This is a genomic window from Amycolatopsis silviterrae (assembly GCF_042684085.1).
Taxonomy (GTDB): Bacteria; Actinomycetota; Actinomycetes; order Mycobacteriales; family Pseudonocardiaceae; genus Amycolatopsis; species Amycolatopsis silviterrae.
The window spans coordinates 1-57,190 of record NZ_JBHUKS010000002.1 but is presented as its reverse complement, the minus strand read 5'-3'; the positions used below and the strand labels follow the sequence as shown (position 1 = coordinate 57,190).

The 57,190-nt window shown below is 69.0% G+C and carries 47 protein-coding genes and 1 pseudogene (1 of these 48 cut by a window edge); 22 read left to right on the top strand and 26 right to left on the bottom strand.

The genetic code is table 11. The features are described from left to right. The 3 genes from ACFSVL_RS01070 to ACFSVL_RS01060 all read left to right on the top strand — a co-directional run. On the top strand, positions 1-462 hold the 3' portion of the coding sequence (locus ACFSVL_RS01070) for a class F sortase (RefSeq protein WP_378299471.1). Its footprint begins 246 nt before the window's first position; 462 of the gene's 708 nt are visible here — the last part of the coding sequence; its start codon lies beyond the left edge, outside the window; its stop codon occupies positions 460-462. A gap of 217 nt (positions 463-679) precedes the next feature. Further along, positions 680-2,671 (top strand): SDR family oxidoreductase, encoded by a 1,992-nt coding sequence (locus ACFSVL_RS01065; RefSeq protein ID WP_378299469.1) that lies wholly within the window; start codon positions 680-682, stop codon positions 2,669-2,671. A 119-nt stretch (positions 2,672-2,790) separates the two neighbouring features. Next, the gene (locus tag ACFSVL_RS01060) at positions 2,791-4,056 is read left to right on the top strand and encodes a cell division protein DivIVA (protein WP_378299467.1); all 1,266 of its coding nucleotides are present in this window, start codon (positions 2,791-2,793) and stop codon (positions 4,054-4,056) included. A gap of 376 nt (positions 4,057-4,432) precedes the next feature. On the opposite strand, the gene ACFSVL_RS01055 is transcribed toward ACFSVL_RS01060, so the two are convergent. The 4 genes from ACFSVL_RS01055 to ACFSVL_RS01040 form a co-directional block, all read right to left on the bottom strand. Further along, complete coding sequence (locus tag ACFSVL_RS01055) at positions 4,433-5,755, bottom strand: amidase family protein (protein WP_378299465.1); 1,323 nt, start codon at positions 5,753-5,755, stop codon at positions 4,433-4,435. A gap of 10 nt (positions 5,756-5,765) precedes the next feature. After that, on the bottom strand, positions 5,766-6,401 hold the full coding sequence (locus ACFSVL_RS01050; protein WP_037816759.1) for a response regulator transcription factor: 636 nt from the start codon (positions 6,399-6,401) through the stop codon (positions 5,766-5,768). A gap of 102 nt (positions 6,402-6,503) precedes the next feature. After that, a complete protein-coding gene (locus ACFSVL_RS01045) occupies positions 6,504-6,767 on the bottom strand; it encodes a hypothetical protein (protein ID WP_378299463.1) in 264 nt (87 codons plus the stop codon). Further along, on the bottom strand, positions 6,764-7,057 hold the full coding sequence (locus ACFSVL_RS01040) for a WXG100 family type VII secretion target (RefSeq protein WP_378299462.1): 294 nt from the start codon (positions 7,055-7,057) through the stop codon (positions 6,764-6,766). The genes ACFSVL_RS01045 and ACFSVL_RS01040 overlap by 4 nt, the downstream gene beginning before the upstream one ends. A gap of 322 nt (positions 7,058-7,379) precedes the next feature. Here ACFSVL_RS01040 and ACFSVL_RS01035 point away from each other — a divergent pair, with 322 nt between their 5' ends. The 3 genes from ACFSVL_RS01035 to ACFSVL_RS01025 all read left to right on the top strand — a co-directional run bounded on the left by ACFSVL_RS01035 (position 7,380) and on the right by ACFSVL_RS01025 (position 15,449). After that, positions 7,380-10,619: a BTAD domain-containing putative transcriptional regulator gene (locus tag ACFSVL_RS01035; RefSeq protein WP_378299460.1), complete on the top strand. Its 3,240-nt coding sequence runs from the start codon at positions 7,380-7,382 to the stop codon at positions 10,617-10,619. Between the two features lie 63 nt (positions 10,620-10,682). Next, positions 10,683-14,303: a BTAD domain-containing putative transcriptional regulator gene (locus ACFSVL_RS01030; protein WP_378299458.1), complete on the top strand. Its 3,621-nt coding sequence runs from the start codon at positions 10,683-10,685 to the stop codon at positions 14,301-14,303. Positions 14,304-14,372: 69 nt separating this feature from the next. After that, positions 14,373-15,449 carry an alpha/beta hydrolase family protein gene (locus ACFSVL_RS01025; protein ID WP_378299456.1) on the top strand — a complete coding sequence of 359 codons (1,077 nt, stop codon included), beginning with the start codon at positions 14,373-14,375 and terminating at the stop codon, positions 15,447-15,449. Between the two features lie 251 nt (positions 15,450-15,700). Here ACFSVL_RS01025 and ACFSVL_RS01020 read toward each other — a convergent pair whose 3' ends face one another. The 4 genes from ACFSVL_RS01020 to ACFSVL_RS01005 are packed head-to-tail and all read right to left on the bottom strand — an operon-like array spanning position 15,701 to position 19,288. Continuing rightward, the gene (locus ACFSVL_RS01020) at positions 15,701-16,525 is read right to left on the bottom strand and encodes a carbohydrate ABC transporter permease (RefSeq protein ID WP_378299679.1); all 825 of its coding nucleotides are present in this window, start codon (positions 16,523-16,525) and stop codon (positions 15,701-15,703) included. Beyond that, the gene (locus ACFSVL_RS01015) at positions 16,525-17,409 is read right to left on the bottom strand and encodes a carbohydrate ABC transporter permease (RefSeq protein ID WP_378299454.1); all 885 of its coding nucleotides are present in this window, start codon (positions 17,407-17,409) and stop codon (positions 16,525-16,527) included. The genes ACFSVL_RS01020 and ACFSVL_RS01015 overlap by 1 nt, the downstream gene beginning before the upstream one ends. 5 nt (positions 17,410-17,414) lie before the next feature. After that, the gene (locus ACFSVL_RS01010; RefSeq protein WP_378299452.1) at positions 17,415-18,680 is read right to left on the bottom strand and encodes an ABC transporter substrate-binding protein; all 1,266 of its coding nucleotides are present in this window, start codon (positions 18,678-18,680) and stop codon (positions 17,415-17,417) included. A gap of 14 nt (positions 18,681-18,694) precedes the next feature. Next, complete coding sequence (locus ACFSVL_RS01005; protein WP_378299450.1) at positions 18,695-19,288, bottom strand: helix-turn-helix transcriptional regulator; 594 nt, start codon at positions 19,286-19,288, stop codon at positions 18,695-18,697. 403 nt (positions 19,289-19,691) lie between these two features. On the opposite strand from ACFSVL_RS01005, the gene ACFSVL_RS01000 reads away from it, so the two are divergent. Both ACFSVL_RS01000 and ACFSVL_RS00995 read left to right on the top strand, forming a co-directional pair. Then, positions 19,692-20,663: a glycoside hydrolase family 3 N-terminal domain-containing protein gene (locus tag ACFSVL_RS01000; protein WP_378299448.1), complete on the top strand. Its 972-nt coding sequence runs from the start codon at positions 19,692-19,694 to the stop codon at positions 20,661-20,663. A gap of 24 nt (positions 20,664-20,687) precedes the next feature. After that, a pseudogene (locus ACFSVL_RS00995) lies at positions 20,688-21,128 on the top strand (HAD domain-containing protein); the annotation flags it as partial. A gap of 70 nt (positions 21,129-21,198) precedes the next feature. Here ACFSVL_RS00995 and ACFSVL_RS00990 read toward each other — a convergent pair. Next, on the bottom strand, positions 21,199-22,620 hold the full coding sequence (locus ACFSVL_RS00990; RefSeq protein ID WP_378299446.1) for a tetratricopeptide repeat protein: 1,422 nt from the start codon (positions 22,618-22,620) through the stop codon (positions 21,199-21,201). Between the two features lie 99 nt (positions 22,621-22,719). Between ACFSVL_RS00990 and ACFSVL_RS00985 the strand changes: the two genes are divergently transcribed. Continuing rightward, positions 22,720-23,637: an alpha/beta hydrolase family esterase gene (locus ACFSVL_RS00985; RefSeq protein WP_378299444.1), complete on the top strand. Its 918-nt coding sequence runs from the start codon at positions 22,720-22,722 to the stop codon at positions 23,635-23,637. On the opposite strand, the gene ACFSVL_RS00980 is transcribed toward ACFSVL_RS00985, so the two are convergent. Then, positions 23,638-24,789: an FAD-dependent oxidoreductase gene (locus ACFSVL_RS00980; RefSeq protein WP_378299442.1), complete on the bottom strand. Its 1,152-nt coding sequence runs from the start codon at positions 24,787-24,789 to the stop codon at positions 23,638-23,640. It lies immediately after the preceding gene. A 219-nt stretch (positions 24,790-25,008) separates the two neighbouring features. Between ACFSVL_RS00980 and ACFSVL_RS00975 the strand changes: the two genes are divergently transcribed. Next, the gene (locus ACFSVL_RS00975; RefSeq protein ID WP_378299440.1) at positions 25,009-26,373 is read left to right on the top strand and encodes a purine-cytosine permease family protein; all 1,365 of its coding nucleotides are present in this window, start codon (positions 25,009-25,011) and stop codon (positions 26,371-26,373) included. On the opposite strand, the gene ACFSVL_RS00970 is transcribed toward ACFSVL_RS00975, so the two are convergent. The 5 genes from ACFSVL_RS00970 to ACFSVL_RS00950 all read right to left on the bottom strand — a co-directional run bounded on the left by ACFSVL_RS00970 (position 26,342) and on the right by ACFSVL_RS00950 (position 32,662). Next, a complete protein-coding gene (locus ACFSVL_RS00970) occupies positions 26,342-27,220 on the bottom strand; it encodes a hypothetical protein (RefSeq protein WP_378299438.1) in 879 nt (292 codons plus the stop codon). The genes ACFSVL_RS00975 and ACFSVL_RS00970 overlap by 32 nt on opposite strands. Next, a complete protein-coding gene (locus ACFSVL_RS00965) occupies positions 27,217-29,703 on the bottom strand; it encodes an Hsp70 family protein (RefSeq protein ID WP_378299436.1) in 2,487 nt (828 codons plus the stop codon). The genes ACFSVL_RS00970 and ACFSVL_RS00965 overlap by 4 nt, the downstream gene beginning before the upstream one ends. Further along, positions 29,696-30,178: a hypothetical protein gene (locus ACFSVL_RS00960; RefSeq protein ID WP_378299434.1), complete on the bottom strand. Its 483-nt coding sequence runs from the start codon at positions 30,176-30,178 to the stop codon at positions 29,696-29,698. The genes ACFSVL_RS00965 and ACFSVL_RS00960 overlap by 8 nt, the downstream gene beginning before the upstream one ends. Continuing rightward, entirely contained in the window at positions 30,178-31,518 is a 1,341-nt protein-coding gene (locus tag ACFSVL_RS00955) for a hypothetical protein (RefSeq protein ID WP_378299432.1), read from the bottom strand. Before ACFSVL_RS00955 ends, ACFSVL_RS00960 begins: the two co-directional genes overlap by 1 nt. Before the next feature lie 115 nt (positions 31,519-31,633). Next, positions 31,634-32,662, bottom strand: a complete 1,029-nt coding sequence (locus ACFSVL_RS00950; RefSeq protein ID WP_378299677.1) for a LacI family DNA-binding transcriptional regulator — start codon at positions 32,660-32,662, stop codon at positions 31,634-31,636. A 158-nt stretch (positions 32,663-32,820) separates the two neighbouring features. Between ACFSVL_RS00950 and ACFSVL_RS00945 the strand changes: the two genes are divergently transcribed. From ACFSVL_RS00945 to ACFSVL_RS00925, 5 genes are all read left to right on the top strand, one after another. After that, positions 32,821-34,119, top strand: coding sequence for an ABC transporter substrate-binding protein (locus tag ACFSVL_RS00945; protein WP_378299430.1), 1,299 nt, complete (start codon positions 32,821-32,823; stop codon positions 34,117-34,119). A 2-nt stretch (positions 34,120-34,121) separates the two neighbouring features. Then, positions 34,122-35,102, top strand: a complete 981-nt coding sequence (locus ACFSVL_RS00940; RefSeq protein WP_378299428.1) for a carbohydrate ABC transporter permease — start codon at positions 34,122-34,124, stop codon at positions 35,100-35,102. After that, positions 35,099-35,953 carry a carbohydrate ABC transporter permease gene (locus ACFSVL_RS00935; protein WP_378299426.1) on the top strand — a complete coding sequence of 285 codons (855 nt, stop codon included), beginning with the start codon at positions 35,099-35,101 and terminating at the stop codon, positions 35,951-35,953. Before ACFSVL_RS00940 ends, ACFSVL_RS00935 begins: the two co-directional genes overlap by 4 nt. Before the next feature lie 2 nt (positions 35,954-35,955). Further along, positions 35,956-37,338, top strand: coding sequence for a GH1 family beta-glucosidase (locus ACFSVL_RS00930; RefSeq protein ID WP_378299424.1), 1,383 nt, complete (start codon positions 35,956-35,958; stop codon positions 37,336-37,338). A 145-nt stretch (positions 37,339-37,483) separates the two neighbouring features. Next, positions 37,484-37,717 (top strand): hypothetical protein, encoded by a 234-nt coding sequence (locus tag ACFSVL_RS00925; protein ID WP_378299422.1) that lies wholly within the window; start codon positions 37,484-37,486, stop codon positions 37,715-37,717. Between the two features lie 118 nt (positions 37,718-37,835). Here ACFSVL_RS00925 and ACFSVL_RS00920 read toward each other — a convergent pair whose 3' ends face one another. Both ACFSVL_RS00920 and ACFSVL_RS00915 read right to left on the bottom strand, forming a co-directional pair. Continuing rightward, positions 37,836-38,063: a hypothetical protein gene (locus tag ACFSVL_RS00920; protein ID WP_116202123.1), complete on the bottom strand. Its 228-nt coding sequence runs from the start codon at positions 38,061-38,063 to the stop codon at positions 37,836-37,838. A 269-nt stretch (positions 38,064-38,332) separates the two neighbouring features. Next, on the bottom strand, positions 38,333-39,193 hold the full coding sequence (locus tag ACFSVL_RS00915; RefSeq protein ID WP_378299420.1) for an ion transporter: 861 nt from the start codon (positions 39,191-39,193) through the stop codon (positions 38,333-38,335). A gap of 641 nt (positions 39,194-39,834) precedes the next feature. Here ACFSVL_RS00915 and ACFSVL_RS00910 point away from each other — a divergent pair. Continuing rightward, positions 39,835-41,040, top strand: coding sequence for a glycosyl hydrolase family 8 (locus ACFSVL_RS00910; RefSeq protein ID WP_378299418.1), 1,206 nt, complete (start codon positions 39,835-39,837; stop codon positions 41,038-41,040). A 25-nt stretch (positions 41,041-41,065) separates the two neighbouring features. Here ACFSVL_RS00910 and ACFSVL_RS00905 read toward each other — a convergent pair whose 3' ends face one another. From ACFSVL_RS00905 to ACFSVL_RS00890, 4 genes are all read right to left on the bottom strand, one after another. Next, a complete protein-coding gene (locus ACFSVL_RS00905; RefSeq protein ID WP_378299417.1) occupies positions 41,066-41,602 on the bottom strand; it encodes a M15 family metallopeptidase in 537 nt (178 codons plus the stop codon). An 82-nt stretch (positions 41,603-41,684) separates the two neighbouring features. Beyond that, entirely contained in the window at positions 41,685-42,482 is a 798-nt protein-coding gene (locus ACFSVL_RS00900; RefSeq protein ID WP_378299415.1) for a family 1 encapsulin nanocompartment shell protein, read from the bottom strand. After that, complete coding sequence (locus ACFSVL_RS00895; protein ID WP_378299413.1) at positions 42,479-43,507, bottom strand: Dyp-type peroxidase; 1,029 nt, start codon at positions 43,505-43,507, stop codon at positions 42,479-42,481. The genes ACFSVL_RS00900 and ACFSVL_RS00895 overlap by 4 nt, the downstream gene beginning before the upstream one ends. A gap of 95 nt (positions 43,508-43,602) precedes the next feature. Continuing rightward, entirely contained in the window at positions 43,603-44,217 is a 615-nt protein-coding gene (locus ACFSVL_RS00890; protein ID WP_378299411.1) for a TetR/AcrR family transcriptional regulator, read from the bottom strand. Positions 44,218-44,354: 137 nt separating this feature from the next. On the opposite strand from ACFSVL_RS00890, the gene ACFSVL_RS00885 reads away from it, so the two are divergent. From ACFSVL_RS00885 to ACFSVL_RS00875, 3 genes are read left to right on the top strand one after another with little or no spacing between them, the layout of a single operon-like run. Then, positions 44,355-45,158, top strand: coding sequence for an SDR family NAD(P)-dependent oxidoreductase (locus tag ACFSVL_RS00885; RefSeq protein ID WP_378299409.1), 804 nt, complete (start codon positions 44,355-44,357; stop codon positions 45,156-45,158). Positions 45,159-45,183: 25 nt separating this feature from the next. Further along, entirely contained in the window at positions 45,184-46,305 is a 1,122-nt protein-coding gene (locus tag ACFSVL_RS00880; RefSeq protein ID WP_378299407.1) for a DUF5938 domain-containing protein, read from the top strand. Positions 46,306-46,331: 26 nt separating this feature from the next. Further along, a complete protein-coding gene (locus tag ACFSVL_RS00875; protein WP_378299405.1) occupies positions 46,332-47,870 on the top strand; it encodes an acyl-CoA synthetase in 1,539 nt (512 codons plus the stop codon). Here the strand turns inward: ACFSVL_RS00875 and ACFSVL_RS00870 are convergent. Beyond that, the gene (locus ACFSVL_RS00870) at positions 47,867-48,604 is read right to left on the bottom strand and encodes an SDR family oxidoreductase (RefSeq protein WP_378299403.1); all 738 of its coding nucleotides are present in this window, start codon (positions 48,602-48,604) and stop codon (positions 47,867-47,869) included. The genes ACFSVL_RS00875 and ACFSVL_RS00870 overlap by 4 nt on opposite strands. A gap of 149 nt (positions 48,605-48,753) precedes the next feature. On the opposite strand from ACFSVL_RS00870, the gene ACFSVL_RS00865 reads away from it, so the two are divergent. Next, a complete protein-coding gene (locus ACFSVL_RS00865; RefSeq protein WP_378299401.1) occupies positions 48,754-50,205 on the top strand; it encodes an LCP family protein in 1,452 nt (483 codons plus the stop codon). 462 nt (positions 50,206-50,667) lie between these two features. On the opposite strand, the gene ACFSVL_RS00860 is transcribed toward ACFSVL_RS00865, so the two are convergent. Further along, a complete protein-coding gene (locus ACFSVL_RS00860; RefSeq protein ID WP_378299399.1) occupies positions 50,668-51,837 on the bottom strand; it encodes a thioester domain-containing protein in 1,170 nt (389 codons plus the stop codon). Positions 51,838-52,104: 267 nt separating this feature from the next. On the opposite strand from ACFSVL_RS00860, the gene ACFSVL_RS00855 reads away from it, so the two are divergent. Continuing rightward, complete coding sequence (locus ACFSVL_RS00855) at positions 52,105-52,920, top strand: TIGR02569 family protein (protein WP_378299398.1); 816 nt, start codon at positions 52,105-52,107, stop codon at positions 52,918-52,920. Here ACFSVL_RS00855 and ACFSVL_RS00850 read toward each other — a convergent pair. Further along, positions 52,913-53,806, bottom strand: a complete 894-nt coding sequence (locus tag ACFSVL_RS00850; protein WP_378299396.1) for a 2-hydroxyacid dehydrogenase — start codon at positions 53,804-53,806, stop codon at positions 52,913-52,915. The genes ACFSVL_RS00855 and ACFSVL_RS00850 overlap by 8 nt on opposite strands. After that, positions 53,803-55,080, bottom strand: a complete 1,278-nt coding sequence (locus tag ACFSVL_RS00845; protein ID WP_378299394.1) for an MFS transporter — start codon at positions 55,078-55,080, stop codon at positions 53,803-53,805. Before ACFSVL_RS00845 ends, ACFSVL_RS00850 begins: the two co-directional genes overlap by 4 nt. 120 nt (positions 55,081-55,200) lie before the next feature. Here ACFSVL_RS00845 and ACFSVL_RS00840 point away from each other — a divergent pair, with 120 nt between their 5' ends. After that, complete coding sequence (locus ACFSVL_RS00840) at positions 55,201-55,941, top strand: IclR family transcriptional regulator (RefSeq protein ID WP_378299392.1); 741 nt, start codon at positions 55,201-55,203, stop codon at positions 55,939-55,941. 4 nt (positions 55,942-55,945) lie between these two features. Here the strand turns inward: ACFSVL_RS00840 and ACFSVL_RS00835 are convergent, their stop codons facing one another. Continuing rightward, positions 55,946-56,812 carry a S1 family peptidase gene (locus tag ACFSVL_RS00835; protein ID WP_378299390.1) on the bottom strand — a complete coding sequence of 289 codons (867 nt, stop codon included), beginning with the start codon at positions 56,810-56,812 and terminating at the stop codon, positions 55,946-55,948. Positions 56,813-57,190: the final 378 nt, after the last annotated feature.

The window sequence follows — 57,190 nt, the reverse complement described above, 5'->3', positions numbered from 1 at the left end:
CGGCAGGCTCCGGAACCGGGTCCGCAGGCACCGGGCACTCTGCGGCTGCCCGGCGGCGGGACCGCGGCGATGGTGCGCCAGGACCTCGGGCCGGGCAACACGCTGCCGGTGCCGTCGGACATCAGCCAGGCGGCGTGGTGGGGCGCGGATCTGGAAGCGGTCAGCGGCGCGAGCGTGTTCGCGGGCCACGTCAACTGGCGCGGCGCGACCGGGCCGTTCTCGGAGCTGTGGAACGAGCGCATCGGCGGCGTCGTGACGATCGTCGACCGCGCGGGCAAGACGAGCCGGTACCGGATTTCGCAGCTGGTCACCGTGCACAAGAACGACCTGCCCAGCCGGGCCGACGATCTCTTCGGGCAGGCCGGTCCGCACCGGGTGGTCCTGGTGACCTGCGGCGGACGCTGGATCGGCGGGAGCGACGGGTACGAGGAGAACCGCGTGGTGATCGCGGATCCGGCGTGAGGGGTCCCCTCGTGCCCCGCTGAAGCCGCGCGAGGGGGCCATTCGCGCAGTTTTCGGCCGGCCCGTCGCTCGCGAAAATCCACCTTCACCTGCGGGACCCCGTGCGGACGCTAAGTTACTTGCGAGTAACCTCACCCTGCCGCGTTGTGGTCAGGGCGGCGTCCATGCAGCAGAATGCCCATGGGTTCAGGCGGCGGCACGGCGGAGGGTGATGGAGATGGCGACGTTCTTGGTGACAGGCGCGACCGGATTGATCGGACGCCAGGTCACCCGGCAGCTGCTCACCCGTCCGGACGTGGAGCGGGTCGCGCTCGTGGTGCGGGCGTCGTCGCGGGAGAAGCTGGCCGCGCTCGTCGACGGATGGCCGCATCCGGACCGCGTGACGCTCGTGTCCGGCGACCTCGGCGAACCGCTGATGGGAGTGTCCGAAGCGGACCGGGAGGCGCTGCGAGGCGTCGACCACGTCATCCACCTCGCCGCGCTCTACGACATCACCGCCGACGACGAGACCAGCATCCGGGCCAATGTGGACGGTACGCAGAACGTCGTCGACCTCGCCGCGGACCTGCGTGCCGGTTGCCTGCACCACGTCTCGTCGGTCGCCGTCGCCGGTGACCACGAAGGACTGTTCACCGAGGACATGTTCGACGTGGGCCAGCGGCTGATCACGCCGTACCACCGCACCAAATTCGAGGCCGAGAAGCTCGTCCGGGAACAGCACGAGGTGCCGTGGCGGGTGTACCGGCCGGCGGTCGTGGTCGGCGATTCGCAGACCGGCGAGATGGACAAGATCGACGGCCCGTACTACCTCTTCCCCGCGATCAGCAGGCTCGCCGGGCTGCCGGACATCCCGTCCGCGGGCCCGGATCTGGGCGACACCAACGTGGTTCCGGTCGACTACGTCGCGAAGGCGCTGCTGGAACTGGTCACCACGCCGGGTCTCGACGGCCGCGCCTTCCACCTCGTGAACCCCGAGCCGCAGCCGGTGGTGTCGGTCTACAACGCGTTCGCGCGGGCGGCCGGAGCGCCGACGATCACCGTGCAGTTCGGCGACAAGGTGTCGAAGGGAATCGTCGGGCTGGTCAAGCTGAGCGAGCACATTCCCGGCTTCACCATCGCCCGCGACGCGGTGCTGGAGCGGCTCGGCATTCCGCCGGTGCTGCTGGAGACAATGGCTTTCCCGTCGGTTTTCGCGTCCGCGGAAACGCGCAAGGCATTGGCGGGCAGCGGCGTCGAGGTGCCCCGGCTCGACGAATACGCCGCGACGTTGTGGCGCTACTGGCGCGAACACCTCGACCCGTTCCGCGCGCGCAAGCACGGCCCGCGCGGCGAATTGGACGGCCGCCGGGTGATCATCACCGGCGCGTCGTCGGGCATCGGGCGGGCCACCGCGCTGAAGGTCGCCGCGGCGGGCGGGGTGCCGCTGCTGGTCGCGCGACGGCAGCACGAGCTGGAAGAAGTGCGCGACGAGATCATCGCGGCGGGCGGCACCGCGTCGGTGTACCCGGCGGACCTCACCGACGAGGATTCGGTGCACAAGGCCGTGGACGCGATGCTCTCCGAACACGGCCGGATCGACATGCTCGTGAACAACGCCGGCCGGTCGATCCGGCGGTCGATCAAACTGTCGTACGACCGGATGCACGACTACGAGCGCGCGATGGCGATCAACTACTTCGGCGCGGTGCGGCTGATCCTCGCGGTCCTCCCGCACATGTCGGAGCGGAAGTTCGGGCACATCGTGAACGTTTCCTCGATCGGCGTGCAGGGAATCGCGCCGCGGTTTTCCGCGTACGCCGCGTCGAAGGCCGCGCTGGACTACTTCTCCCGGATCGCGGCGACCGAAACGCACGGCGACGGGATCACCTTCACCACCATCCACATGCCGCTCGTGCGGACGCCGATGATCCGGCCGACGAAGATCTACGACGCGTTCCCCACGAAATCGCCGGAACAGGCGGCGGACATGGTGCTGAAAGCGCTCGTGCAGCGGCCGAAGCACATCGGCACCCCGGCCGGGCAGGCGATCGGCCTCACCTACACGCTCGCGCCGGGGCTCACCGACGCGATCGCGTACCAGGGTTTCCGGATTTTCCCGGACTCCGCGGCGGCGGGCGGCAGCGGGAAACTGAAGATCGGAAGGGGCGAGAAACACCTGTCCCGCGCGGCGATGGCGCTGGCCCGGCTGTCGCGCGGGTTCCACTGGTAGTGACGGCTCGCCCGGTGGGTGAGGCCGTTCAGGCGAGATCGCCACGAAGAACCGACCCGGGGCGGTGATTCACCACTCCTGGCGGCACGCACGCCAGGTGCGCGGGTACGGTCGTGGGCATGGTTCCCGAGCGAGACAACGGCCTCCTCCCGCTGCGGCGCGAGTACACCGAAGCCTGGCGCGGCTTCGACCGCACCGAGGTGCGGCAGTACCTCGACCACCTCGAAGGTCAGCTGCACCGGCTGATCACCGACCGCGACGCGGCGGCCACGCAGGTCGCCACGCTGTCGCGCGAACTCGAGGCGGCGCGCGGCGAGGTGTCGAAGCTGCAGTCGCGGGTCGAGGAACTGATGAAGCCGCCGGAGCGGCTCGAGGACCTCGACGAGCGGATGCAGCGCACCGTCGCGCTCGCGCACGCGCGAGCCGACGAGATCACCAAGCGCGCGCAGGTGGCGGCCGAGAAGCACTGGGCGTCGTCCACCGAGGCGTCCACGAAGCTGCGCGAGCGGTACCACCGCTTGGTCGAGGAGCTGGACAAGCAGGCCGAAGCGCTGCACTCGGAACACGAGGCCGCGCTGAAGGAAACCCGCGCCGAAGTGCAGCGGCTGACGGTCGAGGCGGCGCAGCGCCGGGAACTCCTCGACAACGAAGCCGAGCGCAAGCGCCGCAAGATCGAGCGCGACTTCGACGCGAAGATCACCTCCGAGCGCACCGCGCACGAAAAGATGATCACCGACCAGCGCACGGCCAGCAAGAACCAGGCCGAACGCCGCATCGCGGAGGCCACCGCGGAGGCCACGCGCCGCGTCGAGGAGGCGACGGCCGAGGCCAAGCGCCGGCTCGACGAGGCGACCACGCAGGCCGCGCAGCGCACCACCGCGGCGACGCGCAAGGTCGAACGGCTCGCCGAGATCCGCGAGCAGGCCCGCAAGAACCTGGCGATGGCGGACGAGGTCCTCGGCCGGAGCGAGGGGTTGCTGACGGCGCTGCCCGCGGAATCGGTGCTGCCTGCCGCGTCGAAGCTGGTCGGCGGCGACGACCCGGCCAAGCCGGACCCGTCGCCGGGGGCGGTGGAGACGAAGCCGTCGCCGTCGCCTAAGCCGAAGGCGGAGAACGGTTCCGGCTCGAAGGCCACGGGCGGGAACGGTTCGGCGAAGGGCGGGTCGGCGAACAGCCCAGCCGGAAACAATGCGAAGGGCTCGAACAGCTCGGCGGGGGCCAGCGGGGCTGGGAACGCCGCGAAGGACAACGCGGCCGGAAACGGTGCCAAGTCCGGCAATGGCTCGGCGGGGAACGGCGGAGCGTCGAACGGCGCATCGGCGGAAGGCTCGGCCGGGAACGGCGCGAAGTCCCAGCCGCAGACGGCGGGCAAGCCCAGCAGCTAACCCCGCGGCACCGGGAACCAAGTCCGTGAAGGGCACCTTGAGGGAATCAGATTCCCTCAAGGTGCCCTTCACGGCTCTCAGCAGTCACTCCCAAGGACCTCAGCGTGCCGTTGAGGCTCCGTCGGACTGGCCATGGCCAGTGCGGCTCGCGGCGGGCCGACGGGCGCGGGGCTGGGTCGTCCGTGAGGGGAACCTTCACGGACTCTGATTCCCTCAGGGTTCCCTTCACGGACCTTCGAATATGGATATTCGGGCATCAAGCGGACATTTCGCCGGTTCTGGTGTCCTTTGTGGATGGTCCAGCAGGGACGTGAGGGGCACCTTCACGGGCTTAGCTTCCCGCGAGAAGCCTTGACGGTATGTCGGCAGGCGGGAGTCAGACCGTCCGCGGCCAGGGGTTCGCCGATTCCAGTTCCGCCGCCAAGCCCAGCAGCACCGGCTCCCCGCCGGGACGGGTCACCAGCTGCACGCACAACGCCAGGTCATGGACCGGATGGCGGGAAACCGGGACCGACAGCGCCGGATATCCAGCCAGGTTCCACGGGCCGGTGAACGAAGCCACCCGCGAGGACGGGACGGCGTTCGCCAGCCAGGATTCCCGGTGCCAGCGGCGGGCTTTCAGCGGGAGGGTCGCCAGGGTCGGGGTCACCAGGACGTCGTGCGCGCCAAAGAACTCCGCCGCGATCGCTTGCCATTCGTCGCGGGCTCGGTCGTTGACCAGACGTTCCGTCAGGCGGCCTAGGCGGACGTGGGTTCGGGTGCGGGGCTGGAGGCGGGGCAGGTCGAACGAACCGGCCGCTTGCTCGGCGGGACCGGCGAGCCAGCGGGTGACCAGGCCGCCTAGGGCGCGCAGGGGGTAGGCGGGGGTCGCGGAGGAGACCGAGTGGCCTGCGGTGCGCAGGAGTTCCGCGGCCTGGTCGACGGCACCGCGCAGCGGGCGTGGCAGCGGGGCACGCGTGAAGGGGACCTGGGTTGAGGTCGCGATTCGTTGCGAGGCAGGGGTGGCCAGCGCGGACCATTCGGGGCGGTCGGCCAGCACGGACATCAGGAGGGCGGCGTCGGCGGCGGTCGTGGCCAGTGGGCCGTGGGTGGAGAGGCCGAACCAGCCTGGGGTGTCTTCGCGGACGACGTCGCGGCCCGGTTTCAGGCCGACGATTCCGCTCATCGCGGCGGGCAGGCGGATGGAACCCAGGCCGTCGGTGCCGTGTGCGATGGGGACCAGGCCCGCGGCTACCGCGGCGGCGCTGCCGCCTGAGGAACCGCCTGCGGTGAAGGCCGGGTTGCGCGGGTTGCGGGCGATACCGCCGGGATCGTCGCTGGTCGGGAAGATGCACAGCTCGGGCACGCGGGTCAGGCCGACGATCACCGCGCCGGCCGCGCGCAGGCGGGAGGCGATCAGGCCGTCGGTGTCCGCGAGGGTGCGGGGGCCGGCTTCCGAGCCCCAGCCCGCGTATTCGCCGGCGACCTCGGTGACGTCTTTGACCGCGACCGGGACGCCGGCCAGCGGCAGCGAAGCCAGGTCCGGGCGGGCCGCGACTTCGGCGGCTTCGGCTCGGGCTTCGGCAGCGCGTACTCGGCGGAAGGCGCCGACGACGCCGTCCGCCGCCGCGATCCGGGCGAGTGCTTCCTCGGTCACCTGGACCGGGTCCAGCTCTCCTGCCCGCACTCCGCGAGCGATTTCTACCGCCGTCTGCGCCATGTTCAGCACATTAGATCGCGCCCGCGCGCAGGGCATACGCCACCGCGTGGGCGCGGTTGTTCAGGCCGCAGCGGGTCATCAGGCCGTACAGCACGTTCTTGACCGTCCGCTCCGAGTAACAGAGCTTCGTCGCGATCTCCTCGGTGCCGTAGCCCTCGGCGACCAGGCGCAGCACGTCGCATTCGCGGGACGCCAGACCGGACAGCGTGAGGCCGTTCGGCTCCAGCACGTCGCGGCGCATCCGCTGCACCTGTGCGAGCAGCGCGCCCTGCAGCCGCGGCGGCAGCGTCGCCGTGCCGTCGCCGGCGGCGAGTACGGCCGCGACCAGTTCGCCGCCGCCGGTCTCGCGGCGCGGCAGGATCGCGACGACGCCGCATTCGACGGCGGTCATCAGGTCGCTCTCGCGGAAATGGTCGACGACGATCACCAGATGCGGTCCGGTCAGCTGCTCGGACTGCCTGCCGAGGTCCCGCACCTGCGACAGCACCCGGTCGGTCACGTGCTCCTCCATCACGAGGACCACGTCCGCCTGGCTCGCCGCGTCCTGGCCGAGCAGGACCAGCTCCGGACGCGAACCGAGCAGGCTCGCCGCACCGGCCCGGGTGATCGGGTCCGAGGCGAGAACTGCGACCTTGACGAGCTTCACGACTACCCCCTCCACATTGTCTGGACGCAGTGTGGACCGCGAGACTTCACGTTTTCTGGCGCGCTCGTGAAGGCCGCTGAAGGAAACCGGGGTTTTCGCAGCTCAGCGGTCTCTATCCGGGTCTTCGGCGGAGATCTCGCGGAAGGCTTCGGCGGCCCGGTCGAGGCATTCGGGCATCCGGTCCAGCGCGGTGGCCCACTCCCGTTTGGCGTCCCGGTAGCGGGCCCGCGCCGCCGCCGGCCACCGTGCCACGGCGGGCTCCACCTCGGACTCCAGGGCGGCGAGCACCGCGCCGAGGTCGCCGGTCGTCCGGCGGATCCGGGACAGCACTTCGGCGGCTTGCTCGAAGCCGGGATCACCGCTCATCGGCGATCGGCGCACCGAATGCGCTCATCTGAGCACTCAGCGGCCGAATGCGCGGCAGCACCGCGCGCGACGTCCACCAGATCTGCCAGACTTCCGAGAATGCGATCGAACTGCCGCTCCCAATCGTTCATCGCCTGGCCGAACCGCACCGCCGCCTCGCCGCGCCACGACGCCTGCAGCGCCGCCATTTCGCTGTTCACCTGGCCGAAGCAGGCGTTCGCGGCGTCGATCGCCGCCGCGAACCTCGCCGCCTGCGCTGGCGGGTCCGCCGGGGCCGCAACCGGGTCCACGCCGCCTCCTCCTCACCGTCCGCGCGTCGAAGCCGCGAACGAGCGCGCGGGTTCACCATCGAGGCTGCCGCAGGGATTCCCTTTCGGAAACCGGAGTTCCGGTCCGATGCCCCTTTGTCGCGACAGGTGTGCCTGCCGGACCGCCGGGCCGGTTTGCCCCGAGTTCACCCAGCGGCCGCCGTCCCGACTCTGTCCACCGGACAATTCGCTGGACAAGACCGGCAAAAGCAACCCGGGGCGGTCCCGCGACGTCACCTTTTCGGCGTAAGCTCACCAGTGGCATCCGGCGTGTGACGATCAGTCAGCGCGTGAAGGGAGACCGATGTCGGCATCCGGCGGCGTCCCGGCGCCGGAAATCCAGCTGCTCGGACCGGTGCGAGCCTGGCTCGGCGACCGGCAGCTCGACCTCGGCTCCGCTCATCGGCGCACTGTCTTCGCGGTGCTCGCGTTCTCCGCGAACCGCACGGTCTCCCGCGAAGTGCTCATCGACGCGGTGTGGGGCGACGCGCCCCCGGCCAGCGCGCAGGGGAGCATCTACACCTACATCTCCGGGCTGCGCCGCGTCCTCGAACCGGGCAGGCGCAAGGGAGCCGAATCGCGGCTGATCGCCTCCACCGGGTCCGGCTACTCGCTCTGTGTGGAACCGGAGCAGATCGACGTCCACCGCTTCAGCGCGCTGCGCGACCTCGGCAACCGGCTGCTCGCCGAGGGACGCCGGGCCGAGGCGCGGAGCGTGCTCGACGAGGCTCTCGCGGAGTGGGACGGCACGCCGCTGCAATGTCTCTCCGGGCATTACGCCACCTCGCAGCGGGTGCGGCTGGAGGAACTCCGGCTGGCGACCGTCGAACGCCGGGCCGAGCTGGCGATGGACGCGGGCGAGGCGGCCGGGCTCGTCACGCAGCTCGGCGAACTCGCCGCCGAACATCCGTTCCGCGAGCCGTTGCACGGTCTGCTCATGCGAGCGCTCGACCAGGCGGGCCGGCATCACGAGGCGCTCACCGTCTACACCGAGCTGCGCGAGCGGCTCGTCGAAGCGTCCGGCACCGAACCAGGACCGGCGCTGCGGGAGCTTTACGAAAAGCTGCTGGCCGCCGACGAGGCCGTGCCGCCAGCGCCGGTGTCGAAGGTCCCCCGCTTCCCGCTGCCGGTGCTGCCGCCGCGTCCAGCGACGTTCGTCGGGCGGGAGAACGAGCTTCAGCTGGTCAGCGAGGCCGTCGCCGGTCTCGGCGGCGGCCTCGGCCGTTCGGTGTGGGTCAAGGGCGAACCGGGGATCGGCCGGACCGCGCTGCTGGCCGAAACCGTCGCGATGGCACACGAGACCGGTTACCCCGCGCTGTTCGCCGCCGCCGACTCGCTCGACCAGGGTTTCGCGCTGCGTCCTCTGCTGGACGCGCTCGGCGTGCACCCGCGCGCCTCGGACCTGCGCCGCGCGGAGCTGGCGGTGGCGCTCGCCGAGAACCCGGAGCTGGACCCGGTCGAGGGCATTCTCGGGCTGGTCCGGCAGCTGTGCGCGGACGGGCCGCTCGCACTCGTGGTGGACGATCTGCAGTGGGCCGACGACACCACGCTGCAGGTGTGGCAGCACCTCGCCCGCGAGACCCGGCGGCTGCCGTTGCTGCTCGTCGGAGCGAGCCGTCCGCTCCCCCGTTCCGCCGCGCTCGAAGCGCTCGCCGCGGACCTGGCGTCCGGCGCGACCACGCTGCTGCGACTGGAACCGTTGCTGGACAACGAGATCCGCAAGATCGCCGCCGACCTCGCCGGGGCGCCGCCGAACCGGATGTTCTCGCTGCTGCTCGGGCACGCGGCCGGGAATCCGCGCTACGCCACCGAAATCGTCGAAACGCTGCTCGCCAATTCGATGATCCTGCTCGACGGCGCGCACGCGATCGTCGACGGTTCCTCGTGCCGGTCGATCCCGTCGCCGCTCGGCTCGCGGATCACGCTGTACCTGATCTTCCTCTCCAGCTCCGCCCGAGACCTGTTGCGCTGGGCGGCGTTGCTGGGCAAGGAATTCTCGCTCGCCGACATCGCGATCGCCACCGAACGCGCGCCGACCGCGCTGGTCGCCGCGGTCGAGGAGGCGCTCACCACCGGGGTGCTGGTCGAGTCCGGCGATCTGCTCGCGTTCCGGCATCCGTTGCTGCGCCGCGTGCTGTACGAAAAGACCCCGGCCGCGATGCGCGTCGCGCTGCACCGGCAGCTCGCCGAAGCGCTCGATGGAGCGGGTGCGGGCGCCGAACGCGTCGCCGAGCAGCTGGCCGCCGCGCCCGCCCAGGTGGACCCGTGGGTCGCCAAGTGGCTGGTCGAGCACATCGGCACGGTCGCCGCGCAATCGCCGCGGATCGCGGTGGACCTGCTCAAACAGGTGGTCAAGCAGGCCGTGCTGCCCGCCGAGGCCCGCGAACCGCTCACCGCCACGCTCGCCCGGCTGCTGTTCTGGCTCGGCCGGGAGCCGGAGGCGGAGGCGCGCTCGGTGGTCGCGCGCACCAAGGACAGCAGGCAGGCCGCGGAAATGCGCTGGATCCTCGCCTACATCTACTACCGCCGCGGCGAATTCGCCGAAGCCTCGTCGGAGGTCCGCCGCACGCTGGCCGACCCGAAGGTGCCGGAGATGTGGCGCGGACGGCACGAAACGCTGCGCGCGACGATCGAACGGTTCGCCGTCGACAATCAAGCGGCCGCACCGGATCTGTCCGAACTGGGCGTGCTCGACGGGCTCGACAACGAAGCCGACCTGAGCACCGCTCGCCGGCTGGCCGCGACCCGGGCGGTGCCCGGGGAGATGCACCTGGCCGGCGCGGTGCACTACTACTGGCGCGGCCGCTGGGGCGAGGCGCTGGCCGAACTCGACACGGTGATCCGGGGCGGCGCGGAAACCGCGTCGTATGTGTTGCGCAGCCCGGGATCGGCATTGCTGGTGCACGGGGTCGGCGCGTTGATCGCGAGCCACCGGGACGAGCCGGAGGAGGCCCGCGCGCATCTCGACGCGGCGGCCCGGCACCAGTTCCCGCGCGGCCTCGAACCGAACGGCGGCGACTACCTGCTCGCCGCGCGCGCCCAGCTCGCCGAGCTGGAAGGGGATCCGGACGCCGCCCTCGCCGCGCTGCTGCCGCTGTTGGAACAGAGCTATCCGCCCGCGGCGCGCCAGCAGTGGCTGCCCGATCTCGCCCGGCTCGCGATGCAGCTCGGCGACCAGCCGCACGCGTTCCGCGCGTTGCGGCTGATGGGCGACACCAGCGGATACGACACGCCGCCATCGCACACCGCGGCGACCGCGCACTGCCGGGGCCTGGTCACGGCCGATCCGGACGCGATCCTCGGCGCCGCCACGCACTACGAGTCCGCCGGCCGGATGCTCAAGCACGCCCGCGCGAGCGAGGACGCCGCGATCCTGCTCGCCGAGTACCGCCGCCTCGACGAGGCGCGGACGGCCTTCCTCGCGGCACTCACCAGCTACACCTCGGTCGGCGCCGCGTGGGACGTGCGGCGGGCCGAAACGCGGATGAAGCCGTACGGCATCCGGCGGGCGAGTCCGGTCCGCGCGCGGGCGGCAGGAGAGTGAACCGGGCTGGACTCACGTCCATGATCGACCGGTAAACTCGGCGAACACGGCGAATGGAACAGCATGCCAGGGGACTTGCGGGTGACGGTGCTCGGCCCGTTGCGCGCCTGGCGCGGGGCGACCGAAATCTCGCTCGGGCCCGCGCGGCAGCGGGCGGTCTTCGCCATGCTCGCGGTCGCCGCCGGGCGGGCGGTGCCGCGCGCCGAGCTGATCGCGGGTGTGTGGGGCGATTCGCCGCCGGCCAGTGTCGAAGGCAGCGTGCACACCTACATCTCCGGGCTGCGCCGAGCGCTGGAGCCCGAACGCACCCGGTGGTCCGCGTCGACGGTGCTCGGGTCCGGCCCGGCGGGCTACACGCTCGACCTCGCGCCGGACGCGCTGGACTCGGCGAAGTTCGAGCAGCACCGGGAAGCGGGCAAACGCGAGGCTGAGGCCGGGGCGCACCCCCGCGCGATGGCCGAGTTCAGTGCCGCGCTCAAGCTGTGGCACGGCGAAGCGCTGTCCGGAGTGCCGGGCAATTTCGCCGAGCGGTATCGCGCGTATCTGGCCGAACTGCGGCTGGACACGCTTGACCGGGGTGCCCGCAGCAGGCTGGAAATGGGCGGCCACCAGGAGATCATCGCCGAGCTGACCGCGCTCACCGCCGAACATCCGCTGCGCGAATCGTTGCGCGCCTCGCTGATGCTCGCGCTCTACCGCAGCGGACGGCATTCCGACGCGCTCGACGTCTTCCGCGACGCGCGCCGCACGATCCGCGATGAGCTGGGCGTGGAGCCGGGGCCGCAGCTGAGGGAGCTGCACCAGCGGGTGCTCGCCGAAGATCCGGAGCTGGAGCTGGCGCGGCCGACGGTGCCGGAGCCGGTCGTGCGGGCGCCGCAGGAGCCGTTGCTCGGCCGGGAAGCCGAGGTCGGCAAGCTGCATCGGCTGCTCGACGACGTCCGCGCTGGCCGGGGCCGGGCGGTGTGGATCGAGGGCGAGGCCGGGATCGGGAAGTCGGAGCTGCTGGCGCACGCCTTCGGCGACGTCCGCGGCGTGCAGGTCGCCTGGGTCACCGCGGACGAGCTGAGCATGCGGTTCCCGTTGCAGGTCATGCACGAATGCCTGGCGATCGACCCGCATTCGCCCGATCCGCGCCGGGCCCGCGTCGCGCTGAGCAGCGAGGAGCCGGTGCGGCGCGTCGGCGATCCGGTGCTGGATTCGGTCGACCGGCTGCTGGCGCTCGTCGACGAACTGTGCGCGGAATCGCCGCTGTTGCTCGTGGTCGACGACCTGCAGTGGGCGGACGAGCCGAGTGTCCTGGTGTGGCATCGGCTGTCCGCGGCGGCTCGCCAGCTGCCGTTGCTGCTGGTCGCGGCGACGCGGCCGGCTCCGGAGCGCACGGAGATGACGCAGCTGCGCCGCGGCGTCGAGACGCGCGACGGGGTCGTGCTCGATCTCGGGCCGCTCGGCGAGGACGACGTCCTGCGCCTGCTGCACCGGCAGATCGGCGCGGACCCCGGACCGCGGCTGCGGGACCTGACCGCGCGGGCGGGCGGCAATCCGTTGTATCTGAAGGAAATGCTGGACGCGCTGGTGCATTCCGGCGCGGTCGAGCACTCCGCCGGGCTCGCCGACGTGCCGGATCCGCTGCGGTTCGAGCCGCCGGACTCGATCGTCGCAGCGGTCAACCGGCGGCTGGAACTGCTGCCCGCGCAGACCCGGCACGTGCTGGGCTGGGGCGCGATCCTCGGCATGGAGTTCGCGGTCGGCGACATCGCGGCGGTGCTCGGGCAGCGTCCGTCCGACCTGCTCGGCCCGCTCGAAACGGCGGTGGCGGACAACATCCTGCTCGACACCGGCACCCAGCTCGCGTTCCGGCTTCCGTTGCTGCGTCAGACCTTGTACCACCATCTGCCGCCGGAAACGCGGGCGGCGCAGCACCGGCAGGCCGCCGAAGCGCTGGCCAAGATCGGCGCGCCGGTGAAGCGGGTCGCCGAACAGCTGGTCGCCGTCCCGTCCACTGTGGACCCGTGGGTGCTGGACTGGCTGGTGGAGCACCAAAGCGCGGTGTCGAACCGCGCGCCGCTGATCGCGGTCGAGCTGCTGGAGCGCGCGCTCGCCGTGATCGAGGACGACGATCCGCGGCGCGAGCCGTTGCTGGTCGCGTTGGTGCGGGTGCTGTTCCGGCTCGAACGGAGTCCGGAAGACCTTGCGCTGCAAGCACTCGAGGTCTCCCGCGACCCGGCCAACGCCGCGGAGATGCGGCACGTCGTGTCCGCGATGCGGTTCCGCCGGGGCGACGTGCAGCTCGCGGTGGAGACGCTCGGGAATCCGGCCGAGGACCCGGAGATGCCGGAGCTGTGGCGGGTCAAGGGGCGGCATTTGCTCGCGAACTTCCGGCGCGGCGGGCTCGACGACCTTGATGTCGCGGAGAAGAACGCGCATCGCGCGCGGGGCGAGGCGAACGGCGACGGCTACCTCACCGCGCATTCGCTGCAGACGTTGTGGCTGGTCGATTCCGTGCGGCGGCATCACGCCAGCGCGCTGAAGCACGTGGACGAGGCCATCGCGGCCGTCGGCGACGAGCACGAACTGGCCGACCTGCACGTGGACCTGCTGGACAACCGCGTCTTCACGCTGCAGAACCTCGACCGGCTGGACGACGCGAACCGGACGCTGCAGGAGGCCGCCGACGTGACGCGGCGGCACAGCATGCCGAGCGGGCTGCAGGTTTCGGTCGCGGTGCACCGGTATTGGGAAGGCCGGTGGGACGAGGCGCTGGTGGAGCTGGACACGGTGACCGAGGACGGTCCGGCGATCACCTTCTTCGGCCTGCGTGAACCGGGTGCGGCGGCGTTGCTGCTGCACGGGGTCGCGGCGCTCATCGCGGCTCGGCGAGGCGAGCGCGCGCAGGCGGCCGCGCTGCTCGACGCGGCGGAAGAGCACGCGCCCGCGACCAGCGCCGAGCGCGAGAGCTTCGACTTTTTGCTTGCCGCACACGCACTGGTCGCCTATCAGCAGGGTGACCTGCGGAAGGCGATCACGGTGTTCGAGCCGATCCTGAACCCGACGTACGCGCAGATGATGCTGCGGCATCAGTGGTTGCCGCAGTTCGCGCAGATCGCGCTCGCCGCGGGCGACCGGGCGGCGGCGGAGCGGGCGCTGGCGGTCTGTGTCGAGGAAGCGGAGAAGGAACTCGAACCGGCACGGGCGTTCGCCGCCGCTGAATGGTGCCGGGGAGTGCTGGAAGAGGATCCGGAGCCGGTTCTGCGGACAGTTGCGCATTTCCGCGCAGTGGGGCGGAAACCGGAGCTGGCCAGTGCGTTGGAGGACGCGGCGGTGCTGCTGGCGCGCGCGGGTCGGCTGGACGCCGCGCAGACTGCGTTCGACGAGGCGGCTTCGCTGTACACCGATCTTTCAGCAGCGTGGGATCTGGAGCATGCGGAGACGCGGTTGCAGGCGGTCGGCGTGCAGCGCAGGGCTTCGCTGGCGTCGGCGCGGCCCGAACACGGCTGGGAATCGCTGTCGACGCTGGAGGTCCGCATCGCCCGGCTGGTCGCGGCCGGCCGGTCCAATCCGGAGATCGCGACGGAACTGCGTCTGCCGCGACGGACGGTGCAGGCGCATGTCGTGCGGCTGCTCGGGAAGCTGGACGCGCCGTCGCGCAGCGAGCTGGCGACCACCGTGGCGCGACGGACAGGTTGACGAAAGTCGGGGGTCGCCGGAGACGGTCGGCAGGCGCGGGCGTCCCGGGCGAACCGGCAGAGTTCTGGCATGCGCTTCCGAACTGTCCTTGCCGCTGCCCTCCTGGTCACCGCACTGGGTGCCACGCCTGCTTCGGCGGAAACGGCGGTCACCTTCGACCTGCCGACGCCGTCCGGGCCGCACGCGATCGGCGAACGCGACGTCCACCTCGTTGACCAGGCACGGAACCGGGAGCTGATGATCAGCGTCTGGTACCCGGCCAGACCCGGCACCGGGCCCAAGGCGCGGTATCTGCCCGCCGCGGCCGCGCCGTACTTCGACCAGGGCGCGGCACCAGCGCTGGGGTTGCCGACCGGCAAGGTCGACTGGGCTGCCGTCGAGACGCACGCCCGGGCGAACGCGCCGGTGCGGGGCCGGTGGCCGGTGGTCGTGTACTCGCCGGGTTGGGGTTCTCTGCGGGCGCTGGGCAGCGCGACCGCCGAGGACCTCGCCAGCCGGGGGTACATCGTGGTGACCATCGACCACACCGGGGAGGCGCCGTTCGTCGTGTTCCCGGACGGGCGGGTGGTGTTCTCTCAGGGGAGCAAGGACCTGGTCGCGGGGATGCGCACCCGGGTCGCGGACGTCCGGTTCACCCTGGACCAGCTGCCCGGCATTCCCGGGCTCGGCCAGTCGATGGATCTGAGCCGGGTCGGGGCGATCGGGCATTCGTTCGGCGGGGATACCGCGGCCGAAGTGTCCAAGGTGGACTCCCGGGTCGATGCGGCGGCCGATCTGGACGGCTGGCTCGCCTACGACGTCGATGGGAAGCAGCCGACTCGGGCTGGGGCAGAAGGGGTGTCACGGCCGGTGCTGCTGATGGGGTCGTCCGGCAGTACCAGCGACGGGCAGCCGCGCAGCCATCTGACGTCGCCGTCGTGGAAGTCGTTGTGGGACCACACGTCAGCGCCGAAGCAGGACATCACGCTGGCTACCGCGATGCACTACAGCTACACCGATGTCCAGTGGTTCCTGCCGAAGCTGGCGCAGCGGGTGCCGGTCGATCCCCAGGTGCAGCGGACGCGGATCGGGACGATCGATCCTTCGGCGAGCATTGGGGTGCAGCGAGCGGCGTTGGCGGGGTTCTTTGGGCGGTATGTGTCGTGAGTGGCAATGCCGGTTCTAACCCAATGCCGCGTAGCTTAAGCCGGCGCTGACGGTGCCGGAGCGGGTTTGCGGTCCGTGAGGGGAACCCTGAGGGAATCAGATTCCCTCAGGGTTCCCCTCACGGACATGAAGATACGGTCAGACAGGCATCAATCGGGTGTTTCGGCGCAGGTTGCGTCCATTGTGGACGAAGGCGGGCCGAGGCGACGCGGCTTAGGTTCCCGGCATTGGGTCCTAACCGGCATAAACACTCACGACGTCCTGAGCCCGCTCGACACGCTACCCACCAGCCTCCTCCCCAGCAGCAGGAAGAGCACGATCACCGGCAGCACGCCGAGCGTCGCCCCGGTCAGCATTAAGGCGTAATCCGTGAAGTAGCCACTGGCCAGCTGGGACAAGACCACTTGCACGGTCGGCGTTTCCGCTGGGTCGAGGACGACCAGCGGCCAGAAGTAGTCGTTCCACGCGCCGAGGAAGGTCACCATGGCCAGGACAGTCGCTTGTGGACGGATCGCTGGAACTGCCACGTGCCAGAACGTGCGCAGCACCGACGCTCCGTCCACAGTGGCCGCGTCCACCAGGTCCTGGTCGATCGACCCCTCGCACGCCTGGCGCATCCAGAACACGCCGAACGCGCTCACCAGCGCGGGCACGATCACCGCCTCAAGCCGGCCGTACCAGCCGAAGTCGCTCACCACCAGGTAAAGCGGGACCACGCCTAGCTGGGCGGGCACCATCGCCGAGCCGACGACGAGAAGGAACAGAGTGTTGCGGCCGCGGAACCGGAGCCGGGCGAAGGAAAACCCGGCGAAGCTGGACAGGACCACATTGGACACCATCACGGTCGTCGCGACGATCAGCGAATTGCCGATCGCCAGCCAGAAGTCGACGGTGGTGAAAACGCGCTGGATGTTCTCGAAAAGATGGCCGCCGGGCACCAGCAGCGGAGAGGTCTCGCCGATCGCCGCGTTGTCCCGAGTGGACACCACGAACGACCAGTACAGCGGGAACAGTGACGCGGCCACCAGCCCCACCAGTACCGCGTATACCCAGGCCCCGGCCCGGCCCCGGCGGATCACGGGGCGCCCACGAACCGGCGCACCAGCCGGTAGTTGAAGATCGCGAACACCAGGCAGATCAGGAACATCACCCAGGACAGGGCCGCCGCGTAGCCGGCGTCGAATTTGCCGAAGCCTTTTTCGTACAGGTACATCGTGAGCGTCTGGAATTGGCGGTCATTGCCGCCCGCGCCGCCGTTTCCGGTGGCGTCGAACAACTGCGGTTCGGCGAACAGCTGGAGTCCGTTTACCGTGCCGGCCACCGCGGTGAACGCGATCGTCGGGCGGATGCCCGGTACGGTAATCGACCAGAAGGTCCGCCACCGGGAAGCGCCGTCGAGCGCGGCGGCCTCGTACAGATCCTGCGGCACCGCTTGCATCGCGGCCAGGTAGATCAGTGCGTTGTAACCGGTCCAGCGCCACATCACCATGCTCGCCACCGCGAGATGCGACGACCATTGGTGCGACTGCCAGGAAATCGGCGGCACCCCGAACCAGCCGAGCACCTCGTTGACCACGCCGTAGCCCGAGCTGTACAACTGCGCGAAAACCAGCCCGACGGCGACCACGGACACCAGATTCGGCAGCAAAAGCCCAGATCGCCACCAGGTCGCCGCTCGCAGCGGCCGGTTCAGCAGGGCCGCGATGCCCAGCGCGAGGAAGAACTGCGGAATCGCGGCTAACAGGAAGATGCTGACGGTGTTGAAAAGCGCGTTGTAGAACCGCGGATCACCGAACAGTTCGACGTAATTCGCGAAGCCGGGCCCGCCTTCCGGACCGGACAGCAAATCCCACCGGTGCAGCGAAACCCACGACGTGTACAGCAGCGGAAACGCGCCGAACAGTCCAAAAAGGACAAAGAACGGCAGAATGAAGACGTAGGGGGTGAGCTTCCGGTCCACAACAGCTACTTGATCGCGTCGCGGCCCATCCGGACCGCGTCGGCCCACGCCTGATCGACGTTCTCCGAACCGTCCTCGATCCGGCCGAGCGCGCGGCCGAATTCGGGACGCACGTCAGCGTCGTGCAGCCCGCGGTAATTCGGCCGCAGCCGGTCCGCCGAGGCCGCGTAGATCTCGCCGACCGGCGCGTTCGAGAAATAGGGATCGGTGTGGGCCACGACCTGCGGGTCCTGATACACGCTCGGCTCGCTCGGCAGGATTCCCTCGGAAAGGAAAAGCCGCTTCTGCTGCGCGGGCGCGGTGAGCCACTGCGCGAGATCGTAGGCTTCCTTCGGGTGCGCGCTTTGCTTCGGCACCGAGAGGAAGGAACCGCCCTGGTTGCCGCTGTTGCCCGGCACCGTGGTGACGTCCCATTTGCCGCTGCCCGCTTCGCCGCCGGCTTCCTTGATCTGCGTGAGCATCCAGGCCGGGCACGCGATGGTCGCGAAGGTGCCCTGTTTGATCGCGACGTTCCAGGCCTGCGTGTACGTGGTCGCGCCCGCCGTTTGCCGGGCTTGCGCGAGGCCGCCGGACAGCTGGAAAGCGTTGTGCACACTGGGGTTGCGGTCGGCGATGTAGGAATCGTCCTTGGCGGAGAAGTAGTTCTCCGGCGACTGGTTGAGCATCGCGGTGTAGACGGTGCCCGCCGAATCGGCGAACTTCACGTTCGGCAGCTTTTCGGTGAACCGGGCGGCGAGATTCGCGTAGCCCGGCCAGTCCGGCATCAGCTCCGCGACGGAGGTGCGGTCGGTGGGCAATCCGGCCTGCTGGAACAGATCCCGGCGGTAGCACATCGCGAGGCTGCCCATGTCCGTGCCGAGCCCGAACACGTAATCGCCGGAAGTGCCCTGCGCCCACTTCCACGGGGACCACTGCTGCTTCAGCTTGTCCGCGCCGTACTCGGCGAGGTTGACGAACTTGTCCTTGGCCCGGATGTACTTCGGGATGTACTGCTCCTCGACCGCGACGACGTCGGCCGCGCCGCGCCCGGCCGCCAGCTGAGTGGCGAGGCTCTTGAAATGCGTGTCGAAATCGGTGACCCGGCTGCGGATCTCGATGTTCGGATGGTCCTTCTGGTACTGCTCGAACAGCGGTGCGTAGCCGAACTCGCCGAACGTGGCGACGCTCAGCGTGATCTTCCCCGAGGACGCGGCGGTACCGCACGCGGCCGCCAGTGACAGGAATGCGGCGGCGAGCGCGGCAACGGCCGGGCGCCGGGTCAGCTTTCGCACGTGGTGAGCATCCTTTAAATCACTCCGGCGCGCAGCGCGTAGGCGACGGCGTGCGGACGGTTCCGCAGCTTGAGCCGGTTCGTCATGCCGTAGATCACGTTCTTCACGGTCCGCTCCGAGTAGCAGAGCTTGTTCGCGATTTCCGCGGTGTCCCAGCCCTCGGCCATCAGCCGCAGCACGTCGACCTCGCGCGGCGACAGGTTGGTGCGGTCCCCGTTGCGCCGCAGCGTCTCAGCCTGGTGCAGCAGATCCCGCATCGAGGTCTCGCGCCCGGAGGCGGCGGCCACGATGCTGCGCACCAGCTGGTCGCCGCCGATCGCGTCGCGCGGCAGCACCGCGGCGACGTGCCAGGCGGCCAGCTCGGCCAGGTCGTCAGCGTCCACGTATCCGGCGACGAACACGATGGCCGCGGGCGTCTCGGAAGCGGCGGCCCGCAGCGCCGCCTTCACCTCACGGGTGACGCGGTTCGCGGCGAACACGAGCACCGCCGCCTCGCCGCGCTGCTGCCCCGGCATCACCCGCACTTCGCGGCGCGTGCGCAAATGGTCGATGAGGCCCGCGAGCGTGATCGGGTCCGAAGCCCATGCCGCAACCTTGACCTGATTCATCGCTGCCTCCCCGGTGCAGAGCACTCGCTTGTTCGTGTGCCAGTCAGTGTGCCCACCGCGGCTTCACGAAATCTCTAGTCGGGACGCGCTCATTCTTCACAGCGTGAAGTTGGGCCCGCCGGTGGGGTTCGGTTACCGTCACGGAGACCCGTCCGGACTGTCAGAGGAAATGATGAAGGCGCACGCCCGACCCCGCTGGTTCACCGCAGGCGCGGTCAGCACCGTAACGCTCATATGTGCACTTTCCGCGTGTTCGGGAGATCGTTCCGTTTCTGGAACAGCAACGCCGACCCCGCTCACCGCGCCGAGTGCGGGAAGTTCTCCGCAAGCCGCTCCACCTGCGTCAACCTCGCCGGCGCAGACTGTGCCAGGCCAGTCGGCGTGCGCCTCGGCGGTGGCGGGGATGGATCCGCGGGCGCGCGTGGCGCAGCTGGTGGTGCCGGGCGTCGACGCGGGCGATCCGGCGGGCGTCGCGAACCTCGTGCGCACGCAGCAGGTCGGCGGGATCTTCGTGGGCGACAAAAAGACCACGCTGTTGCAAAATGACGCGCTCGCCGGCGTCCAGAAGGCCGCGAAGATCCCGGTTTCGGTCGCCGTCGACGAGGAGGGCGGCCGCGTACAGCGCGTCGACGACCTCGACGGCTCGCTCCCGAGCGCCCGGCAGCTGGCGGCCTCGAAGACTCCCGACGAGGTGCGTGCGATCGGCGAACAGCGCGGCAAGCAACTGCGGGCACGCGGGGTGACGGTCGACTACGCACCGGACGCGGACGTGAGCGACGAGCCCGACGACGCGGTCATCGGCGACCGTTCCTACAGCCCGGATCCGGAAAAGGCGCGGAAGTACGCGATGGCGTTCGCCGAGGGCCTGCGCGCGGGCGGGGTGCAGCCGGTGCTGAAGCATTTCCCGGGCCACGGCCACGGTTCCGGCGACTCGCACCGCGGCACCGTCGTGACGCCGCCGCTCGACCAGCTGCGGCGGGTCGATCTGGTGCCTTACCGCGACATCGCGGAGTACGGGCAGATCGGGGTGATGGTCGGGCACCTGGAGGTCCCCGGACTCACCGGCGACGAACCGGCCTCGCTGGCGCCGGAGGCGTATCGGTTGCTGCGCAACGAGTTCCACTTCACCGGGCCGGTGATCACCGACGATCTGGGCGGGATGAAGGCGATCACGGACCGGTTTGCGGTGCCGGATGCGGTGCTGAAGGCGCTGCAGGCGGGGGCGGATCAGGCGTTGTTCTCTTCTGGGCACAACGACGTGGGGGCTGTGGTGGATCGGCTGCAGCGGGCGGTCGAAGGTGGGGAGTTGTCGGCGGCGCAGGTTACGGCTTCGGTGGAGCGGGTGTTGGCGGCTAAGGGGTATTGCCGTCCTTGACGCCGTGCTGGCTAGTGTCGGAGCGTGAAGCCAGTACTGCTGCTCGACGTGGACGGGCCGCTGAACCCTTTCGCGGCTGACTCGCCGCCGCCTGGCTACCTCGAGTATCAGTGGCGCGCCTCGCGATGGCGGAAGAAGGCCGGACGACGAGCCTGGCTCAATCCGGCGCACGGGACCGCGCTGCTCGCTCTCGCCGAGCGGACTGGCGCAGATCTGGTGTGGGCTACCTCGTGGGAAGACGAGGCCAACGCCACCGTCGGCCCGGCGCTCGGGCTGCCGGTACTGCCCGTGGTCGGTGTGCGCGCCTACGACCGCCATCCGGACTGGAAGTTCGGCGCGGTCGGCCGTTTCGCGACCGGGCGGCCCCTGGCGTGGCTCGACGACGACTTCAGCCTGTTCCCCAGCGCTCGCCAGCGCTTCCTCGAACGCCGAGGCGGCGCCGCTACCGCACTGATTCCGGTCGACCCCGCCGTGGGGATAGGTCCGGACCACCTCGCCGCCGCGGAGAACGCGTTCCGGCAAGGCAAATCCGCACTCAGCCCTCCTCCGCCACCACCTCCGCAAGAGTCGCAACCGCACTCACCGTCTGCGGATGCTCCTCCCCCAACGCGCGCCGGCACCTCGGCACCAGGTCCTCCAGCACCGCGACAGCCGAAGCGCGGTCCCCAAGCCGGAGGTGGATCTTGACCAGGTTCCCAGTCGTCCGCAGAGTGCCCAAGGCATCCGGGCCCAGCGCACGACGGCTCCGGACCAAGACGTCCTCCGTCTGGTCCCGAGCGCGCTCGTATTCGTTCAACCCCATGTACACCACGCACAGGTTGCTCGCGACGGTCAACGTCAGCGGATCGTCCTCGCCCAGCACGCGGCCGACCCGAGGCAGCAGGTCAGCCATCAGGTCGCGCGCGGCCGGGTAGTCGGTGGTGCCGATCAGACAGCCAGCCAGGCGGTTGGCGACGGCGAGGGTGTCGGGATGGTCTTCGCCGAGCGACGAAACCCATTCAGCATGGATGAGCTGGCCAAGGGCCACGCCGGGCCGAGCTTGGCCGGAGACGAAGAGGTAGCGCAGTACTCGGATGAGCAGGCCCCGGAACTCCGGCGGTTCGTGGCTCACGAAACCCGGTTGGGCGGCCGACATCCGGACCGCAGTCGCGATTCGGCGGTAGGCGGGCCACGACTCCTTCTGGTCGGGATCCAGGTCCAGGTCGAAAGAGACCTCACCGTCCACCGACAGCACGGGGTACGGAGCAGGCTGTTCGCGATCCCAAAGAGAAGCGGGGACGCCCGAAGCTTCGAGCAGCCCGGCGGGGCAACCCCGTTCATGGAACAGATCGCAGCCGGAGCTGAGTACCGAATGGTCACGACCGGAGAAGAGAGCGGGCACGGGATACGCGTGGAACGGCTCGCCCTGGTTGTCGATGACCGTGGTGCCGTGGCGGCCCGCGCAGGTCCAGTCCACTTCCAGCCGCCAGGCGACCTCGTGGGTGGTGGTGATCGGTTCGATCTCGAACTGCTCGATGTCGGTCGCGCTGACGGTGAACGGGAAGTCCGGGCCCTGCGCGACCAGTTGCGGCGACGGAGCGTCGAAATCGGTCGTGAACGGACGTGGTTCGAGGAGCCCGCCGACCCGGACCAGCAGACAGGCGGGGCGCGGAGGTGTCCGCGAGACGACCACCGCCCGCGCGGACTGCAGGACCACGGCGCGGCTCGTCCTGGCTTCCACAGTGATGATGTGGACGGTTCCGCCGGGGACGGCGACCTGCGGCGGGTCGGTGTCGAGCACCAGGTCGGCCAGGGTGCCGCCGGGTTTCAGCCGGACCGACGCGATCAGCGGGTCCGCCAGATCGGCCGGGCTGTCACCGGATTGGCCGATGGTGATGTCGCCGTGCACCGCTCCGGCCATCACGACCTTGTCGAACTGACCACCGGTGATGCGGTTGCCCGAGGACTCGTCCGTCATCTCGGCGAGCCTAGTCGTTTACTCAATGAACGAAAGGTTCGTTCGGGGGCGGTACGGGGTGACGATGGTCGCGCTCGCCCGTCGATCGAGGAGGATCGGATGTCCGGACGTTTCCGTACAGGCGTTGCCCTAGTAGCAGCGGCGATCGGGCTCGGAGTGCTCGCCGCGCCGACTTCGGCGGCTGAGCAGGAGGCTGAGCAGGTGCCGACAACAGGGTGCGGGCAGGCGGTGGCCAACCCGGGCACCACGACCGTCGAGCATCTGACCTCCGGCGGCATCGAGCGCGAGTACCGGATCTACGTGCCCGCGCGGTACAACCCGCACCGCCAGTACCCGGTCGTCCTCTCCTACCACGGGCACGGCCGCACCGCGGAGTACCAGGAGGAGCTGTCCGGGTTCTCCGGGTCGGACGTGATCGCGGTGTACCCGCAGGGCGTCACCGGCACCGACGGCAAATCCGCCTGGACCGGCGCGCCCTACTCGGCCCCGGTCGACGACGTCCGGTTCACCGGCGACCTGCTCACCTCGCTGCAGCACCGGATGTGCGTGGACCCGGCGCGGATCTACGCGGCGGGCAAGTCGAACGGCGGCGGGTTCGTCGGCGTGCTGGCGTGCCGGATGGCCGACCGGATCGCCGCGTTCGCCCCGGTTTCCGGCGCGTTCTACCCCCAGGGCGGTGCCTGCCATCCCAGCCGGAAGGTCGCGCTGCTCGACTTCCACGGCACGGCCGACACCACCATTCCCTACACCGGCAATCCAGCGAAGGGGCTACCGTCCATTCCGGACTGGCTGGCCGGCTGGGCCGATCGGGACCGGTGTTTCCCTTACCCCGTCTCGATTTCCCCGGTACGCAATGTGGTGACGCAGTGGTGGCCCGGCTGTTCGCTGGTGCATTTCCGGGTGGAAGGGGCCGGACACGTCTGGCCGAGCACCCGCCCGAACAACGACTCCGACACCCCCACCGCCATCGACGCCACCCCGGTGATCCTTCAGTTCTTCAAAGCGCACCGCCTCTGATCAGCTGGCGTTCCGCTTCTTGGCGAGCATCTGGCGGAACCCGTCGGCGATGACCTTCGCGGTGTCCTTGCCGTTGTCGGCGGTGATCCGCTTGACCATCTCGGCGGACTCGGCGGCGATCTCCTCGCTGCGCGCGAACATCCGTTCCTCGTGCAACGCCAGCGCGGTTTCGACGTCGTCCGGGTGCGCGACCAGCAGTTCGGCGAGGTCGGAACCGTCAAGCATGGCCAGGTTCGCGCCCTCCCCGTTCGGGCCGCGAAGATGCGCCGCGTCGCCGATCAGCGTCACGCCCGGGGTCCGCTCCCAACGGTGCACGCCCGGCAGCGTGAAGTGCCTGCGCAGGATCGGCGCGGTGTCGCCGCCGGAGATCAGTTCGAGGATTTCCGGGGCCCACCCGTCGAATTCGGCAGCGACCCGGGCGAGGGCGTCCGTGGTGTCGAGATCGTCGAGTGCGTCGAACCACTCCTGCGGCTTGTTCAGCATCGCGTAGGTGTGCAGCGTGTCGCCGCGTTCGCGGTGCACCATGATCCGCAAGCCCGGTCCGGGTGCGCCCATTCCGCCGCCGCCGACGACCTTCGCGGCCGCCGGATGCCGGGTGTCGGCCTCGTAGAGGTACGTCTCCACGAACGCGAGGCCCATGTACTCCGGCATCGCGTCGGACAGCAGCGGCCGCACCTTCGACCAGGCACCGTCCGCTCCGACCAGCAGTTTCGCGACGACCGAACCACCGTCCGCGAAAGACACCTCGTGGCCGCCGTCGACCGTGCGGACGCCGCTGACCTTTCGGCCCCATTTGACGGTGCCGTCCGGCAGCGAGTCGAGCAGCATCTGCCGCAGCTCGCCGCGCAGCAGTTCGGGACGGCCGCCGGTGCCGTCGTCGGGATGGTCCAGCAGGACCGTGCCGTCGGGATCGAGGATCCGCATCTGCTGGCGGCCCTCCAGGATCAGGCCGCGGAACTCGTCCATCAGGCCGGCCGCCTCGACGGCGATCTGGCCGTTGTAATCGTGAATGTCGAGCAGTCCGCCCTGGGACCGCGACATCGGCGACGGTTCGGCCTCGTAGATCGTGGCCGGGATCCCGTGCACGTACAGGACCCTGGCCAGGGTCAGTCCGCCGAGGCCGGCGCCGATGATGGTGACTGGAGTCTGCATTGTTCTCCCCGGTTAGCTGGTGACTAGGCAAAGACTGACGGCCGCCGCTGGCACCGCCCGCACAGTCCGCTGGCGCCGCGCTGCCAGGTGCTGACAGGACGGGGGCAGCGGTGAGAGTCTGGGATCCGAGACGGAATCGCCCGGCGGCTACTTGGCCGCCGGGCCGCGCTGACGTTGAGTGCGTCCAGCGCATTTCACCGAGGAACCGCAGGAGGGCGCATGGCGGCCGCATTGGAGCGACGCTCGATCGACCCGGTGCCCGAGTCCGAACGGCACGGGCACCCGCGCAGCCTCTTCACGCTGTGGTTCGCCGCGAACACCCAGATCACCTCGGCGGTCACCGGCGCGCTGACCGTGCTGGTCGGTGTGCATCCGCTGTGGGCGATCGTCGCGGTCGTCGTCGGCAACGCACTCGGCGGCATCCCGATGGCGCTGCACGCCGCGCAGGGGCCGAAGCTCGGCATCCCGCAGATGATCCAGTCGCGCGCGCAGTTCGGCGTGTACGGCGCGGCGCTTCCGCTGGTGCTGGTCGTGGTGATGTACCTCGGCTACTTCGCCAGCGGTTCGCTGCTCGGCGGCCAGGCGGTCGCCCAGATCACGCACCTGCCCACGGACGCCGCGATCGCGGTCTACGCGCTCGCCTCGGCGCTGATCGCGATCGTCGGGTACCGGCTCATCCACCGGTTCGGCTGGATCGCGTCCGCGTTGTCCGTGGTCGTCTTCCTCTACCTGACGATCCGGCTGGTCAGCGGGCACGACCTGGGTGCCGTGCTCGGCGCGCCGCACCTGGACTTCCCGAAGTTCCTGCTGGCGGTCTCGCTGACCGCGTCCTGGCAGCTCACCTTCGGCCCGTACGTCGCCGACACCTCGCGCTACCTGCCCTCGGCGACGTCGGTGCGCGCGACGTTCTGGTGGACGTACGGCGGCACGGTGCTCGGCGCGATCTGGGCGATGTCCTTCGGTGCGATGGCGTACGCCATTGCCGGGAAAGCGTTCAAGGGCCACGAAGTCGCGTACGTCGTCGGCCTCGGCGGCGAAGCGCTGCTGATCCCGCTCCTGCTGGCCATCGCGCTCGGCAAGTTCACCGTGAACGTGCTGAACATCTACGGCGGCTACATGACCGTCGCGACCGCGCTGACCGGATTCGGCCGGCGCGCGGCGCTTTCCCAGGCCACGCGGATCGGCTACATCGCGGGCGTCGGCGTGATCGGCGCGGTGATCGCCATCCTCGGCCGTGGCCAGTTCCTGTCGAACTTCGTGCTGTTCCTGGACTTCCTGCTGTACTTCCTCACGCCGTGGAGTTCGATCAACCTGGTCGACTTCTACCTGCTTCGCAAGGAGAAGTACGACCTCGACGCGCTCTACGACCCGGACGGCCGCTACGGCCGCTGGGCCTGGCCTGCGCTGGCCGCCTACGTGCTCGGGATCGCGGTGCAGATCCCGTTCGCCAACGTGGAGGGCATTTTCGTCGGCCCGATCGCTCCGCTGCTCGGCGGCGCGGACATCTCGTGGCTGCTCGGCCTGATCGTGCCCGGCGTGCTGTATGTGGCGTTCATGCGCCGCTCGGCCGCACTTCGAGCGTGACGGTCCGGCTGGCCCCCGGATCCGCGCCTTGGTCCGCGCTGGAGACAGCGAACGCCGCCAACGGCAATCCGCTCGCGCCAGCCAGCACCCGGGCCGCGGAGGACGCGCGGGCCAAGGAGACGTTCGACCCACCGCTCGCCGGACCGCCCGGAACTGCGACGCCGTGACCGACCACGGTCACTCGCACTGACTGTCCTTTGAGGACACGTGCCCATTCCGTCAGCGCCGTTCGCCCGGCCTCGTTCGGAGTTATCGCGTTAGGACTGAACAGGCTGCGATCGAAGGTGACAGCAACGGTATCCGTTCCGGGCTTCGTGGCAACTCCCGGCGCCGCCAAGGCTTTCGCCAGCTTCTGCAGTTTCTCCTGCCGCTCCTGTGCGGCGGTCGCGTCCCGGGATTGTGCACTGTGGAGGCGATCCAGCTCGGCACGGAGACCGTCGTCCGGCTTGGCCGCGACAACCGTCGGCGGCGGTGCCGGACGCGTAGTCAGCACCACGCCGCCCGCGATCGCTCCGCCGACCACCACGACCGCCCCGGCGGTCAGCAGATACCGGCGGATCGGCCGCCGCCGCAACCGTCCAGAATGGACTTTCGCGATCACCCGGCGGCCTGCCGTCGCCGCGGAATCCCCCGGCTGCAGTTCCAATACGGCCGCCCACGCCGCGTCCGCCGCCGCGAGATCGCCAGCCTGCGCGTGTACGCGAGCGAGCAGATCGAGTCGTGCGGGATCGCCTGCCGAATCCGGTTCCAGAAGCGCGACCGCTGCCTCGTAGTCCCCGCGCCGAGCGAGGTCGGCGCCTTCGGCGAGGACGAGTTCTCGTTCCAGCGACTGCGAAAGCCCGCTCATTCGCGCTCTCCTCGAAGAATGCCGCCGCCCGCCTGGCCTGGACCGTCGTTCGGGAGCAGACGACGCAACCGGCGGTTGACGTCCGGCAGCGCGGCCCAATTCGACGTCGAGACCATGTACTCGCCTTCGCGGATCAGCTCCCGCGCGCGAGCCGGGTCGGTCATGGTGTCGCGCGAAGCCCGCAGCGCGTTGAACACCTCCAGGTCCAGCGAACCGTCCCGGCGCAGCAGCAGCACCTGCAGATCCAGCGCCCGCTCAGACAACCGCTCGCCTGCCTCGACGTCGCGCGACTCGGTGATGGCCGCGTACCGGCGCTCGATCTCGGCCAGCTCGGCCCGGTCCTCGTCCGCCCCGACCCGGTCGACCAGCTCGCGGCAGTGGTCGATCTGGTCCCGCAGCCGTTCCATCACCTCGGGAACCTTCAGCTCCGCCTCGATGTCGTCGAGGTCCGCCTGCACGTCGCGCATTCGCCGTTCGGCGGCGACCGCGGCGCCCTCGTCGGCGCCTCCGGAACGCACCTCGTCCCGTACCGCGGCGACGCTGCCCTGCTCGTCCAGCCGGTTCAGCAGCCCGCGCGCCCGGTCCGACCGCGTCACCTCGACCTGCGTGCGCACCTGTTCGTGCCGTGCCTCCAGCTCGTTCAGCAGCCGCCGCAGCGTCGGCGGGTCCGGCACGTGCTGCTGTTTGAGGTCGATGACCGCGTCGAACTCGTTGCTCAGCAACGGAACCTCAGCCACCACGGACACCTGCCGCGAATCGTTCATCTCGAAGGTCATCACGACCTCGCTGCCGCGCGGCACGTCGAACCGCACCTCCTTGGCGCGGATTTCGATCATGCCCACCTGCTGGTTGCGCTCGCCGCGCCGGCGTTCGCCTTCCGCCACCGGAATCTGGATCACCGAGGACGTGTCACCGCGAAGCAGCGTCGCCGTGGTGTAAAAGGTCTGCCGTTTCTTCGCGGGCAGCGGCGCGTTCTTCATCAGCATCGGGGTGAAGGAGCCGTCGGCCTCGGTCAGGCCGACGGTGTTGACCACCGTCTGGCCCATCATTTCGTTGAGCTGATGGGTGATCGTGAGCGAATCCGGCCGCACCGGGACGCGCGCGCCAGCCGGGTCGAGCAGTTCGATCTCGAACCGGTTCGTGCTCAGTTCCTCGAGCACCGCGTCGACGGTGAAGGTGCCGTCCGCGGAAAGGGAAACCTCGGAGGTCCGGTAGACCACCTTGCGCTGCGGCGCGCTGAGCGCGATCCGGAACCGGGCCCAGTCCGCCGGACCGTCCGTCGTGCAGCGCCCGGAAACCGGCGGCCTCGGCAGGCTGGTGGTGGCCGGATAGGACAGTTCCAGCGAGTACTCGCCGCGCTTCGCCGGGCGTACCGCGCGTGGACGTGCCACTGTTCCGGCGTACGCGGCCGCACCCCGGGCGACCACGGTGCTGGGGTCCTGGCTGTGGTCGAGGGGAATGCCGAGGCCGGCGGACGGATCGGCCAGCAGCTCGCGCAGTCCGGGCGCGAGGGTCGGGCCGCCGACGAGCAGCAGGCGGTCGATGTCGGTCGGACGCAGGTTCGCCGACTCCAGCGCGGACCGGCACAGCTGCACCGCACGGAGGTAGAACGGCCGAGCCAGCCGATCGACTTCCTCCCGGCGCAGGGTGTACTCGAACATCTCGTCCTGCCCGTCACCGCGGTCGAGATCGAGCATCACCTGCGTCTGTTCTGCCTGGGAAAGCTGGATTTTCGCCGTTTCGGCGGCGCTGCGCAGCCGGGCGAAGTTGCGCCGCCACCGCGGATTGTCCCGGTGGAAGTCGCTGAAGCCGAGCTGCCGGACCACCTCTGGAACCAGCACCTGGTCCAGCACCGCCTGATCGATGTTGCGGCCGCCGAGATGCGTGTCGCCAGCGTGATGCAGCACGCTCAACTCGCCCTCGAGGGTACTGACCACGGCAGAGTCGAACGTGCCGCCGCCGAAGTCGAAGACCATCCAGTGCGCGCCTTTGCTTTCGTTCTGGAATCCGAACGCGAACGCCGCCGCGGTCGGTTCCTGCAGCAGCGGGCAATTGCCAGTGAACCCGGCCAGTTTCGCGGCTTCCTGCGTCGCCTCGGTCTGATTGAGCAGGAACGCCGCGGGCACCGTGATCACCGCCGCGTCCGGCAATTCGGTTCCGGCAGAACCGCGCAACGTGCGCAGCACTTCGGCGGACAGCTCGACCGAAGTCATGCTGACGCCCGCCTTCGCGAATTCACGCCGCACGTCCGGAAACCCCATGGACTGCTTGAATTCGATCTGCACGCTGTCCGGATCGTCCTCGAGCCGCAGCCGCGCCCCCGCCCCGACCTCGATCACGCCGCGTTTGCGCATCCAGACCGCGGACGGGGTGTAGTCCATCTGCATATTGTTCTTGATCACCGACACCGCGCCGTTGTCGAGCACCGCGATCGCGCTGTTCGTGGTGCCGAGGTCGATCCCGAAATCGATCGTGTCACGCATCCGCTTCCCCGTTCTCCCGGGCGGCCGGGCGCCCGACGATGACCTGTCCCATCTGGATCCGGCGGCCGGTCAGGTAAATCGACGGCCGCACGGTCTCCACCACCCGCTCGACGTCCAGGTCCGGTTCGTCCTGGAACAGCAGCACCTCGAGCGCCATCCCGGAGCCGAACGGGATCCGGTCGTGGTCCTGCACCAGCACCCCCGCCGCGTCGAGCGCGTCCTGGCTCGCGCTGAGGAACCGGCCCGCCTGTCGCGCCACGCGGTCCTCGACGCCGGCCAGCTTGCGCCGCGCCCGCCACAACGCGGTCGCCGCCTCCGCCAAGTCCGATTCGGACAGTGGCGGTCCACTGTCCTTAGTGGTCAATACGGCGGAGAGCTGGTCGAGCAGGTCCCGCAGCCGGGCACGGTCCTCCTCCCGCAGGCCGGGTTCGGCGATCCGGAATTCCTTGTGCTGCTTGCGTTGCCGGTCTCGCATCACACGCCCCTCTTCACCCGGACGAACGGGGCGACGTACAACAGCACCACCGCTACGACAATGGCCAGCCAATACGGCATTCCGACCGGAATCAGCGCGAGATAAACCACGAAGTCCAGCCCCAGCAACACCGGATACCGGCCCGGCTCGGTCCGCGGCTGGGCCGCGGCGATGCAATTCGTCAACGCCCCCGGCACCGCACCGAAAAAGATGATCAGCGGAATGGCCTCCTCCGGAAGTTTCAACCCGAGGAACACTGCCGCCACCACCGCGTGCAACAGCGCGCCAAAGACCCGCGCCGACGACGCCTCTGGCCTGGTAGGCAGATTGGGCAGCCCGGTCGAGGCAGCGATCTCGTTGCGCTCCACGGCCGCCAGCGTTTCCGGATCGCTGGTGTACCGCCGGGCGACCGCGAACACCTCGCGCACCAGCCCCAGCCCGCCCCCCGCGTCCGCCAGCGCGACCCCGATGTTGTTCGCCACCACCGCGATCGACTCCGAAAGCGACGCTGTACGCCGGAATTCCGCCCTCGGCACGACCGCTTCGAGCCGGTCGAACAACGGCGGGGTCTCCTCGATCGCCCGCCAAGCAGCGGACTCGGCCCGGTTCCCGTCCAGATCGCCGCGCAGCTCCTTGAGCAACGACTCGACCCGCCGATACGTCCCGTCGGCGATCGCCGCACGCGCGTCCTCGACTGCGTGCCGGTCCGCCTCGAACAATCCGAGATACCCGGTGAACCGCCGCGGCTCGGCCGACCGAGCGGCCACTTCGACCAACGGCGCGAGCAACGCGTCCGGCAGCGCGGCCCTCAGTCCGTCCACAGTAGATTCGTCGAGCCGCCGGTCGCCCAGCTTCTCGACGCGGTGGTTCAGGTGCCGCCAGAACGATTCGCTGCGCAGCACCACCGTCCAGCAGCGCGCGGCCTCTGTCCAAAGTGGAGTGGGATGCTCGTCGCTGCGGTCGGCTTCCGCGTCGAGGGCGGCGGCGTAGGCGGCCACCGCGTTGTCGTGCTTCTGGTGGAGCTGGAGCGGGCAGCCGCAGTCGGTGGGCATGCCCCAGGTCCAGAAGACCTCGTCGACCAGCCGGCGCTCGGTGTTGCCGAGCGCGTCGAAGGCCGCCCGCACCTGTTCGACGGTCGCGTCCGGGGGCACCCCGTCCGGCGCCGAGCCGCCGACTTCGAGCACCCCGAGGACCCGAAGACGCCGTTCCCGCACCTCCCGCCTCGTCGCGGCGGCGGTGAGCCCGACGATCCGGAACGGGTTGCGCCGGTACAGGTCGGGCGTCGCGACCTCCCGCACCCGCGCCGCGGCCGCCCGGCCGCGCCCCTCGTTCGCTCCCATGCCCGGGAAGGTAGGGCGAGCGTCCGGGAGGGGTCCCGGGGTTGTCGTCCGTGAAGGACTCCTTGAGGGAATCTGATTCCCTCAAGGAGTCCTTCACGGACCTGCGGGTCCCGGGCTAGCTGGACTCGCGGACCACCAGCGACACCGGCAGGATCTGCGCGCCCGGCGCGACCTCCTCGCCGTCCAACAGCCGCATCAACGTCGACACCATCGCACGAACCTGCTCACGCGGATCCTGATGCACCGACGTCAACGGCGGCGTCATCGCCGGAGCCAGCGCGGCGTTGTCGTCGAAACTGACCACCGCGACATCGCCGGGCACGTCACGACCGGCGGCCGACAGCGTGCGCAGCGCGCCCACCGCCATCAGGTCGCTGCCGACGAACACCGCGTCCAGGTCAGGCACCCGTTCCAGCAGCGCGGCCATCGCGTTCGCACCGCCGGTCAGGGTGAAGTCGGCCTCCTCCGCCAGCCCCGCCGGGTCGATCCCGGCGTCCACGAGCGTCGTGCGCCAGCCCGCGAGCCGGTCGATCGGCGCGCCCTGGTCCTGAGGGCCCGCGATGGTCGCGATCCGGCGGCGGCCGGACTCCACCAGGTGCGTCACCGCCTGCCGGGCGCCGCCCTCGTTGTCGAAGTCCACCAGGTGCACGCCCCGGCGCAGATCGGCGGCCTGCCCGCCGAACACCGTCGGCACCCGCAGCAACCGCAACGCCCGGGGCAGCGGATCGGCGCGGTGCGGAGCGAACACGAGGACGCCGTCGACGTGCCCGCCTTCGAGGAACCGCACGGTACGCCCGAGGTCCTCCCGGGTGTCGCTGAAGAGCAGCACCATCTGGCAGCCCACGTCGGCCAATTCCCGGTACCCGGCGCGCATCACCGCTGTTCGGTACGGGTCGTCGAGCAGCCTCGCTTCCGGCTCCGACAGCACCACCGCGATCGCGCCCGTCCGCCGGGTCACCAGCGAGCGCGCGGCTTGGTTCGGCGAGTACCCGAGGTCCCGCGCCGCGGCCAGCACCTTCTCGCGCGAGCGTGCGCTGACGTACGCGTCGTCGTTCAGCGCGCGCGACGCGGTGGACCGCGAAACCCCGGCGAACGCCGCGACGTCCTCCAACGTCGGCCGCTCGTCCTCGGACCGTGGCACCACTTCGCCCACCCCCCTGACTGTCGATCGGGCCCAGCTTAACCACGCCCCGCCGGGAGCGCTCCCGGAGACTCCGGCCTTGACATCCTTCGTTACCTGCAACACACTCGGTCGGCATTCTGGGAGCGCTCCCAGAACTGACTTCCAAGGGGTTGACGACGGTGACAACGATCCGGAAGGGCCTGGTGCTCGCGCTGGGCATCTCGATGACCGCGCTGAGCGCCGCGGCGTGCGGTGGCGGCGACAGCGAGGTGCCCGCGGCGGCCGGGCCGAACGAGCACGTGGAACTGACTCTCGCGACGTTCACGGAGTTCGGCTACGAAGCGCTCATCCCGGAGTACGAGCGGCTGCACCCGAACATCAAGATCACCCACCGCAAAACCGGCCAGGGCGGGCCGTACGCCCAGGACATGATGACGAAGCTCGCCGCCGGCTCCGGCCTCGCCGACGTGCAGGCCGTCGAGGAAGGCCACCTGTCGGACATCCTCAGCAAGTCCTCGAAGTTCAACGACCTGAGCAAGATCGGCCCCTCGGCCGTTTCGCCGGACCGCTGGCTTTCCTGGAAGTACGAGGCGGGCAAGGACAAGAACGGCAAGCTCCTCGGCTACGGCACGGACATCGGCCCGCTCGCCATGTGCTACCGCAAGGACCTGCTCGCCTCGGCCGGGCTGCCCAGCGACCCGGAATCCGTTAAACCGCTGTTCGCCACGTGGGACAGCTACTTCGCGGCCGGTGCCCAGTACACCGCCAAGACCGGCAAGGCGTGGTTCGATTCGGCGGCACAGAATTTCAACGCCATGGTCAACCAGCTGCCGGTCGGCTACCTCGACACCGGCGACAAGCTCACCGTGGAGAACAACCAGGGCATCAAGGACGCCTGGGGCAAGGTGACCGACGCGGTCGCGAAGGGCGAATCCGCGAAGCTCACCGCGTTCAGCAACGAGTGGAATTCCGGATTCAAGCAGAGTGCGTTCGCCACGAAAGCCTGTCCGGCGTGGATGCTCGGGGTGATCAAGGAACAGGCCGGGCCGGAGAACGCGGGCAAATGGGCGGTCACCGCGGCATTTCCCGGCGGAGGCGGCAACTGGGGCGGTTCGTACCTGACCGTGCCGACGCAGAGCAAGCATCCGCGGGAGGCTGCTGAGCTGGCTGCCTGGCTCACCGCGCCGGAACAGCAGATCAAGGCCTTCGAGGCCAAGGGCAATTTCCCGAGTCAGGCCAAGGCACTGGAAAACCCGCAGCTGCTGACCGCCACCGACGCGTACTTCGGCGGCGCGAAGATCGGCGAACTGTTCGCGGAGCAGGCGAAGAAGGTGGCGAAACCGCAGTACAAGGGCCCGAACGACGGCCAGATCCAGGAAAACGTGGCCAGCCCGGCGTTGCAATCGGTGGAACAGGGCGCTTCGGCCGCGGACGGCTGGCAGCGTTTGGTTGACGGCGCGAAGAAACTCGCCCGCTGACGATGACAGTCACCGACAAGGCCGCTCCGGAAAGCCGGGCCACGAAGCGGCACAGCGCCGAGTCGCGGCCCGGCCTGCGCGACCGGCTGGCGCGCTGGGATGTCAGTGTCTCGCCTTATCTCTACGTGGCACCGTTCTTTATCGTGTTCGCCATCGTGGGCATGTTTCCGTTGCTGTACACCGCGTACGTGTCGCTGTTCCATTGGGAGGCTGGTGACGACGATCCCGATTTCATCGGCCTGGACAACTTCAAGGAACTGTTCGCCGACGCGCAGTTCTGGCACGCGCTGGAAAACACGGTCAGCATCTTCCTGCTGTCCAGTGTGCCCCAGCTGATCATCGCGGTGCTGCTCGCCGCAGTGCTCAGTCTCCGGCTGCGCGGCGCCACCGGCTGGCGGGTCGGCATCCTGCTGCCGTACGCGGCGAGCCTGGTCGCGCTGGGGATCATTTTCGCGAACCTTTTCGGACCGCGCTACGGGCTCGTCAACGGCCTGCTCCAGACGGTCGGATTGTCCCCGGTGGACTGGCAGGCCAATCGGTTCGCCAGCCACGCCGCCATCGCGATCATGGTGAACTGGCGGTGGACCGGTTACAACGCATTGATCGTTCTCGCCGCTATGCAGGCCATTCCGAAGGAATTGCACGAGGCCGCGCTGATCGACGGCGCGGGCACCGTACGCCGGTTTACTCACGTGACACTGCCGCTGCTCAAGCCGACGCTGATCTTCGTCACCATCACCTCGACGATCGGCGGACTGCAGATCTTCACCGAGCCTAAGCTGTTCGACGCGATGCCCGGGTCGAACAACGGCGGCTCCACGCACCAGTTCCAGACCGTGACGCTGTATCTGTACCAAAGCGCTTTCGAGAACTTCAACCTCGGCTACGCGTCCGCGATCGCCTGGGTGCTTTTCCTGATCATCATCGTGATCGCGCTGGTCAACTACTTCGTCACCGGACGGCTCGCCGGGAGGCGAAAATGACCGTGCAATCCGGATTGCGGGCCCGCGCGTCCCGGCTCGGCAAACCGCGCAAGGCGACCTACGGCGTGCTGATCGTTTTCGTGCTCGGTTCGCTGTTCCCGTTCTACTGGTCGTTTCTCGTGGCCAGCCGCGACAACGGCATGCTCACCGAACGGATCCCGCCGCTGTTGCCGGGCGGCAACTTCTTCGCCAACGCGGCACGGGTGTTCGACACCGTGCCGTTCTGGCGGGCGCTGGCCAACAGCGTTATTGTGTCCGGCACAGTCACGCTCACCACGGTGCTGTTCTCGTCGCTGGCCGGGTTCGCCTTCGCCAAACTGCGTTTCCGCGGCCGCAACGGTTTGTTCGTGTTCATCGTGGTGACGCTCGCGGTACCGACTCAGCTCGGCATCATCCCGCTGTTCATCGCGATGTCGAAACTCGGCTGGGCGGGCGGACTGCAGTCGGTGATCGTGCCCAACCTGGTCACCGCGTTCGGCGTGTTCTGGATGCGACAGTACACAGTGGACGCACTGCCGTACGAACTGATCGAAGCCGCGCGTGTGGACGGCTGCAGCATGATCCGGGTCTTCTGGAACGTGTGCCTGCCCGCTGTCCGCCCGGCCGCGGCGATCCTCGCCATGTTCACGTTCATGACTTCCTGGAACGATTTCCTGTGGCCGCTGGTGGTGCTCGACGCGGGCAATCCGACCGTGCAGGTGGCGCTGGAGAAACTGCAGAGCGGCTACTACGTCGACTATTCGCTGGTGCTCGCCGGCACCACGCTGGCGACCATTCCGATCCTCATCGTCTTCCTCCTGCTCGGCCGCCAGATCGTGGCCGGGATCATGCAAGGCGCCGTGAAAGGGTGACCATGTCCGCACAGCCGATCCCCGACGTGCTCGCGTTTCCGGACGCGTTCGTGTGGGGCGCCGCCACGGCGGCCTTCCAGGTCGAAGGATCGACCACCTCCGACGGTCGGGAGGCGTCTATCTGGGACACCTTCGCCGCGCGGCCGGGCACGGTCGCCGGCGGCCACACCGGCGATCCGGCGGCCGACCACTACCGCCGCTACGCCGAAGACGTGGTGCTGATGCGTTCGCTCGGGCTCACCGCGTACCGGTTTTCCCTGTCCTGGCCGCGAATCCTGCCGCACGGCAAGCCGGAACCACGCGGGCTGGCGTTCTACGACCGGCTCGTGGACCGGCTGCTGGCCGCGGGCATCCAGCCGTGGGCGACGTTGTATCACTGGGACCTTCCGCAGTCGCTGGAGGATCGCGGCGGCTGGACCGCACGCGACACCGCCTACCGGTTCGCCGACTACGCCGGCACCGTCGCGGCCCGGCTCGGCGACCGCGTGGCGAGCTGGTCGACGCTGAACGAACCGTGGTGCGCGGCTATGCTCGGCTACGGCTCGGGCGTCCACGCGCCGGGCCGGACGTCACCGGAGGGTGCCGTGGCCGCGGCACACCATCTGCTGCTGGGGCACGGGCTGGCGATGGACGTGCTCCGGCAGCACACGAGCGCGCCGTGCGGGATCACGCTGAACCTGTACCCGGTCGTCGCGGATTCGCCGGACGACACGGACGCCGACGCCGCCCGCCGGATCGACGGGCTGCAGAACCGGCTGTTCCTCGACCCGCTGCTGCGCGGCGGCTATCCCGTCGACCTGCGCGAGGACCTGGCCCGGTTCGGCTTCGACACCGTGGTGCGCGACCAGGACGAGGCGGTGCTCGGCAAGCCGATCGACTGGCTGGGCGTGAACTACTACCGCGGCTACCGGGTGGCCGGTTCGGCGCGGCTGGGAAGCACCCCGGCGGGCCGCGAATGGCCGGGAGCCGAGCAGGTGCACTTCGTCCCGGACCCGGCCGCGCCGCGCACGCATTCCGGCTGGGAGGTGCGGCCCGCCGGGCTGACCGAGGCATTGCTGCAGGTGCACGACGGTTACCCGCCAGTACCGTTGTATGTCACGGAGAACGGCGCGGCGTATCCGGATGTGTTCCGCGACGGCGAGGTCTCCGACGACGAGCGCATCGCCTTTCTCGACGCACACCTGCGGGCCGCGCACGACGCGCTGACCCGCGGCGTGGACCTGCGCGGCTATTTCTACTGGTCGTTGCTGGACAATTTCGAATGGGCCGAGGGATACGCGAAACGCTTCGGCCTGGTGCACGTCGACTACCGCACCCAGCGGCGCACGCCGAAGCGCAGCGCTCGGTGGTATGCGGAGGTGATCGCCCGCAACGCGCTTGCCTGAACCGGAAGTGACCTACTACCGGGTTCACTCCCGTTGCCGGGAAAGAGTTTCGCTCCGGAATTCGCGTCACGGCCCGCGGGCGCGGCCGTCGGACCAGTGCCGGGACCGCCCCGAACGGTCCCGCGACCGGAGACTGGAGCGTCCGATGACGGTGCGGAGCCGGGTGGCCGACGAGGTCACCACGTGGCTGACCGGGGAATTCGCGGGACGAGTGCCCGCGGAGGCAGTCCAACTGGTGGTGCGGGCGGCCGCGCGCGATCTCGACGGCCGGGTCGTCCCGGACGATCGCGGCGACCTGCTGTACCGCGTGGCACGAGCCCGGCTGGTGCGGCTGCTCGCCGCGCCGGACCAGCCACGCATCCCGCGTTCGCGCGGGTAACCGATTTCCGGGACGACGGTTCCCCGGGCGCACGCGTCCCGGAGGACACCGTCGCGGGCTTCCCTGGTGGCCCAAGGTCACCGGGCGCGCGCCTACCGTGTTCGGCGCGCCAGCCTGGCTACGACCCTGGCAGCACCCGGCTGCTCAACGGGGCGTGCGAACGCTCCGGCGGCCACCACACCTGCGCGGGCGGCGGGGGAACGTCGTCGTCGGGGAGTTCGAGTGCGTCCGCGCCGCTCTGCCAGCGGTTCCAGTGCACCGAGCACAGACCGCGCCACAAGGAATCCTCCGCACAGTCCCGCCGACGGCACCTGCGCACCTGCTGACCGCTATCAATCACGTCCACGACTCCAAACCCGCGCTCAACCTCCCCGCCGGCTCCAGTCTGCCCCGGCTCCGGCGGGAACGCCCCGTACTCGCGTCAACACAACCCTTGTGCAGCAACGGAACGAGAGATCCCACCCTACTCCAGCCACCTGTGCGCGCACCGCGCGACCACAGTGCACTCTTTCAGCGGTTGACGGTCCCGTAGTCAGCCGTCGAACGTGGATACCCTGTGCCGCAACGGAGAGTCAGCGTCCGACGGCGTACCGTAGGTGTGTCCACAATGGATGATCAATGCCGCGGATGCTGGGCGTCGTACTCGTGTGCCGCGGCGCGCTGGGTGCGGGTGCGCAGGAGCTGTTCGTCCGGGGATTCGTCCACATCGGCCAGTCCGAGCGCGACCGCACGGCGGATCTGCTCGCGGTTGTCACGGACGACGGACGAGAAGAAATCGTCGATGCGCGGGTCCAGCAGGACTTCCAGCAGCACCCGGAAGGACGTGTCGACCGTCGCGCGGACGATCTCGTCGTGAAACGGCAGCCTGCGCAGCTTGCCGAGCTGCGGGTCCTCCGAGATCTTCTCGGTGATGATCGCGCGCAGCTCGGTCTTGTTCTCACTGAGGGATTTGGCGAGGTTTTCCGGGTAGTTCCCGGTTTCCAGCACCTTGACGACCTCGTCCAGCACGGCGATCGTGACCGGCTTCTTGATCGCACGGACGATCGACTCGGTGAGTTTGTCCACGAGGCGGTAGGTGAACTGCTCCCCTACCGCGCGGTCGGCTGCCCGGCCCAGGCGGATGATGAGCAGGATTACGGCGATGACGTGGTGGTGTGCGACGAAATCCGGGTGGGCGATGGGGATCATCGCGAAGATCTCGTACCAGGTGCGGGCCAGGAATGCGGGTCGCCAGGCTCGTTTGCGCCAGCGCCAGAGGAGTTCCAGGAGGAAGATTCCGCAGATTACGCAGTCGGCGATGAAGAACCAGCGGCTGAGGGATCTGGCCGGGGGGTCGATGAGGAGCCAGGCGAGCATGCCGGTGGAGACGATCGCCAGGGCGAGCATGATCCAGTCGTCGGCTCGGACGTTGCCGGGGAGGATGCCGCTGTTCAGTTCGGTGGTGCGTTCAGGCTTGGCTGAACGGCCGGTGGTCATGCTCGGCTCCCCTTGGCATCGGTGGTCCCTCTTTGCTGGGTGATGATTCCATGGTGGGGGGCTCGTGCTTCGCACGTCGCGCCCCGGGGGTGTTGGGGGCACCCCGAAGCTTGATTGTGATGACGGTCTGAGGGTGCTTGTCAAGGCGGGAAAGATGCCTTGACAAGCACCCTCAGACCGCATTTGGGCTTCGTATCGGGGTGCGGGGGTGGTGTGGGTGCCCGGCTGGGTTGGGTGCGTCGGCGACGGTTCTCGATGGGGCGGGGCTAGCGGCGACCAAGGGCCGTGAGGGGAACCCTGAGGGAATCAGAGTCCGTGAAGGTGGCCCTCACAGACGGTGCCAGCGCCTAGAAAGACGTGAAGGACTCCTTGAGGGAATCTAAGTCCGTGAAGGGGCCCCTCACGGACTCCGGCGGTGCCAGCGGGCCGTGAGGGGAACCCTGACGGAATCAGAGTCCGTGAAGGTGGCCCTCACGGAACGCGGAGCCAGCGCGGGAGAGGCGGGCGGGGGGTGGTCACGCCCAGCTTCGGAACCGGTACACCTGACCGCGGGGCACCAGACATCTTGACACGATCCCCCCACTGCAGCAGGCTTTTCTCACGCCGCCTAGTTAGGAAAGTTTACTAACAAGGAGACCTTGATGCCCGCTCCCCGGAAGGTGGCGCTGTTCGCCGCCGCTTCCGTTTCGCTTACTACCGTGCTGGCTGGTGCTGGGCCCGCGACCGCGGCCTCCGTCGCGCATCCGTTTCCCGCGCATGTCACTTATCAGACTGGGGTTCGGCCGTCGGCCAGTCAGGCTGATCAGGATGCCGCCGTCAGAAAACAGTATGACTCCTGGAAGAAAACTTACCTTCGCCAGGCTTGCGGCGGGTACCTCGTCTGGGCGACCGACGACGCGCCCAACAAGGGCACCGTGTCCGAGGCGCAGGGCTATGGGATGAACATCGTTCCGCTGATGGCCGGCTACGACGAGCAGGCCAAGACGATTTTCGACGGGATGTGGAAGTTCGTCCAGGACCACCGGGACGGCAAGGGGCTCTTCCAGTGGGTCATCGACGGCAAGACCTGCAAGTACGCCGACGACGGCACCCCGGACTCGGCGACCGACGGTGATCTCGACGTCGGTTACGGGCTGATTCTCGCGGACAAGCAGTGGGGCGGTTACAGCGCCGCCGCGAAGGACTGGCTTGCCAAGGTTTACAAGTATGACGTCGCGCCCGACGGGCATCTCAAGATCGCCGACGACGCGGGCAACGACGACACCCGGCCGTCCGACTTTATGCTCGATCATCTGCGCGCGTTCGCGAAATACGACACCGCGCACGACTGGAACAAGGTCGTTACCCGGACCGAACAGTTGATCACGCAGTTCACCGCCAAGTACTCGCCGAACGCGAATCTGCTGTCCGACTTCGTGGTCGGTGCGAACACCAACAGCCCCAAGCCCGCGCCCGCGGACCATCTGGAGAATCAGCCGGACAACATTGTCGGCTACAACTCCGTTCGTGTGCCTTGGCATATGGGCACTGACGCCCTGCTGTACGGCGGCAAGGTCGCGACTGAGGTCGCCAAGAAGGAATCGGCCAGCTACAAGAGTCACTCCGGTGGTAACCCGGCCAAGATTTACCCGCACACCAAGCTCGATGGCACGCCGACCAAGACCAGCGATCAGTCCGAGGTCGCGGCGAATCCGGTGGGTGTCGCCGCGATGGTCGCGGGTGATCAGGCCTGGACCGATTCGCTGTGGAAGTACATGGCGGGCAACCCGTATGAAGACACCTACTACGGCGAGACCGTCAAACTGCTCGTCTACCTGGTGATGTCCGGCAACTACTGGGCTCCGTGATCCCGGACCCACCCGTGCGGACGCGCTAACCGGCGGCGTTCGCGCGGGTGGGCGGGCACTTTCCGCCGGGGGTGGTCAGCAGTTCGAAGTGCCACATCTCGTTCGCGTACACCTGGCACAGGCCGTATTTCTCGCCGTGCCGGTTCAGCCAGTCGTCGGCTCGCGTGGGGGCGACGTCGACGGCCTTGCCCGACACGTGCGTCGATTCTTCCGGTGTGTTCACATACTTTCGCGCTTTTTCGAGGCTGCCGTACTTCTCGATGCCACCCTCGAGCAGTTTCCGCTGGTACTCCTTGGTGCGCCAGCCCGACGCGATACGGATGTCCACTTTGTACTGACGCGCGTCGGTCGCCGCCTTCTGCAGCGCGTTCCGCAAATCCGGATCGAGATTTCCGACCGCCGGGTAGTCCGTGTCGAACGGGGTGAGCGTGACGTCTTCCGGGATGCCGCCCTGAGCCGGGTCGTGGTCCGGGTCGTCGGCCAGCGCGGTGGCGCCGGAGCATCCGGCGATCACCAGCGCGGGCAGGACGAGCAGGGCGGCCATGATCTTGTTGCGCAGCACGCCGCAACTATCGCGAGCGGGTGTCCCCGGACGGTTCGGCGAATGTCCGCGCTGCGTAACAAGACCGCATGATCAGGTAACGTCAGGAAGTGAGGCCGATCCCCGCCTCGGCGGTGTTGACCAGGAACGTGAGCGTCTCGTAGAAGTACAGCTCCACAGTGGACGCGTCGTGGCTGGCGTAGCCGATGGACAGGTCTTGCCCGAAGTGCAGTTCGTAGTCGCCGCCGCGGGTGGACAGCACGCAGGCGCCGCTGATCGCGGGCGTGCGGATGAGGTCGCCGTCCACGATCTGCTTCAGGTGCTCCAGCACCGGATAGCCGTGGTTGGCCGCCTCGTACGCGGCGGTGAACTCGTCGTCGCTGAGCAGCACCGTGTACGGCCCGGCCACGCCCGCGTCGCGCAGTTCGGCGATCGCGTCGCCGATCGCCTTCGGGTAGCCCGGGGCCTCCGGCGGCAGCGCGATCGGGGACAGCGACGACGCCGGCCGGATGCCGGTGATGCCCGCCTCGGCGAAACCGTCGAGCACGATCCGGTCCTCGGCGTACGCGATCTGCTGCGCGGCGTCCTTCACCGGCTGCCAGTCGGCGTCTTTCGCGCCCCACTCGACCGAATCGACTTCCTCGCGCGACACCGTGAACGGCACCCGCAGCTCCACGATCCGCTGCGCCGTGCGCAGGCTCGTCGCGACGCCGTCGAACTTGCCGCCGACGCGTTCCCGGCGCCCGGTGCCGATCGCGGCGAGCGCCGGGTCGCCGGTGACGACGACGTCCACCACCCGGCGCGCCGCGGCGAACTCGGCGAACGTGCGCTTCGCCTCCTCCTCCAGATCCGCCCACGCGGCGGCGGAGATCGGGGCGAGTTCGCGATGCAGGTTGTTCATGACCGAGTGCTCCTTCGCAGGCTTCCGATGCCCAGCGACGTCCCGGCGGGCGTCGCGGCAGCCGGTGGTTCCGGCTCGGGCGGGGCGTCCGGCGGATCTTCCAGGAAGTCCGCGGTCGGCACGTAAAACAGCGCGCCGGTGAGGGGCGTGGAGAAATCGAGAATCCGGTCGTGGTTGCCGGGCGGCGATCCGACGAACATGTTCTCCAGCATTTTCTCGATCACCGCCGGAGATTTGGTGTAGCCGATGAAGTAGGTGCCGAACTCGTCGTGCCCGGGGCGGCCGAACGGCATGTTGTCGCGCAGGATGTCGAGTTCGTTGCCGTCGTCGTCGGTGATCACGTTGAGCGCGATGTGCGAGTCCGCGGGCTTTTCCTCATCGGACAGCTCCACATCGGACAGTTTGCGCCGTCCGATCACCAGCTCCTGCTGTTCGGTGGAGAGCGCGTTCCAGGCCCGCATGTCGTGCAGGTACTTCTGCACGACCACGTAGCTGCCGCCGTCGAACGGCTCGTCGTCGTCCACCAGCACGGCCTGCTTGACGCCGCCGCCGGTCGGATTCTCCGTGCCGTCAACGAAACCCAGCACGTCGCGCGCGTCGAAGTAACGGAAGCCCTGCACCTCGTCGATGACCGTGACCGAACCGCGCAGCCGGTCCATGATCAGCGTTTCCAGCTCGAAGCACAGGTCGAGCCGTTCGGCGCGGAGGTGGAACAGCAGGTCGGCCTCGGTGGTGACGCTCGTGTGCCGTTCACCGGAGAACACCGGCAGCTCGTGCAGTTCCGCGGGTCGCGGGCCGCCGTAGATCCGGTCCCACGCCGCCGATCCGATCCCGGCCACGCAGGTGAGCCCGGCGCCCGCGTCGCGGAAGCCGACCGCGCGCTGCAGCCCGGGCAGGTCGGCGAGGAGGTCCTTCGCGGTCTGCTCGGCCCCGGCGTCGACCCGGACCAGCAGGAAGATCGCCGCCCTGGTCAGCGGCGCGGAAACGGCCTGCGGCTCAGGCGGTTCAAGGTCCCCCGCTTGCACGCTCGCGCACCCCTTCTCGCCCGGTGACCGTTCGAGCGCATCCTAACCACGGACCGGCGCGCGCACCGGGCATCACCACTCGGGCGGGGTAACCGTCAGACGAAGTTCGTCAGCAGAGCCGCGACATCTGCCTCCAGCCGGTCCGCCGCCGCGTCCTGACCGGCGAGCTGCTGCAGCAGCGCACGCTGGAACAACCCGTCGAAGGCGGCGTACGCGACCTCCGGCGACGCCTTGGCCGGCCGGTCGGTGAACTCGGTGTAGCGCTGCACGACCCGCCACACCATGTCTTGGCGCTGTTCGTCGATGTCGAGGACGTCACCGCGGAACGACTCCTCGAACAGGCTCTGGTTGCGCAGGTCGTACCAGAGCCGGTGCATCGCCGCGTCGGACCGCAGCGTGCCGGCCATCGCCGCGCCGAAGCCGTGTTTCAGCTCCTCGGCCGAACCCGCTTCCGCCACGACGTCGTCGTAGCGGGTCACGCAGACCTCTTCGAACTTGCGGACCGCGTAGGTGAGCAGCTCGACTTTGTCGGCGAAGTAGTAGTGCAGGACGCCGTGCGAGAAGTCGGATTTCTGGGCGATTTCGCGCAGGCTCGTGCGGGCGTACCCCAGCTCGGCCAGCGCCTGCAGCGCGGACTCGGCCAGCTGCTCGCGCCGCTGGGCGAACTTGTCCACGGCGCGGCGGGAGATGCGCTCCTTCGCCTGTGTCACACCCGGCAGTCTAGCGCGACACCGTTTCTTGACGAGTGTCCAAGAAAATCTTGACGACTGTCCAAAATTAGCTACCGTGTGACCTACGCCGCACCGCGGGCACGGCGGCAAGGGCACGTCTCAAGGAGGAGATGTCGATGGGTTCGTACGACCTGACCGGGCGCACCGCGCTGGTCACGGGTGGCGCGCAGGGTCTCGGCCAGGGCATGGCCGAGGCGCTCGCGGAGGCTGGCGCGGCGGTGGTGATCGGCGACGTCCAGGAGGACCTCGGCCGCCAGACCGCCGACGCGATCAAGCAGAGCGGGGCCAGCGCCGGGTTCGTCCGGCTGGACGTCACCGACGACGAAAACTGGGCGCAGGCAGTCGAGGCGGTGGTCGGCGAGCACGGCGGGCTCGACATCGTCGTGAACAACGCGGGCGTCGAGATCACCGGCCTCGTCGCCGATCTCGACCCGGCCGACGTGCGGAAGATGCTCGAGGTCAACGTGCTTGGCACGTCGCTCGGCGTAAAGCACGCGTTCCGCGCCATGCGTCCGGGCGGCGTCGCCGGACGCGGCGGAGCGGTCGTGAACATCGCCTCGGTGGCCGCGACCATCGCTTTTCCCGGGATCGCCGGTTACTCGGCGACGAAATCGGCGGTCGACCGGCTTACCCGCGTCGCGGCGATGGAGGCCGGGAAGCTCGGCTACGGCGTGCGGGTGAACTGCGTGTACCCGGGCCTCGTCCCGACGCAGATGGGCAACCAGCTCGCGACTGACGTGGTTGACGTCGGGCTGTTCCCGAGCGTCGAGGAGGCGATCGGCGCGGTCGTCGCGCAGACCCCGGCCGGACGGCTGGGCGAGGTCGCCGACATGGCCGACGCCGTGGTGTTCCTCGCCTCGGACGCCGCCCGCTTCATCACCGGCGCCGGCCTTCCGGTCGACGGCGGCATGGGCATGTGAACCCTCTCCACAGAAAGGAAAACCAGTGACCAAGCCCGTCGTCGTTTACGGCGCGTCCGGCTACACCGGCCGCCTGATCTGCGAATACCTCCGCGAGTACAACGTGCCCTTCACCGCGGCCGGCCGGGACAAGGCCCGGGTTCAGGCCGCGCTCGACCACATTCCCGGCCTCGACACGGTGGACCACGAGGTCGTCGAGGTCTCGCACGAAACCGGTCCGCTCACCGAGCTGTTCCGCGGCGCGTCGGTCGTGTGCAACACGGTCGGGCCGTTCAGCGAATACGGCCACGAGGTCGTCCAGGCCTGTCTTGAAGCCGGGACGCACTATCTCGACACCACCGGCGAGCAGGACTGGCTGATCTCCGCCGAAGAGCGGTACGGCGCGGACATGGCCGCCAAGGGCCTGCTGCTCTCCCCCGGCATCGCGCAGATGTACACCACCGGCGAGATCGCGGCGAACCTCTGCCTTGAGACGCCCGGTCTGGACACTTTGGACATCCTGGTGTTCTGGAAGGGTTATCCCACCGTCGCTTCCACGCAGACGATCCTGGTGAACGCCGCGCTGTCGGCCGCGTATTACCTGGAGCAGAACGAATACGCGCCTTGGCCGGCCGACGGCGGGCTGCAGGACGTGGCGGTGCCGGGGCATCACGAGATCGGCCTCGCGCTGCCGTGGGGCGGCACGTCGCATCCGGTGTGGTTCAAGAACGATCCGCGCGTGGCCAACGTGAAGGCGGTCGGCGGCGTGTTCGACCGGGCGCTGATGCAGGGCGTGCCGCAGATCGTCGCGGCCGTGCTGGAACAGGTGAAAGACCTGCCGCTGGAAGAAAAACTCAAGGTGCTGCACGAGCAAGCGGCGGCGGTACGGGACGAGATGCCGCCTCGGGAAAACCAGCGGATCAACACGTCGCTGGACTCGGTGCACGCGTCCGGTCCGCTCGGCCGCGCGCACTGCGTGATCCACGGGACCTGCAACTACAAGCAGACCGGGCTGATGCAGGCGTACGCGGCGTATTCGCTGCTGCAGCAACCGCCTCGACGGGCTGGGTTCGCATCGGCGTGCCAGGCGTTCGGGCACCGCGAACTGCTCGGCGTGCTGCGGTCGTTCGGGCTGGTCTCGAATCCCGTGCTGACCGTGCAGTCCTGAACCGTACTGAGCCAGGGAGACGAGCGGTGCGACTGACCGACTACCTCGACAAGGGCGCCTCGCTGGGCCCGTCGGCTCCGTGCCTCACCACGGACGGCGGATCGCTCAGCTACGGCGAGGTCCAGCAGCTGTCCTGGCGGGTCGCCCGTGCGCTCGCGCGTTCGGGCGTGCGACCGGGAGACAAGGTGGCGATCCTCTCCACGAACGACCCGGTGTCGTTCGGGTGCGTCTTCGGCATCAGCCGTGCAGGGGCGGTCTGGTGCCCGGTCAACCCGCGCAACGAGGCCGCGGAGAACCGGGAGCTGCTGGACCTGTTCGACTGCACGTGCCTGCTCGTGCAGGAGTCGTTCGCACCGCTCGTTTCCCGCATCGCCGGCCAGCTGCCGAAGCTGACCACGGTGGTGTGCCTCGACGGCTCGTTCCCCGGCGCGATCCCGCTGGCCGACTGGCTCGACGGGCTTCCCGGCGAGCCGTGGCAGGCCGATCCGCCGGACGACACGGCGATGCTCGTCGGCACCGGCGGCACCACCGGGCGGCCGAAGGGCGTGGTGCTGACCGGGCACAACGTCGAAACGATGTCGGCGCTGACGTTGATGAGCTACCCGTTCCAGCCGCGCCCGCGATACCTCGCGCTGGCCCCGCTCACGCACGCCGCCGGGGTGCTGTGCTTTCCGGTGCTGGCGCTCGGCGGCGAGATCGTGGTGATGCCGTCGCCGGATCTCGGGCGGTTTCTCGAACTGGTCGAACGGCACCGGATCACCCACACCTTCCTGCCGCCCACGCTGATTTACCTGCTGCTGGACCATCCCGCACTGTCCACAACGGACTTCAGTTCGCTGGAATGCCTGTGGTACGGGGCCGCGCCGATGTCCGCCGCCCGGCTGGAAGAGGCGATCACCCGGATCGGGCCGGTGCTCGGTCAGCTGTTCGGGCAGAGCGAAGCGCCGATGATGATCTCCACGCTGGCCCCGGCCGACCATTTCCATCCGGACGGTTCGCTGGCTCGCGAACGCTTCACGTCCGCGGGGCGTCCGACACCGCTGACGCAGGTGGCGATCATGGCCGACGACGGAACGCTGCTGCCGCGCGGCGAACGCGGCGAGATCGTGGTGCGCGGACCGCTCGTGATGCCCGGCTACTACCGGAATCCGGAGGCGACCGCGGACGTCAGCAGACACGGCTGGCACCACACCGGCGACATCGGCTACCTCGACGAGGAGAACTTCCTGTACGTCGTGGACCGGGCCAAGGACATGATCATCACCGGCGGGTTCAACGTCTACTCGGCCGAGGTAGAGCAGGCGCTGATGACGCATCCGGCAGTGCAGGACTGTGCGGTGATCGGGCTGCCGCACGACAAATGGGGCGAACAGGTGACCGCGGTCGTCCAGCTCCACAACGGACGGACCGCGACGGCGGACGAGCTGCGGGCCACGGTGAAGGACGTGCTCGGGAGCGTGAAGACGCCGAAGGAGGTCCTGCTCTGGCCGGACCTGCCGCGGTCGAAGGTCGGGAAGGTGCTGAAGACCGACGTGCGGGCCCAGCTGCTGGCCGAGCGCGCCTAGAACTGACCGCCGCCGGCGTGCACCGTCTGGCCGGTGACCCAGCGGGCCTGGTCCGAGGCCAGGAAGCCCACGATGTCCGCGATGTCGCCGGGCTCAGCGATCCGGCCGAGCGGCGTCTGGCTCGCGCTGAACTCGACCACACCCGGCGGCCCGTCAGTGAGGAGAGCGTCGGTGCGGACCGCGCCCGGGAGCACGCTGTTCACCGTCACGCCGCGCGGGCCGAGTTCCTTCGCCAGGACCCGCACGAACTGGTCGCCGGCGGCCTTCGCGGCGCCGTAGACCCCGGTGCCGGGGCGGGCTGTCTGGACCACTCCGCTCGACACCACGACGATCCGGCCGCCGTCGCGCACTCGCCGGGCTGCCTCGCGCAGGGAGACGAAGGTGGGCCGGAGGTTGGTGGAGAAGATCAGGTCGAAGACCTCGTCGGAGGCTTCGGCGAGCGGCACGAACCGGGCGATCCCCACATTCGCGACGACCACGTCGAGACCGCCGAATTCCTGTTCCGCGCGGTCGAAAAGGCCGCGTAGCTCGGCGTCGTCGGTCACGTCCGCGCGCAGCGCCGCCGCCTGCCCGCCGTCCGCGCGGATCTTGGCGACGACGGCCTCCGCCGCGTCCTGATCAGTGCGGTAGTTGACCGCGACGGAAAACCCGTCCGCACCCAGCCGTTCCGCGATCGCCCTGCCGATCCCTCGCGAACTCCCGGTGACCAGCGCGACGCCCGCTTCCCTCTGCACGACGTCATCCTAGACGCGCCCAAGACACCCTCGGTCCGACATTCCGGGCACGTCTTCCGCAGTTTGGGGGAAGCGGGTAACCCGACTAGGTGAGACGCCAGCTACCGTGGGTCCTTCGACCACCGGACGTGGCAGGAAGAGGAACCCCGATGCGTCGTCGCAAGACCTCCAGCGCGCTCCGCGTCGCCCAGGTGCTCCTGGCCGTCGTCTCCCTGCTGGTCCTCGGCGGCACGGCCTACGCGTGGTCGACGCTGCACCAGATCACCGACGGCCTGACCAGGTCCGATGTGATCGGCGGCGCGAGTTCGCCGATGGACGAGCAGAACATCCTGATGGTCGGCCTCGACACGCGCACCGACGCACAGGGCAACCCGCTGCCCGACGACGTGCTCGACCAGCTGCACGCGGGCGGTGCCGACGACGGCGGCGACACCACCGACACGATGATCGTCGTGCACATCCCGGCGGGCGGCGGGAACGCGACGGCCTTCTCCATCCCGCGTGACTCGTACGTCCAGCTGGCCGGGAAGTTCGGGAAGCACAAGATCAACTCGGCTTATACGTATGGGCAGACGGCTCGAAAGACTGAGCTGAAGGCGCAGGGGGCGTCGGGGGCGCAGCTGGAGACGGACTCGGCTCAGGCTGGGGCGAAGACTGCGATCGATACCGTGCAGCAGTTGACCGGGTTGACTATTACGCATTATGCGGCGGTTAATCTTGCTGGGTTTTACTACGTGAGCCAGGCGGTGGGCGGGGTTCCGGTTTGCCTTAAGGCTCCGGTTAAGGATAGTTACTCTGGGGCTAATTTTGCTGCTGGGCCGCAGAATGTGGCCGGGGCGCAGGCGTTGCAGTTTGTGCGGCAGCGGCATGGGTTGCCTAATGGGGATCTGGATCGGATCAAGCGGCAGCAGGTTTTTATGGCCAGTATGGCCAAGACGATTCTTTCCGCTGGGACGTTGGCGGATCCGGGGAAGCTGGATGCGTTGATCGGGGCGGTCAAGAAGGCCGTCGTGGTGGATACTGACTGGGATTTGCTGGGGTTTGCTCAGCAGTTGCATGGGATGAGCGCGGGGAGCATCAACTTCGTTACGGTGCCGGTGGTCAGTATTACGCTGAAGACGCCTAATGACGGGGATGCGGTGCAGGTGGATCCGCAGCAGATTCAGAAGTTTGTTCGGGAGCAGGTGGGGGGTGCTCCTAGCTCTTCTGCTCCGCCGCCGTCGTCTTCGTCTGGGGATCCGGCGCTGGCTGCGTATGTGGTTGATGTGCGGAACTCGTCTGGGGTGGATGGGTTGGCTAATCGGGTGGCGGACAAGCTTGCTGCTGCTGGGTATTCGCGGGGGTCGGTTTCCAATAGTGCTGCTCGGCGGACTTCTACGGTTTATTACGGGCGGGGGCAGCGTAGTCAAGCTGAGCGGATCGCGGAGAAGCTTGGCGGGGTTGCGGTGGCTTCGGACAGTTCGCTGGGGAAGGATCGATTTACGGTTTATTTGGGGCAGAAGTATTCGGATGATTCTGGGGTGCATCCGGCTGCTGCTCCCGCCGTTGCGCAGGCTCCGGCTGGGGAGATTACTGCTGATGGGGTTACTTGTGTGAACTGATGTTGGTTGCGTGGGGCACCCCGAAGCCTGAGTGTGACGACGGTCTGGGGTGGCTTGTCAAGGCGGGAAAGATGCCTTGACAAGCCACCCCAGACCGCGTTTTGGCTTCGTATCGGGGTGCGGGGGTGGTGTGGGTGCATCGGTGGCGGTTGGTGGCGGGGCGGGGCTAGCGCCCCAATGTGGCATTGGGGCGATCCCGGCGGGCGGGCGGCGAAGGTCCGTGTAGGACTCCTTGAGGGAATCTGGTTCCGTGAAGGGGCCCCTCACGGACCGACTCCGGGCCGGGGCCGGGGCCGGGCTGGGCTCGCCGAGGGTCGTGAGGGGAACCCTGAGGGGATCAGAGTCCGTGAAGGTGGCCCTCACGGACCGTCAGCGGCGGGACGAGGCGAGGGCCCGGGAATGCGACAGCGGGCCAGCCCCGTTAGGGACCGGCCCGCCTTCGATCTGGTGGAACTAGCTAACTCAGGCGTTGCTCCGGCGGCGGCGAACCACCAGGACCATCGCACCGCCTGCGATCACCAGGGCTGCGCCGATGCCGATGGGCAGGGCGGCGTTCACGCCGGTGTTCGCCAGCGGGGTCTGGCCCGAGTTGTTGCCGCCGGCGGGGGCGGTCGTCGCGGGGGCGGTGGTGACCGGGCCCCCTTCGGTCCAGGTGCCGGTCGCGGCGGCCTCGACCGTGCTCTTCTGCGACTGGGCCACGATCAGCGACTGCGCGGGCTTGCTCTGGTAGTTCTTGGCCACGAAGAGGCGACCGGTGTTGACGTCGCCCGCGGCCTTCACCGCGAGTTCGGCGGTGCCGGGCTTCGCGTCCTTCGGGACGTCCAGGAACAGCTTCGTGCCGTTCTTGATCGCCGAGGACTTGATCTCCTCGCCGTTCTCGCCGACGACCTTCACGCCCTCGGGGAGCTTGCTCGTGAAGTCGGTGACGCTGCCGGTGGTGGCGATGGTGAACGGGCCGATCTTCGAGCCCGCTTCGCCGTCCGCCTTGGCCGGGGTGATGCTCAGCGTCGGCTTCTTCTCCTCGACGCCGGTGTTCGCGTCGCCGGTCAGGTAGTTGTACAGCGCGAGGACGTCGGCCGCCTCGTCCGCGGAGCCGTTGTCCAGCGGATTCTCGGCGTCGAGGTCCTTGCCGTCGCTGTAGTGCCACACCGCGGCCTGCGTCGCGGTCAGCGCTTCCTTCATGGACAGACCGTCGTGGAGCTTGGCACCCTTGCCGGTCAGCGTCTTCTCAAGCGACGCCACGTCCTCGGAGGGGTAGCTGTGGTGCAGCACCCAGTTGATGTTCTTGTTGTTCTTGCGGAACGGCGACTTCGCGTCGGGGTAGTCGTTCCAGGCGTGTTCGACCATCGTCTCGCCGAAGCGCGCGCCGACCTCGATCTGCACGCAGTACATCTTCGAGATGGCACCGTCAGACAGCTTGAAGTTGAACAGCGTCGTCTGGACCTTGCCCTTGTTGGCGATGTTGACGTCGAAGCCCGACGTGCCGCCGTACACCAGCTCGCCCGAGGCCGCGCCGCTGCGCGCCGTGGGGGCGTTGTCGTCGGCCAGGGCGACCGGCGCGGCGATCATGAGCGCCGCTGCCGCGGACGCCGCCGCGGCCCCTCCCCGGACCAGAATTGACCTGCCGTGCATGCTTTCTCCCATCCAGTCCCGAACCACGTACGACGGACCGCGTGAGACCACATCTCCCCGACCACGACGGCCACCAATTCGGGTGAAGAATCCACCCAGTCAAGCGATGGCGAAGCATACACAGGGCTCACATGTGCACTGTGGGTGGTCCCCTGATTGCGCTTTTGTCCCTCCGAGGGGAGTCGTTCCTCCCCTTGTGTTGCTCTGGGTGGATGTGCGCGGAGCTGCCGGAATACGCTGGAACGACGCTTGGGAAAGGCTTCATCGGTGATCACGCCACCTCCGCCGGACGTGCTGGCTTCGTTCGGCTGCGCCAGTGCCCCGGTCCGGCTGGACGGCGGGAAGGGCGGGAGCTGGCGCGTCGGCGACGTCGTGGTGAAACCGGTGGAGTTCGCTCCGGAAACGCGGTGGCGGCAGGCGGCGCTCGCGGCGGTGCCGGAGTCTCCCGAGTTCCGGATCGCGCGTCCGCTTCGGACTCTCGACGGGGGCTGGATCGCTGGTGCAGCAGACGACAATTCGGTCGCTGCAGGATGGGAAGCCAGTCAGTTAGTGCCTGGTCACGTGGACACTGCCCGGCCGGACGACGCGATTCGCGCCGGGATTGCGTTTCACCAGGCTGTCGCGGGGCTGCCTCGTCCGGGGTTTCTCGATCTCCGGCGCGATCCCTGGGCGGTCGGCGATCGCGTCGCCTGGGAAGAATCGCCGCTGCAGGTCTCGGCGACCGCTCGGGCGCTTCTCGAACCGTTGCTCGCCGCGCGTTGTTCAGTAGATCTTCCCGCGCAAGTCGTGCACGGTGATCTTCCCGGCAACGTCCTGTTCGCGCCGGGACAGCCGCCTGCGGTGATCGACTGGGCGGTCTACTGGCGTCCCCCGTCCTGGGCCGCCGCGGTGGCTGTCGCCGACGCGTTGTGCTGGTACCAGGCGACTCCCGGCCTCGTCGACCGCTGGGCGTATCTGCCGGAATGGCGGCAGATGCTGATCCGCGCGCTCGTCTACCGGATCGTCACGCACGACCTGGCCGGGCACTGGGCTCCGGACCAGGTCGCGGCTTACCGGCCCGCCATCGCGGCGGTGCTCAGTTGACCAGGTTCTCCAGCGCCTCGCCCTTCGCGTAGTGCGCGAGCTGACGTTCGGCCAGCCGCTTCGCCCGCGGGTAGAACGAGTCCGAGCCGCCGGCGATGTGCGGGGTGATGATCGCGCCGTCGAGCGTCCACAGTGGATGGTCGGCGGGCAGTGGTTCCGGGTCCACGACGTCGAGCGCCGCGCGCAGGCGGCCGGCGGACACCTCGGCGGTGAGCGCGTCGGTGTCGACCGCGGTGCCGCGGCCGACGTTCACGACCAGGGCCGTGTCCGGCAGCAAGGCCAGCTCCGAGGCGCCGATGAGGCCCTGGGTCTGCGGGGTGTCGGGCAGGACCAGCACCACGATGTCTGCGGCCGGCAGGAGGTCCGGCAGTTCGGCGATGCCGTGCACGCCGGAGCGGGCGGTGCTGGCGACCCGGACGACCTCGGCCTCGCCTGCCTCCAGGTACCGCTCGATGGCACGGCCGATCGAGCCGTAGCCGACCAGCAGGACGCGGCAGTCGGCGAGCGAGCGCGTGTGCACCCGGTCCCACGAACCGGTCTGCTGCTGCGCGAACCAGCGCGGGAAATACCGTTGCGCGGCAAGGATCAGCGCGAGCGCGTGCTCGGCGACGCTGAGGTCGTGCAGGCCCCGGCCGTTCGCGAGCTGAACGCCGGACGGGACGAGCGGCAGCAGGTTGTCGTAACCGGCGGAAAGCGTCTGCACCACGCGCAGCGACGGCAGCTGCGGGATGAGCTTCGCCGCGGCCGGGCCCTGGTCGTAGGGCAGGACGTAGAACTCGACGTCGCCGAGGCCGTCCGGCGGGGTGCCGCGGCCGTCCCACACGACCGCGTTCAGTTCGGCCGGAACGGAAATGTCGGACCAGGGCACCAGTACACGCGCGGTCATGCTCGCCTTTCCTTCGTCTTCACCGGAACCGCGAGCACCAGCACCGCGGCTGCGGCCATTGTCCCCGCCAGCATCAGGAACGCGGCAGCCGTGCTGCCGGTAGCCGATTCGAGCCAGCCGACCAGGTAGGTCCCGAGGAACCCGCCGAGCGCGCCTGCGGCGTTGACCACCGCGACGGCCACGCTGGCGGTCCGCTGCGGCAGCAACTCGGAAATCATCGCGAAAAACGGGCCGTACGGCGCGTACAACGCCACCGCGGCGATCGCCAGCAGCACGAACGCCCACCAGAAATGCTGCTTTCCCAGCAGATACGAACCGTAGAACGCGACCGCGCCACCGAGCAGCCACGGCCACACGTACCGCCGCCGCACGCCGGACCGGTCTGAGCCGCGCGAGTTGATCAGCATCGCCACCACCGCGAACGCGTACGGGATCGCCGACAGCAGGCCAGTCGCGCCGATCCCGGCCGACGAACCCGCCTTGACGATCGACGGCAGCCAGAACACGAAGCCGTAAACCCCGATGCTCCACAACAGATACTGCGCGGACAGCACCAGAACCGCCTTGGACCGCAACGCTTCCCGCACCGGACGATCGGCCGGTTGCGGCAGTTGCGCCTGTTCCGCGGCGATCGCGCGCTCGATGGCGTCGCGGCCCGCCGGGTCGAGCCACGGGGTGTCGGCGGGCCGGTCGCGGACCTGCGCGCGGAACACGAAAGCCCAGATCAGCGCCGGGACTCCCTCGATGATGAACATGCCGCGCCAGGACGTCGCCTCGATCAAGTATCCCGACACCGCCGACAGCCACATCACCGTGACCGGGTTGCCGAGGATCAGGAAAGCGTTGGCACGGCCGCGTTCGGCCTTCGTGAACCACCGCGCGAGCAGCACGACCAGCGCGGGCAGCACCGCCGCTTCCACCGCGCCGAGCAGGAACCGGACCACGATCAGCACCGGCACCGAGCTGAGCAGGCCCTGCGCGGTCGCGAGGACGCCCCACGCGAGCACCGACCAGAAGATCAGGCTGCGCACGCTGCGGCGGTCGGCGTAGAGGACGCCGGGGACCTGCAGCAGGAAGTAGCCGAGGAAGAACGACGCGGCGATCAGGCCGGACGTCGTGCTCGTGAGGTTCAGTTCCTCGGCCATGCCGCCCGCGGTCGCGATCGAGAAGTTCGACCGGTCGAGGTAGGCGAGGCTGTAGGTGACGAAGACGATCGGGATCAGCCGCAGCCAGCGCTGCCTCCCGAGCGCGCCCGCCTGCTCGACGGTGTTCATCCGGTACTCCTGTCGCCGCTGACCCAAGTCCTTGACGCGCTTTCCGTCATATGGAAAGCTATTCCGCAATACGGTGAGAGGCAGTGTGCGTTGCCGCGCGCGGGACGTCAAGGGGGTCCGATGGCGGACATGGTCGGCAAGGCGTTACGAGTGCTGTCCCTGCTCGGCGGCTACCCCGAAGGCGTGCCGCTGTCCGAGCTGGCGCGCGCCGCCGGGTATCCGGTGAGCACGACGCATCGGCTGCTCAGTTCCTTGCAGAGCGAGGGATTCGCGCGCAATGACCCGGTGTCGAAGCGGTATTCGCTGGGGCTGCGGCTGTTCGAGCTGGGTCAGTCGGTGTCGCAGGCGCGCGGGTTCGCCGGGGTCGCGCTGCCGGTGATGCAGAAGCTGTCCGCGGAGACCGGCGAGCCGACGCTGCTGGCCGTGCTGGACGGGCACAACCAGGTCTACGTGCATTCGGTGCAGGGGTCGCAGCGGCTGCAGATCCGGGGCGAACCGGGTGCGCGCGGGCCGTTGCACTGCACGTCAATGGGCAAATGCCTGGTCGCCTTCGCGCCGAACCGGGACGAGCTGGTCGCCTCGCTCGAACTGCCCGCGCTGGGCCCGCGCACGATCACCTCGCGGGAGGCGTTCGCGGCGGAGATCGCGGCGGTGCGCGCACGTGGGTTCGCGATCGCTGACGAGGAGCATGAGGAAGGCATCCGGGCGGTTGGTGTGCCGATCAGGACGCCGGACGGGACGGCGATCGCGGCGTTGTCTACTGCGGCACCGGCTTATCGGCTGACGGTCGCGCAACTGGAGGCGTTTGTGCCTGATTTGCGTGCTGCTGCGCGGGAGTTGGCGGCGGTGCTGCCTCGGTGACGTCTTACTCGCCGATCTGGCCCTTGATCCACGAGACGAGCTGATCGACCCGCGCCGCAGTCTCAATCCCCGGCGAAGGACAGTCCGGGCCGAAGTTCTCGACCGCGACGAGCGTGTTCTTTCCCTTCACCGGCACGAAAAACGGGGACCCCGAATCGTCCGGGCACGGGCTGTTCTCGACGGTCCGCTTCTTCAGCGGCTCGAGGGTGATCTCGTTTTTGCGGACCTCGTCGACCTGGAAATCGCCGCGTTTGATGTGGTCGGTCTGCACGATGACCTTCGAGGACAGCGAACCCCAGCCGACGAAGGTCGTGTGCTGGCCCGGGTCCGGCGGGCCGTCCGGCAGCGCGAGCGGTTCGATGTCGGTGACCGGCTCGGACAGCTTGGCGAGGGCGAGGTCGTTGACCGCGGACTGGCGCGCGTCCACGATCTTCAGCACGTGCCCGCGCGGATCGGAATCGGTGAGCTTCCCGATCGCGGCGGTCACGGTGTAGTCGGGCTTGCCGCTGACGCGCGTGCCGTCGAGGTCGTGGAAGCAGTGGCCCGCGGTGACGATCCATTCCGGGGCGATGAGCGACCCGCTGCAGCCGCCGGTGCGGACGCCGCCGCCCTTCTCCGGGATGTCCTTCGAGGACAGTTTGACGCTGAACGGGGTGGGGTGGTCGGGCAATGCGGGGGTGGCCGGCTGCGTCTTGCCGGCGGCGCCACCGGTGCCACCGGTGATCGTGCCGCTGGCGTTGCCCGCGTTGCCGCCGACGCCGCGCGCGACGGCCACGTTCGGCACCGGCTTGGCCGTCTCGGCTTCGGCGGCCCGGTGCAGGCCCACGTAGGCACCGGCGGCCCCGGCTCCGAGGACCGTCGCGACCGCCACGGCACCCAGCCGAACGCTCGCCCGCTGCACGGACCGTGACTTTGTGTGCACCACGGCGTCCAAGATAGCGAAGTTGTTAACCCGAATGAGTGAGTGTGCCCGATTAATCCGATGACCGAGGTAGAAACTGACGCGGCCGATACGGGGGGTCGGGGGTTGGTCACGGAATGCTAACGGCGAGGTGGCGTTTTGCCTGGACGTTGCGCCGTTTGGCCGCCGGGGCCAGATTTCGGCCGTTGCTCCCGATCAGCGGGACGGTCCGGCCGGGGTGCGGTCCGGGGGCTGCCCCAATGTGGCATTGGGTGCATCCCACGCACCCAATGATGCTCCTATGGTGTGTCAAGGGGTGAGGTGGTGGATTGCGGCGAGGTCTGCTGT

Excerpts from the sequence above, each read along its gene's own strand:
- ACFSVL_RS01065 (WP_378299469.1), top strand. The coding sequence starts at position 680 with ATGGCGACGTTCTTGGTGACAGGCGCGACCGGATTGATCGGACGCCAG.
- ACFSVL_RS01060 (WP_378299467.1), top strand. The coding sequence starts at position 2,791 with ATGGTTCCCGAGCGAGACAACGGCCTCCTCCCGCTGCGGCGCGAGTAC.
- ACFSVL_RS01055 (WP_378299465.1), bottom strand. The coding sequence starts at position 5,755 with ATGGCGCAGACGGCGGTAGAAATCGCTCGCGGAGTGCGGGCAGGAGAG.
- ACFSVL_RS01045 (WP_378299463.1), bottom strand. The coding sequence starts at position 6,767 with ATGAGCGGTGATCCCGGCTTCGAGCAAGCCGCCGAAGTGCTGTCCCGG.
- ACFSVL_RS01035 (WP_378299460.1), top strand. The coding sequence starts at position 7,380 with ATGTCGGCATCCGGCGGCGTCCCGGCGCCGGAAATCCAGCTGCTCGGA.
- ACFSVL_RS01030 (WP_378299458.1), top strand. The coding sequence starts at position 10,683 with ATGCCAGGGGACTTGCGGGTGACGGTGCTCGGCCCGTTGCGCGCCTGG.
- ACFSVL_RS01025 (WP_378299456.1), top strand. The coding sequence starts at position 14,373 with ATGCGCTTCCGAACTGTCCTTGCCGCTGCCCTCCTGGTCACCGCACTG.
- ACFSVL_RS01005 (WP_378299450.1), bottom strand. The coding sequence starts at position 19,288 with ATGAATCAGGTCAAGGTTGCGGCATGGGCTTCGGACCCGATCACGCTC.
- ACFSVL_RS01000 (WP_378299448.1), top strand. The coding sequence starts at position 19,692 with ATGGATCCGCGGGCGCGCGTGGCGCAGCTGGTGGTGCCGGGCGTCGAC.
- ACFSVL_RS00990 (WP_378299446.1), bottom strand. The coding sequence starts at position 22,620 with ATGACGGACGAGTCCTCGGGCAACCGCATCACCGGTGGTCAGTTCGAC.
- ACFSVL_RS00985 (WP_378299444.1), top strand. The coding sequence starts at position 22,720 with ATGTCCGGACGTTTCCGTACAGGCGTTGCCCTAGTAGCAGCGGCGATC.
- ACFSVL_RS00980 (WP_378299442.1), bottom strand. The coding sequence starts at position 24,789 with ATGCAGACTCCAGTCACCATCATCGGCGCCGGCCTCGGCGGACTGACC.
- ACFSVL_RS00975 (WP_378299440.1), top strand. The coding sequence starts at position 25,009 with ATGGCGGCCGCATTGGAGCGACGCTCGATCGACCCGGTGCCCGAGTCC.
- ACFSVL_RS00970 (WP_378299438.1), bottom strand. The coding sequence starts at position 27,220 with ATGAGCGGGCTTTCGCAGTCGCTGGAACGAGAACTCGTCCTCGCCGAA.
- ACFSVL_RS00965 (WP_378299436.1), bottom strand. The coding sequence starts at position 29,703 with ATGCGTGACACGATCGATTTCGGGATCGACCTCGGCACCACGAACAGC.
- ACFSVL_RS00960 (WP_378299434.1), bottom strand. The coding sequence starts at position 30,178 with ATGCGAGACCGGCAACGCAAGCAGCACAAGGAATTCCGGATCGCCGAA.
- ACFSVL_RS00955 (WP_378299432.1), bottom strand. The coding sequence starts at position 31,518 with ATGGGAGCGAACGAGGGGCGCGGCCGGGCGGCCGCGGCGCGGGTGCGG.
- ACFSVL_RS00940 (WP_378299428.1), top strand. The coding sequence starts at position 34,122 with ATGACAGTCACCGACAAGGCCGCTCCGGAAAGCCGGGCCACGAAGCGG.
- ACFSVL_RS00935 (WP_378299426.1), top strand. The coding sequence starts at position 35,099 with ATGACCGTGCAATCCGGATTGCGGGCCCGCGCGTCCCGGCTCGGCAAA.
- ACFSVL_RS00930 (WP_378299424.1), top strand. The coding sequence starts at position 35,956 with ATGTCCGCACAGCCGATCCCCGACGTGCTCGCGTTTCCGGACGCGTTC.
- ACFSVL_RS00925 (WP_378299422.1), top strand. The coding sequence starts at position 37,484 with ATGACGGTGCGGAGCCGGGTGGCCGACGAGGTCACCACGTGGCTGACC.
- ACFSVL_RS00915 (WP_378299420.1), bottom strand. The coding sequence starts at position 39,193 with ATGACCACCGGCCGTTCAGCCAAGCCTGAACGCACCACCGAACTGAAC.
- ACFSVL_RS00910 (WP_378299418.1), top strand. The coding sequence starts at position 39,835 with ATGCCCGCTCCCCGGAAGGTGGCGCTGTTCGCCGCCGCTTCCGTTTCG.
- ACFSVL_RS00900 (WP_378299415.1), bottom strand. The coding sequence starts at position 42,482 with ATGAACAACCTGCATCGCGAACTCGCCCCGATCTCCGCCGCCGCGTGG.
- ACFSVL_RS00885 (WP_378299409.1), top strand. The coding sequence starts at position 44,355 with ATGGGTTCGTACGACCTGACCGGGCGCACCGCGCTGGTCACGGGTGGC.
- ACFSVL_RS00865 (WP_378299401.1), top strand. The coding sequence starts at position 48,754 with ATGCGTCGTCGCAAGACCTCCAGCGCGCTCCGCGTCGCCCAGGTGCTC.
- ACFSVL_RS00860 (WP_378299399.1), bottom strand. The coding sequence starts at position 51,837 with ATGCACGGCAGGTCAATTCTGGTCCGGGGAGGGGCCGCGGCGGCGTCC.
- ACFSVL_RS00850 (WP_378299396.1), bottom strand. The coding sequence starts at position 53,806 with ATGACCGCGCGTGTACTGGTGCCCTGGTCCGACATTTCCGTTCCGGCC.
- ACFSVL_RS00845 (WP_378299394.1), bottom strand. The coding sequence starts at position 55,080 with ATGAACACCGTCGAGCAGGCGGGCGCGCTCGGGAGGCAGCGCTGGCTG.
- ACFSVL_RS00840 (WP_378299392.1), top strand. The coding sequence starts at position 55,201 with ATGGCGGACATGGTCGGCAAGGCGTTACGAGTGCTGTCCCTGCTCGGC.